This window comes from Dyella sp. 2RAB6, assembly GCF_052115385.1.
Taxonomy (GTDB): domain Bacteria; phylum Pseudomonadota; class Gammaproteobacteria; order Xanthomonadales; family Rhodanobacteraceae; genus Dyella_D.
In genome coordinates, this window is the sequence record NZ_JBFRGP010000020.1 from 1 (window position 1) to 57671 (window position 57671).

Consider the following 57671-nt stretch of genomic DNA (forward strand, 5'->3'; position numbering starts at 1 on the left):
ACGAGATCTTCGGGCTTCTGATAGTTGGCTAACAGACTGCTAAGCAGCTCGTCGGGCACTTCGTGTTTGCGTGGACTCATGGTGTCTCCGGGTCAGATGGCAGTTTCCTGCCAATGCCCCGTTTACACAAAATCTAGGATAGGCCCCGATGTTCGCGCTTCCGTAGGCAGGAAAGACCTTTTCGTGCAGCAAGCTCGTGGCATCGTCCAGGTCATAGGCAGCTATTCCGCATCCGATGTTCAGCGGGGAGGGCGTGCTCATGTCGGAGAACTTGAACCAATAGCGATGCAGCTTATGACCTCAGAAACTGACTACGTTACGGGAAGAAAAGCTGGTTCAGCGCGCCTGGCTCCGGGACATTTTTGCAGTGCTGACTTTCTGAACAAAAAACTCAATCCCTTCCAGAAGCACCTCTCGCACCACTTCTACATCGCGTCTGGATAACTGGACTCTTTGGACATCGACTATTGAGGCGGCTTCACTTTGCGAAAATAACCGATGGTAAACTTCCGATCCATATTCAGATAAAACTTTTCCACTGCTATCGAACGTATGGTAAAGATCGATCAGCAAATTCCATACATCTAAAGCCAAATCACCCTCAAGAACGACGCGCCCATCCCCTCCCCCAAGAGCAGAATCAAAGTCAAAAAAACTTTCAGTGCCTGTCTGAGCATAGGGAAATAATTTTATTATCTCTTGCATCAGTTCTTGCTTGCTTTTATTCGAATAAATTAAGCACCCGTCATGGGTCAGAAAAAATTCATTCCCATCTTCTGGGGAAACCCAGCCCACCCAAATAGTCTCACCCTTTATAGCAATTTCGACGGGAAATATTTCCACTTTCTTCCTCGCTCAAGACGCACAGGGACGGATTGACTTATGGAAGTCAACCCGACCGCTTATCGGCCTGCCATCTTTTCATTCCCCCTTTGGCGGAGGGGGACTCATAACGGACACTTGTCGAGTAGCACGCGAGCTAAGTCCGAGTGGGTTTCGGTCGTTGAATGACCCAGAACAGCAGGCCGGACGTAGCGGCTACCAATGAATTTATCAAAACTCCGCTCGACATAACGTTCAAGGGGTGGCCAATAAGAATTGTCGCCATTGCGCCAATAGCAAATCCCGAAAGAGTGCTCGTCCACCATCGAAAGGCGTTGAGTCGCTCCAATAGGCGATAAAGCGGATAGCCAGGCAGAATCGCAAATGCGAGAGCTATCACATACGCGAGCAAGGAAAATATTATGACAGTAACTGCGTCGAAGCTTGTATAGAGAATTGACTGTGCGACGCCAACAGCAACGACAGGAGTTGGGGCGGCCAAGCATCCGATCACCTCTGCAGAGGTTCGGAAAATTATTGACTGATTAGTGTCCACAGCCACACCCTTTTTGCCTTGGAAATAAACTCTTCCATTTGCTTCCCCCATACGCGCTCATTAATGATTTGGTTCAAAGCACCTAGCGGGATGCCAAGACATACCGGGTCGAGTTGACTTATGGAAGTCAACCCGACCCATTTTCGAAAGCCGCTCCGACCCACCTTTGCTAATGAAGATCCGTGTTCTCGCATTTCTCCAGCGCATCGACAGCCTCCTGGCGAAACCCCTCAGCTGTAGCGAGAGCTCGATTGAAGTAGTCCCTCGCCTCTACCACATCGTCAAATACGCCAAACGCCAACCATCCGAGCTCAAGCATTGCTTTTACATTATCCCCGTCGTACTCAAGCGCCTTCAAGAAGCATTTCTTAGCATCGGCCAACTCGTATTTATCGGGCTCCGCCAATTGAATTAGGCGACCCTTCAATACAAGCATTTCTGACGTCAACTCATTCTTTTCCGCAAAACGATCCAGCACAGCCAAAGCATCATCAAAGCACCGCTTAAGATAGAGAAAGCGAACTTGGGCAAGAAGGTCCGTAATCATCTTACTTTCTCCATCAATCTCATCTCGGCATCGATGAGCTTCTTCATTTTCTGCGCCTTGTTGCCGAGGGCTCCCCCAGACCTCGCCAGCTTACACAAATCAGCGTACGTTTCCCCCTCAAGTTCCGAGGCATACGATCCGGATCGCTTAAGGCTAGCCCTAATGAGATCCCGGGCCGGTGTCAGGGCCTTTCGTATAAGAGCTTGCTGCTCAGGATTTGCAACCTCCAGAAGAGTCTCAAGTGTTTCCGTGTCACCACGCGCAATAGCGACCTCAATCTTGTTCTGAATAGTCGTCTGTTGTGGGCCAATGAGCCCCAATGGGTCGCTGGCAACTAGAGGACTACCATTCACATAGAGATATGTGGTGAGCCCGCCATCAAGTCCGAGTGGATCGCTTTGACCGTATCGACCGGTTTTGGGTTCGTAGTAGCGATTAACGTTGTAAGCCAGCCAAGATTCGGCATCGAAGTACTGACCTGGGTATCGCAGGTTGAGAGCCATGCTGGCCGTTGACGGCGCCTTCTCGCCAAACGAATTGGCTTGATAACTCCACTGCCAAACGGCTGCGCCCGTGCCATCAGTGACGACCCGCGGCGTCCCCAACGCGTCCGCGTGCACATAGCTTACCGTGCTAGCGGCGCCATTCGTATCCACAATTGCGACCGGCAAGCTATCTAGCCAGACATAGCTACGGCTTGCCGCTCCGTACTCACCCAGGAGCTGACTACGTTCGTTATAGGCGAAGCGTTGATTGTCCGCGGCAGCCTTGAGCACGCGCTCCCCCATGGCGTTGTAGATATAGCTGGCTACGGTCTGCCCGTTCCGCTGCACCACCGTCATACGATTGCGGTCGTTGTACCCATACCCGAAGGTGTCCCCACCCGTCGCGCTGCCGGTGGTGTTGCCATTGGCATCATAGGTCCGAGCATTGCTGCCGATGCTCGTCAGCCAGTGCGTGCCCGCCTGGTAGCCGTAGGTGCCCGTCGCCAAGCCGTTAGCCGTCTTGCTAAGGCGATCCCCCGTCTTGTTATACGTGTACGCCTCGATGGCCTGCCCTTGGGCATCCTTGAGACCTGTCAGGCGATAAAGCGGATCGTAGCTATAGGTCTCTACCGCTGGATTGGCACCCGGCGCATTACCCAGCGCCCGGTAATGGCTGGCGACGAACGGAAAGACTTCTTCGGCGATAAAGCGCCGGTAGCTTTCCGCCTCGCCATACAGCGGCGCGCGGCCGGGCATGTCGGAGTCGGCGCTGGACGGTCCTTTTGCCGTCGGCGTGTAATCACGGTTGCGGCTGTATTTGGGCGTGTCGCCCTTGGCGTACGAGAGACCTATCAAGATGAAGTCACGCAGACCGTCGCCATGGTCGCCCACGCGCCTGGCGATGCTGCGGATCAGCGGAAAGGCGTACGGCGCATCGGTGACGAAGACCACCGGATAACTGCGCTTGGACTCTTGGGCGTAGCTGTCGGGCAGATAGACGTCGAGCTGGTAATCGCGCCCCAGAATCTTCGACGGCAACTCGCGCACTTCGGTGCCTTCCAGCGCGTAGGGCGGCGGTGCGGGTGCGGCGGCGACTGCCGGCACCGTGGATGCAGCGGCCGGTGCCGTCCTGGTCGATGCGGCAGGCGCGGTGCCGTTCGAGCAGGCCGCGAGCAGAGCGAGTGCCGCCACGAGGGCAGCCGAACGAAGCGTCATGAAGATCCCTGGCCAAGAGTGGCGGCGAAGAGTGGCGGCAAACAGCGGCGGCCATCGAACCACAACCGCCACCCGCTGCCAACGCCGTCAATGCTTCGGCGGCGCCAGCTCCGCCAACCGTGTCTTGGCGTGCTCGTTGTTCGGATTGCGCTCCAGCGACAAGCGATAGTTGGCGATGGCGTGTTCGCGTTCGCCCAGCGCTTCCTGGCATTCGGCGAGGCTGTCGTAGGGATTGAAGCTCTGTGGATGTTGCGCGACGTTGTAGGCGAACACGTTCACCGCGTCCTTGGCGCGCTTGCCCTGCAACAGGCGGTAGCCCCAGGCATTAAGGTAGTTCTCGCTCAGGTGCAGCGCCGGATAGGTATGCCGCACCGTGTCGATCGTGCCGGCCACGTCGCCATAACCATGTTCGTCGAATGCCTTTTCCAGCGCAGCCTGCGCGGCCGGCACGCCGAACACCTGGTCGCGGATATGCTCGGCCACTTCCTGCAACTGCCCTTGCGTGTTGTTGGCGCTGCGATTGGTCAGCAGCACCACGCCATAGCCAGTGCCCGGGTAGACCTCCATATAACTGGCGAAGCCGAAGGTGCCGCCGGTATGCGACAGGCGCCGCTGGCCGTCGATCATGGTGTTGATCACCCAGTTGAAGGCGATCGCGAACTCGCCGGGATCGCCCCATTGCGGCTGATGCGAAAGCTTCACTGCCGCATCGCTCTCGTCGAGCTGTCGCGCCACGTACCTGGCCATGTCGCGCGGGCTGTAGCGCAAGCCACCGGCCGCGCGCGTTACCGGCGCATCCCACACCGGTGCAGCGCGGCCTTCGTTGGTATAGCCGACGGCCATGCGCGCGGCGCGTGCCTTGTCCGCGCCGCTGGCCATGCCCAGCGGGCGCTCGATGCGCTCGGCCAGCAAGCTCTCGAAAGGCTTGCCAAGCAGCTTGGCGTCGATCAACCCCACCACCTGCGCAGCGACATTCGAATGCGCCGGCGTCTTGCCGGGTTCGCGCTGCAGGGTGGCTTGGTGCAGGTCGGCAAGGAATTGCGGCGGCGTATAGCGGTTGAGTCCCGCGATGATGACGAACGGCGCCTCGCCCGGCTTGGCTTGCTTGGCGGCCAGGCTCAGCGACTCCGGCAGGTTGTCCGGCAAGGCCGAGGTGGTCGACACCAATTGCTGCAATGTCACCGGCCGCCCCTGGTAGGCCAGGCCGGGATACTCCCCGGGCGGCAGGTACTGGCGCATGTCGTCGCCCAGTTGCGCTTTGTGTTCCAGCACCGCCTGCGCCAGCAGCAGGCTGCCGAAGGTCTTGCTGATGGAGCCGATCTCGTAAACGGTGTCGGCGGTGGGCGTACGCGCCTTGCCGCGCTCGACGGTGCCGAAGTCGTAGAACGAGGCCTTGCCATCCTTCACCACGGCGATGGACAAGCCATCGGCGTTGCCGCTGTCGATAAAGGCTTTGCCTTCCTTGCGGGCTGCCTGGTCGAGGCGCTCCGGTGCGGTCTGTGCGGCTTGCGCGCCGGCGGCCCAGAGGGCGGTCACGGCCATACAGGCGGCCCATGTGATCCGTGCCATGGCATAGCTCCCCTTGCATGCGCGGCCAGGTCCGCGTGTCCGTCGGACTCTAGTCGCGCCTTTGCCGGCGCGACTACGTGACTTCCGCCATCCCCGCCCCCATCATCGGGACTCCCGCCCGGACCCGCCCACGCGGCTACGCCCATGACCCACAAAACACCCGCTGAAACGCACGTCGTCCCCGACCCCGCCGACAGCGCCGATCATCCCGGCATGCATCGTCCCGGACACACCGTGCTGGATACGGTGGAGACCAGCGAGCTGGACGAACTGGAACGCGAGGACGCGCTGCGCCATTCGATCCTGCGCACGCCGCGCTGAGCGTCGGTCCATCGAGATGTCGCAGCAATGCCATTCCACCAGGCCTCTTTAAGGCCCCGGCGGATGGACCAGGATCATGTAGATCACCCCGATGGCGAACACGCAGAACAGCGTCACGCAGGCGCTCGCCACGCCGATGCCAAGCAAGGCCCAGACACCGGCCTTCCTGACACCGCCATCATCGCGAGCCGCGCCGGCCACCACCCATGTCACCACCAGGGCGGTCAGTACGAGGAACGCCGGGAACGCGAACCTCGGCAGCCTTTCGATGCAGACAATGCTTGCCAACACCGCGACGATCACGCCAATCGCCAGGCGCGCAGCAATCCCTGAGCTTCCCTCGTCCTCCACCACGCTCTCCTGGCTTGGCTCCTGCCCGGCACTCTAGTCGCGGCACCGACCCGCCGACCGCGGCTGCGACAACGTCGTCATGCCCTTCCAGGCTATCCGGACAAAATCCCCAGGCCGACCTTTAAGAACGAGTCATGTGTGCACTGCAAAACGCGCACATCCGCGCCCTGCTTGAATCGATTCAAATTAGACGCTCCAAATTTTTGCGATGCGCCATAAAGACTCAGGCACTCAAGAGCTTAGATGTTGACCACCGTCGTTTAGATCGTGACAAAAATTCGTTGACAACGATATCAGGCCCGCCTAAGACTTCGGCCCACGCCTCCGTCGAAAGGGAGTGGTTCGACGGAGCGGCCGCGGGACGGCACCGGCAGCGAGGGGGACTGGCGGGCCGGCCGCAAGACACGCGGCGCAGGATCCAAGCAACGCAACGGACAGACGCACACGGGCCCAAAGCTCGTGCGGTTTCGTTCGCCCACAAAAACGAACGGGTGCCCGACACCCGGCACAGACCCCCGATCGGAGCATCGACCATGGACTACCGCAGAAGCACGCTCGCCATCAGCATCCTGTCCGCACTGCTGTGCGCCGGCACCGCGCTGGCACAGGACGCCGGCACCACGCCCGCGCCGAACACGCCCGCTCAAAGCAGCGACCCGAACAAACCGCAGGCCGCGCAGGGCCAGGCCAAGCAGTTGGAAACCGTCACCGTCAGCGGCATCCGCGCCAGCCTGCAGAAGTCGCTGGACCTGAAGCGCAACGCCGACTCCATCGTCGACGCCATCTCCGCCGAGGACGTGGGCAAGTTCCCCGACACCAATGTGGCCGAGTCGCTGTCGCACCTGCCCGGCATCAGCGTGGACCGCAACTTCGGCGAGGGCGACAAAGTCAGCATCCTCGGCACCGATCCGGCGCTGAACCGCCTGCTGCTCAATGGCCAGACCGTGGCCTCCACCAACTGGACCAGCGACCCGAACCATCCGGACGGCCGCTCGTTCAACTACAGCCTGCTCACCTCGGAAATCATCGGCACCGCCGAGGTCTACAAGACGCCGCAGGCGCGCATCGACGAAGGCAGCATCGGCGGCACGGTGATCGTCAACACGCGCCGTCCGCTGGACCTCAAGGCCAACACGCTTACCGGCACCGTCAGCTACGGCTATAACGACCGCGCCGACAAGGGCAAGCCAAACGCTTCGGTGCTGTATAGCTGGAAAAACAACGAAGGCACCTTTGGCGTGCTCGGCTCGCTGATGCATTCGGACCGCGTGATCCATCGCGAAGGCACCGAGATCTTCGGCTACCAGCGCGCCAACGATCCGAGCGATACCGACCCCAATCACCAGTTCCCGCCAAACGTCGTACCGCCGGGCTCCAGCTTCACCTATCCCACCGCGATCAATACCGCGCTGTTCCAGCAGCACCGCAAGCGCGATGGCGTGGCCACCGGCGTGCAGTGGAAGCCGAACCAGTCGTTCGAGCTGAACCTGACCGGCCTGTACGTCACCGAGAAGTTCGACAACTACAACCAGAGCCGCTACGGCGACTGGTCCGGCAGCGCGCCGGCAGCGACCTCCGTCAACGTCGCCAACGGCGTGGCCACCAGCGGCTCGTACGGCGCCGCGGCACCCACCTATCTGGACGGCTACGAGCGCTTCTCCAAGGTCAACACCGGCGCCCTGCAACTGCGCGCCGACTGGCACGGCGAAGGCTGGAACGCATCGAGCCAGATCGGCTACACCAATTCCTCGGGTGGCTCGCAGGGCATCTACAGCCTGCAGTTCCGCGGCTACGGCGGCTACAACTGGAACCTCGCCAACGAACATCCGCAGATCAACTACAACACCGATCCCACCAACGCCAGCCAGATGCTTGCCCACGGCGCCGGCTTCAGCCGCGCGCCCAGCTACGACCGCGAGCGTTACTTCCAGGCCGACTTCAGCCACGACCTGACGCTGGGGCCGCTCAACACGGTGGAGCTGGGCTTCAAGAGCAGCAATCACTTCAACGGCCAGACCAACTACGCCGCCAGCATCCCGACGCTGGACAACAGCGGCGTGACACTCGCCAATCTGCAAGGCGGCATGACCGGCAGCGATTATCTCGACGGCCTGAGCCCCGCCGGCAATATGGCGCGCTGGGTACAGATCGATAAGGGTGGCCTGAAGCAGTACGTGAATACGTTGTTCACCGACGCGCCGATGGACCCGAAGGCCACCTACGCGATCACCGAGCAGAACCGCGCCTTCTATATCCAAGGCGATTTCGGCGGCGAGAACTACCGCGGCAATATCGGCGCGCGCTATATCCACACGCGCAACGGCATCACCGGCTACAACGTGATCGCCAACAACCAGTACGAGCCGGTGGACCAGAAGAACCGCTACAACGAGTGGCTGCCGTCGTTCAACATCGCCTACGACCTGCGCGACGACCTGACCCTGCGCTTCGCCGCCGCCAAGACCCTGGCCCGCCCGCGCTACCAGGACATGACGCCGTACGTGGCGCTGGACGACCGCACCCAGACCGGTTCGTCCGGCAACGTCAACCTCAAGCCGTACAAGTCCACCAACTACGACGCCACCGCCGAGTGGTACTTCGCGGAAAACAGCCTGCTGTCGGCCGAGTTCTTCTTCCGCCGCATCAGCGACTACGTGCTGTACAACACGGTCGCCCGCACCTACTACAACCTGACCCAGCAGCAGAACACCGTGTACCAGATGGTGACGCCGATCAATGCCGGCGTGGCCAAGGTCAAGGGCGTGTCGCTGACCTACCAGGCCAGCTTCGGCTACGGCTTCGGCCTGGCGGCGAACTACACCTACTCCGACGACGACACCAGCAATAACTTCCCGCTGCCGTATAACTCGAAGAACGCCTTCACCCTCACCCCGTACTACGAGCAGGGTCCGTGGAGCGCCCGCGTCACCTTCAGCCGCCGCTCGCCGTACTTCACGCAGATCGGCGTGCTCCAGTCGCAGCAGATCACCGGCCGCTTCCGCCAGCTCGACGCCTCGGTGTCGTACCAGCTCAACGACCACGTGCGCCTGCAGCTGGACGGCAACAACCTGCTGGACGAGACCTACTTCGTCTACAACGGTTCGCCGAGCCAGCCGTACAACGCGTACAAGAATGGGCGGACGTATACGCTGAGCATGAACTTCAAGCTGTAAGTCCCGACGCCCGGCGTAGGTTGGGGTGAGCGCAGCGAACCCCAACAAACGTCATCACACGCGGTCATGTTGGGGTTCGCTGCGCTCACCCCAACCTACGCCGGCTGCGTCGGCTTTGCTTCAGACGTTTGCAGCCTTCACGAAATCCACGAAGGCACGCAGCGGCGCCGGCATGTGCCGCCGGCCGGGGTAATAGAGGAACGGCCCTGAGAAATCCTGGCGCCACGCCGCCAGGATCGACTCCAGCGCACCGCTGTCCAGGTAGGGCTGCAGCATGTCCTCGTACAAATAGACGACGCCGAACCCCGCAACGGCGGCATGGATCGCCAGGTCGAAGGCACCACCCGGACTCACCACCAGCGGACCGGCCGGATCGACGCGGACGACTTCACCGTCGCGTTCGAATTCCCACAGCGGCATCGAGCCGCTGGCGAAGCGAACACGCATGCAGGCATGGGCGAGCAGGTCGCGTGGATGTTCCGGCCTGCCGCGGGCATCCAGGTAGGCGGGCGCCGCGGCCGTGGCGAAGCGCTGCACGCGCGGGCCGAGCGGCACCGCGATCATGTCCTGCTCCAGCCGCTCGTCGTAGCGGATGCCGGCATCGCAGCCGGCGGACAGCACGTCCACGAAACCGTCCTCGACGACCACCTCGACGCGGATGTCCGGATACTGCCGCATGAAACCGGCCACCAGCGGCGGCAGCACGGTGCGCGAAACGCCCGCCGGCACATTGAGCCGGAGCGTGCCGCTGGGCTTGTCGCGGAAGCCATTGAGCACATCGAGCGCCGCTTCCATTTCGGTGAGTGCCGGCGCCAGCCGCTCGATCAGGTGCTGGCCGGCCTCGGTCGGCGCGACGCTGCGCGTGGTGCGATTCAGCAGGCGCACGCCGAGCTTCGTTTCCAGTCGCCGCACCGCGGCGCTCAGGCCCGAGGCGGACAGCTCGCCCGCGCGGGCCGCGTCGCGGAAGCCGCCGGCCCGCACCACCGACACGAACGCCATAAGATCGTTGATCTCGGCCATTGTTCAGTCCTTCGCACAGCCCGTGCACATGGAACCGGATTATCGGACAGGCCGGCTTTCCTCATAGTGCCTGCGATACCCACCCATGAGGCCACCGCCATGTCCCAGCTCGCTTACTCCTTTGCCGGCCGCACCGTGAACCGCATGGGCTACGGCGCCATGCAGCTTGCCGGCACCGGGGTGTTCGGCCCGCCCAAGGACCGCCCCGCCGCCGTCGCCGTGCTGCGCGAAGCGCTGGCCGCCGGCGTCGACCATATCGACACCAGCGACTTCTACGGTCCCCACGTCACCAACCAGGTCATCCGCGAGGCGCTGCATCCCTATCCCGACAAGCTGCTGATCGTCACCAAGGTAGGTGCGGTCCGCGGCGCCGATGCGTCATGGCTGCCGGCACAGGAGCCGGAAGACATCGAGCGCGCCGTGCACGACAACCTGCGCAACCTGGGCCTCGACGTGCTGGACGTGGTCAATATGCGCATCGTCGGCGCCACCCACGCGCCCGGCGAAGGCTCCATCGCCCGGCAGGTCGCCGCACTGGCCGGACTGCAGCGCCAAGGCCTGGTGCGGCATATCGGCCTGAGCAACGTCACTGCAGCGCAAGTCGCCGAGGCACGCGGCATTGCGCCGATCGTCTGCGTGCAGAACCACTACAACCTGGTGCATCGCGAGGACGACGCGCTGGTCGGCGAACTGGCGCGCGAAGGCATGGCCTACGTGCCGTTCTTCCCGCTCGGCGGCTTCAGCCCGATCCAGTCGGACGGGCTTTCCCGCATCGCCGCGTCGCTGCATGCCACGCCGATGCAGGTTGCACTCGCGTGGCTGCTGCACCGCTCGCCGAACATCCTGCTGATTCCCGGTACGTCGTCGGTCAAGCACCTGCATGAAAACCTGCAGGCTGCGAAGCTTTCGCTGTCCGGGCCGGTGATGGCCGAGCTGGACGCGCTCAACCGGCAGGGCTGACGGGAAGGCACGCAGCAAGGACGGCGATGCCGGAAGGCATGCGCCGTCCTGCGTAACACCGATTAGGATGGCGCACCGCTCGAGCCCGGACGCCCATGCGCCTCCCTGTCTTCGCAAGAACACGCGATGGAATGCCGTCGATGACCGCGCTGTTGCGCGCGCTGGTCGAAGCGCTGGCTACGCTGCTGGCGGCGCTCGCCACCATGTTGTGCGCACTGGCCATCGCGCCGGGCCTTGGGCCAGCCGTGCTCGCCGTGGTGCTGTGCCTGTCGCTGTCGCGCAGCCAGCTCGATCGCGACTTGCGCGGACGGCTGGAGGCCGCGGTGGTGCTGCCGCTGATCGGCCTGGTGGCGCTGGGCGTGGGCCTGCTGTTGCGCCACGTGCTGTGGGTTGGCGCAGCGGTTTTCGTGGCTGGCATGTTCGTTTCCATCTGGCTGCGCCGCTTCGGTCCGATGGCGCACCGCGCCGGTGGCCTGATCGCCCTGCCCTTCGTGACCTTGCTGACGGTGCCGCACATGCGACCGGCGGCGAACGGTCTCCTGCCGGGGTGGCTGGTGCCGATCGTGGTGGCGCTGCTGGCGCTGTTCTGGGTGTCGGTCTTCCATCTGCTGGTGCGCCTGCTCCGCATACGGCCGCCGGCCGAGGAGGAGGAGGACCGGGACCGCCGCGGTACCCGTTGCGCAGGACAGCCCAGGCCTTGCCGTCAGCACGCGCATGGCAATCCAGATGGCCGTCGCGCTGACCGTCGCGTTCGCGGTCGGCTTTTTCTTTTTCCGCGAGCGCTGGGGCTGGATCGTGTTGACCGCCTTTATCGTCAACAGCGGCAATCGCGGGCGGCTCGACGTGGTCTACAAGAGCGGCATGCGCGTGCTGGGCGCGGCTGCCGGCACGGTGCTGGCGCTGATACCGGGTCATCACCTGAACCTGGATCACCACACCATTGCAGCGCTGATCCTCACCGCACTGTTCCTGGGCGTGTGGCTGCGCCCGTTCGGTTACGCGTGGTGGGCGCTGTTCGTCACCGCGGCGCTGGCCCTGCTGCAAGGTTTCGACGGTGGCGATCCGGGCGGGCTGCTGTGGCAGCGCATGGAGGAAATCATCCTGGGTGCGTTGATCGGCATCGCCGCCGCGTGGTTCGTGTTGCCGGTGCGTTCCACCGACGTCATGCGCCGGCGGCTCGCCGAGGCGCTGGCGGCGTTGAGCGAAGCGCTGGATCCAGCGACGGAAGCGCGCAGTGCAGCGCGCTTCCATGCTGCGCTCGATCGCGTGGAGCAGGTGACGCCGCCGTTCCGCGCCGTGCGCGTGCTCGCGCGCCGGCGTTCCACGCATCCGGCCGATTGGGCCGATGCCTTGCTCGACTGCCGCGAACCGGCACGGGCGCTGATCGATCAGGGCGCCATGCCCGGACGGATACGGCAGCTGGTCGGCGCCGCGCGACGCTCTCTGCGCGAGCCGGAAACCTTGACGCCGGCCTTGCGCGAATTGCGAGGCGCGCTACACGAGGGGCAGAAGGCTCAGGCCCCGACTCCAGCGTGAGCGAGCGCGTAATCGATCGCCGCACACACCGCAGCCGCCTGTGCCGCATTGCACTGCTCCGGCGTGGCGCGCGGGCTGTCCGGATAGACCTCGGTCGTGGTCGTATAGCGCGCTGACGTCACGCCCGCGCACAAGCCAAGCTTGCGCAGCGGATAGCGGATCACACCCGGCGCAACCACTTCGGAACCGATGATCTCGCCCTTGGCATCGGTCGGCGCGATATGCGTAACCTTCGCCACCGCCTCGATCACGGCCTGCTGGAACGCCGGCTGCGGGTTCTCGGTGTTGTCGACCAGATAAAAGCCATCCGGAATCTCGCCCGGCTCGGACGGCTTGCCGTCGCGCGCAGCCAGCGCAGGGCGGTATTCGGTTTCGTCGGTGTCGGTGGTTTCGTGCAGGTCGATATGCATCAGCACGCGCTCGCGCAACGGGGCGACCAGTTGCCACAGCGCGGCGGATTCGCCCGCAGGGCTGTGCTCGCGGAAGGAACGATTGGGATCGATCGCGTCGGGATTCCAGCGATGGATGCGCTCATACGCCCAAGGGCTGATGCACGGAGCAATGAGCAAGTTGGCGCGGCTTTCGTAATCGGCCGCGTGCCGCTCGACAAACTGCAGCGCGCCGTGCACGCCGCTGGTCTCGTAGCCATGCACACCGCCGGTGACCAGCACGATGGGCAGATCGTCGCGCCAGGCGCGGCTCTTGATCGCCAGCAGCGGATAGCTTTCCGGCGCGTAGTCGAGGCGGCCGTATTCCGTCACGTCGAAACGCGAACGCAGGGCTTCGATCCTGCTCTGCACTTCCTCCGCATAACTGCGCTGCTTGACCTGGCGGGCCAGCCACGCGGCCTTTTCCGCGGGCCCCCACGGGGTGCCAGGGGTGCCGATCGGATAGGGCGCTGGGGTGGTCATGGCGTGGTTCGCTCCGCGGGGCTCGGGTGAGGCGGAGAACTTTAGCACCGCTGGCCGCGCCAGCCCGGATGCGGCCATCGCGGCTCCAGCCGAAGACCAGCCGGTGCTCGCCTTCCTCAGGGGTCAGCGCCAGCGGGAGCGACGGCGCTTCAACGCCGCAGCGCCAGCACTCCATCCAGCGCCAACTGCGCCTTGAATCCAGCCTTCTCCAACCGTCGCGCCACTTCGCGCGGCACGTCGCGGTCGCTGGTCAGCTTGTTGGGGCTGCCGGTGTAATGGAACATCCGCCCGCCGCGGCGAATCACACGCGCCAGCTGGTCGTAGAACACTTGCGAGTACAACTCGCCCGCAATGCCGAAACGCGGCGGATCGTGCAGCACCGCATCCACCGAGGCATCAGCGATGTCGGCGATGGCTTGCGAGACATCCGCATGAGCAAGTTGCAGACGCCCGCCGGCTGCCGGCGCATCCGGATGCGGCGACCACGGATTGATCGTGCGCAACCACAACACATCGGGGTTCTTCTCGAACGACTGGATCCGCGCCGCGCCCGCTTCCAGGCAACACGCCGCGAAATAGCCAAGACCGCCACAGGTATCCAGCACCACCTTGCCGCGCGGCTCGACCAGCGCGACCTTGCGGCGCGCATCGTCCACCGGCGATTCCTTCGACGTAGGCAGCATCTTGATGCCATCGATCTCGAACGTCGGCGCACCCCACTCGGTGGGCACCAGCTTGATCAACGAGCCGGAGAAGCGCGAGACGGGCGCGAACTCGTCGCCGTCCCAGTAGTAGATGGTGCGGTCCTTGATCTTGCCGGGGTATGGATAACGCTGGCCTTTCCAGCTCCAGCCTTCGTCCCCAAGGGCAGCGACGTCGTTCGAGCGCCCAAGATCCAGCGAACCGGTCCATGCGCCCGCGCCGGCCTTGCGCGCTTGCTGGAGCGCTTCCGCGGTCGGGTGCGTCAGCAGTGGACCGGAATAATGCGGCACGACGTGATTCTCCATGGCCAAGGCCACGAAGAATATCCGACTTGACAGCAGGACTCCCCGGACGGGAACCGGAAGCCTCAGCGCTTCGGGACAGGAACTCCAAATACTTTCCGGTAAATCCGCGGTGTCGGCGTCAGCATCTGCCTGACCCGATCTTCGGAAAGGTTTCGCCATACCCAACGGATATCCGATGGCGAGAGCTTCTGCGGAGACAGGTCGTAGTTCGCCCCATCGTCACCGCCTTGCCCGATGGCCAGGATGAACAAGCCCGTCGGCGTCCGGCACAGCCAGTTGGCATCGATCGCCAGAATATCGCCCCATCGGTTGGTCATCGCGTTGGCGCGCCACCGATGGACGACGAGCAGACCAGATGCAGGCATCGTCTTGCCATCGACCGTAGCCTGCTGGCTCGCGAACGACGCGTTCAGCAGCTCCAGTCCCGCGCCGCCACCGAACCCGGAGAGCCGGTAGATGACGATAAGCAGCGTGAGTATCGTTACCAGGACAAACGGTATCCACATGCGATGCTTATTCCTTTGCGGGTGCGCTCAAGCCCTCAAGCCTTCGCCGGCGCTATACAAGCCACAAACGCAGGGTCCTTGAACACCTCTTCGATATTCAGCTTCATCACCTCGTTCAAGGTACCGAACGGATTGACGAACTTGGCGGTGTGCTTGTTGACTGTCTTGGACTGGCTGTAGCAGGGCTTGTCGCCTTCCGGGGCATCGACGATATAGGTGACGTCGAGCGTCCAGTCGATGCTGAAGCCCAGGTCATCGATCAGGAAATCGTTGATGGAGCCGTGCAGCAGCGGCTTGTCCGCGTCGGTGGTGATGCCGACGAAGCGCGACTCGGTAAACAGCGCCTGATGGAAGATCTGCTCGACGTTCTTGTCGAACTCCGCATTGCCGATGGCGGTGTTGCGGATCTGGTTCGGCTTGATCTTGCCGTTCTTGGCCGGCAGATAATCGAACTCGCCGACCTTCTGCGCGCCCTTGATGCTCATCGTCGAACTCGGCGCATAGTTCAAGACCACCGGCGCGCTCGAGCAACCCGTCAGGGCGATGCACGCCACCAGCGGAACCCATGACAGCTTGCTCATTCGCTTTCCCCTGATTCCTGGCTCGCACACGCGGCCGCGAAAGCCGCATCCCCTGGTCACGCCACTGCCGCTGCCCCATGGCAGCGGCGGGATAGTAGCGTGTGGGGCGTCACATTGAATATGACTTTGGTAACGCGAAAATCGCCGGGGAGAACCGCTGCATGAGCGATCGCGAAGCGCCGGTGGAAGCACCGGCAAATACTAGACAAACCGAGCCGGGGATTACCTCACCCGGCTCCCTGATGACGCTGAAGCGATGCTTCAGCGAACACCATCAATGGCCGCCGAAACGCCACTCCAGCGTCGCCGACGCCATGTACGGGCTGTTGGTGCCCGTAATGAAACGCTTCGCCTTCGCCTGGTAGCGATCGACATTCAGGCCCAGGCTGAAGTTCGGGCTGACGTCATAGGCAATGCCGGCGCCGACATAGACGTTGACGTCGGTGTCCGAATCCTTGCCTTCCAGGCTGCCGCTGGCATTCACCTTCGACTTGGAGAAGAACGCGCCCAGCCGTGCGGAGACATGCCAGTTGTCGGACAGGCGCCAGCGGCCGTTGCCGCCCAGGGTGAAGCCGTTGACGTGCAGCTTGATCTCGTACGGATAACCGTAATAGAAGCCCTTGGCCTCCGGCTTGCCCAGGTCGACATAGCCGGCTTCAATGCCCCAGGTGTCTTGCCAGCGGTAGCCGAAGTTGAGGCCGTAGCCCCAGCTGTTCTTGTCGGTCAGGCCGTCGACGCTGGAATGCGAAATGCCGGCGCTGGTATTGATGAAGAAGTTACTGGGGTCCGCATTGCCGGCATGGGCGGCGAACGAGCAGGCGGCCAAAGCGGCGCCGAGCGACATGGTAAGAAGCAAGTGACGCATAAAGACCTATCCCTAGTGAGTGTGAAATGCGCCTCAGAGGCACCCATACCGATGCCGCCGATCGCCTCGGCGGGAGTGGTGAACGCATGAGCCCCTGGGCCCCGCTCGATCCGATTGAATAGACCGGACCGATATGGCAAGCCATCCCTCTGGCCTGAACTGCGTCCTTGCTCCCCCCGGGGGCGGCTGGCGGGCCCCGGTTTGGCGGGAGACATTAGCAGCACGCATAGGTGCGCGCGAGTGAACCGGGTCATGCCCGGGGGCATCCGGGCCGTCCCGCGGTAGCTAGGCCAGCTCGCTCCGGGGCGCCACGGCGCGTGTATCCGACACCACCTGGCCCAGGTCCAGCGCGATCACCCGGTCCGCCACGTGGAAATAGCGGTCGTCATGGCTGATCGCGATCACCGTCTTGCCGGCAGCCTTCAGGGCCGGCAGCAGGCTGCGGTAGAAGTAGTCGCGAAAATGCGCGTCCTGGTCTGCGGCCCATTCGTCGAAGAAGAAAATATCGCGGTCCTCGGCGTGGCACTGCAGCAGGGCCAGCCGCTTGCGCTGGCCGGTGGACAGGGCCAGCCGGGACAGTTCGCCGTCGTGGGTCTGGACCTGCTCGCCCAGGTTCAGCACCTCGAGCAGCCGTTCGATGCGCGCATCCGACAGCGGATGGCCCTGCGCATCCAGCACGTGGGGAAACAGGAAGAAATCGCCGAAGACGCCGGTAAAACGTTCGCGGTAGGCGCGCAGATCCTGTTCCACGGGCCTGCCGTCGATGCTGACCCGCCCCTCGCCCGGCGCGATCAAGGAACTGAGCAACAGCAGCAGCGTCGACTTGCCGCTGCCGTTGCCGCCCACGATAAAGACCATCTCGCCGCGGCTCAGCACAAGGTCGATCGGGCCGACCGTCGGCCTGGCCCCGGTGTGGCCCGGGTAGCGGTAGCACACGCCTTCCAGGCGGATTTCGCGCCAACCCTCCAGCACCATCGATGCCGGCCCAGGCGCATGCCCTTCACTAATCTCGCCACCCGGATCGAGGCCCATACGCTCCAGATGCCGCAGGCTCGCCGCGCCAATCGCCAGCTGCCGCCCCGCGCTCACCAGGAAACCCACCGGCCCGCCCAGGAACACCGCGCCGATCACGAAGCGGATGATGGTGTCCTGGCTCAGCCCCAGCATCGCGTAACCCAGGTAGACGATCAGGAAGATCGAGCCATACAGCACGGCCATCGACCACGCTTCGTTGAGCCCCAGCCCCGCATGCGTGTACACCATCAGCGCGCGTGCGCGCTGGATCGCCGGGTTCATCAGTTCGCGCGTGAAATGCGTGGCGCGTGCCTCGTTCAGCGTCATCTCTTTCTTGCCGTCGCTGATGAAGCGGAAGTACTCGAATACCTTCTGGTTGGCACGGTGCAATTCGTCCAGCTTGCCGCGCATGACGCGCGCCAGCAGTAGCGAGGCGAGGAAACTCGCGCACAGGAACAGGCCAAGCATGCCCAGCAGCGGCGACGACACCGTGGCGAGGTAGCCGGCATACAGCACCGCCAACAGCAGGTTGTAGGCCAGCAGCGGCGCGATCAGGGCGAGCGGGGCAATATTGGCGACGTCGTCGATCAACGAACCGAACACGGTGTGCTTCTGGTCGGCCAGCTTTTCGTATTCCATATCGATAAAGCGCCGCGACAACTCGGTGCGCAACTGCGCCACCAGCGCGCCGCCCAGTCGCGCCAGCAACACTTGTGACAAGGCATTGGTGATCAGCAACGCGACCAGCCAGAACATGCCCGCCGCCAGCGGATGCGCCATCGCTCCATGCAGCCCCTGCGAGGCCAGCCGGTTGATATGCGACAGCAAGGCCACCGTGCAGCCGGCACTGCCGCACGACAGCAGCGCCGCGCCTATCAGCGTGCGGTAATGCCGGCGAAGGAAGCGCTGCAGGATCATGGGTGCGCGTTGCTCAAACGGTCAGCAGTTCCTGTTCGAAGGCGCGGTTGCGCGCGTACTCGCCCAGGCGGGTTTCCAGCAGCAGCGGCGAGGGAATATCGCAGTCCGGATGCATGCGCAGCAGCTGGTGAATCGAGCCGGAAATGCCGCTCATCAGGCCCGGCGTGAACGCATCCCGCGCCAGGCCGCCGACGATGCCGTGCTCCTCGATGCTGGACAGGATCACCGCGCTGCCCGGCATCGCTTCCGGCGGCAGCAGGTCCGGCACCAGTTTGCTCGCGCGCAGCAGCAGTTCCCACATGCTCAGATCGCCATGGCACAGCGTGTGGCTGTAACCCCAGCCACCCTGCTTGGCCGCCTGCACGGCGCGGCGCAGCGTATCCAGGTGCCGCTCCTCGCCGGTGCGCAAGTACAGATCGCACGCCGCCAGACCGATGCCCACACTGCCGTGGCACCAGGTATTGGGGAACTCGCGGCTGTCCGGCTTGCGCACGTCGAGCCAGTTGCCGAACTCGGGCAGATACAGCGACTCCTCGAAATCGAAGGCGCGCTCGCCGAGCTGCAGCCAACGTTGGCGATCTGCCGAGCTGCCCGCCGCGCTCAGCCCAAGCCGCATGAGCACCCAGCCGATACCGGTCGAACCATGCGCAAAGCCGCCCAGCGGCTCGTCGTACACCGCAGCCGGCCAGCGCGCGCCGCGCGCATCGACGATCGCGGCGTCTTCCAGCCGCCGCGCCGCCTTCGCCGCCAGCGCCAGCCAGCGCGCGTCGCCCGTCGCTTCGGCCAGTTGCAACAGCGGCACGATGACGCCGGATACGCCTTCGAGGATGTCGAAATTGCGTTCCTCGGCGAACCCCCGCTGTTCCATCGCCTCGGCACGCGCCATAGCCATGTCCAGGAAATCCGCGTGCGGCTGGAACGCATGCAAGGTCAGCCACGACAATATCTGCGAGCCCGCGCCGATAAAGCCGCCCACCGCATCGAGCGGACGCGCCCGTTCGGTGCTTCGCATCACCTTGAGCACGCCGTCGAGAGCCTCCTGCACGCCCGCCACTTCGTCGGCGCGCCCCGCGCGCATCTCGCGCACATAGGCCGCCAGCGTGACGGCGACGCCGCACAGGCCGACATAAAGATTCGGCTGCAGGCTGCGCATGGCCCAGCCGGCGCGACCGAGGATGGGGCTGATCCAGGTCACCGTGCCGTCCTCGCCGCGCACGGAAAGCTCGAGCAATTCCTGCACGGTAAGCGCCGCCATGGTGCGCCGGCGGCGATCCAGGTCGCGGGTGCTGGGGTTGCGCGGACGCAGGTCGTACGGCACGCGCTTGTCGTCGTTCAAGCGGCCATTGAGATGCGCCGTGACCAGCGCGCCGCGGATGGTCAGTTCTTCCAGGTCCAGCCGCATCGCCTGCCAGGCGCCGAAGATGTCGTCGAGCTGGGCCTGATCCAGTTCGTTCGCGAATACCGGCACGTCGCCATGGCGCATATCGTCGATTTCGGCGGCGATCGCCACCGGATCGCGTGGCGCCACCAGCGATGCGGCCGAGTTTTTCTCCAGCAGGTCGCGCGCGCGTTCGATCGCGGCCGGCTCGTCATGCAATGAAGCCGGATGCCACAGCATGCGCATCACTTCGACGTAGATCTGCGTCGGCCGCAGGATCGAGCGGATGCGGCAGCCCAGGAACACGGACAGCTTCGGTGCCAGCGCGCCGTCGCGATGCAGTGCGGCGAAGCGGCCGGTGAGTTGCTGGAAGCCGGCGAGGATCTCAGGCCAGAAGCGCGAGATATCCGGATTCTCGCAAGGGTGATTACGCGCCATGTCGATGTCGATGCTGACCAACCCGACGCGCGCCTCGCTGGTGCCGTGATTGACGATCTCCGGCACGCGGATCTTCGGCTGCTGCCCCGGCAGCGCACCGATCGCCGAGATATCGACACCATCCATGCCCAGCGCCGGCGCGCGGAACGGCACCAGGCCCGTGCGCAGCACCGAGGAGCGGATCATCGCGTCGGCCAGGTCCACCGCCTGCCCCAGCTCGGTGGCCTGCGGCGGCGGCTCCGGCACGAACAGGCTTTCCACGTCGACCACGTACGGCACCGGGCCGCAGGCGATCAGGTTTTCATGATGCACATCGGTGCCGCCGAGCAGGCGCAGCACAGCCAGCCAATGTCCGATATTGCGATAGAAGGTTTTCAGCTCGTCCTGGCTGGCGCAATGGCGATGCTCGACGAAGGCGGTCCAGCCGTAGGTGCCGCGGTCGAGCACGGCAGGCACGCGGATGCGGTCCACCGCACCCTGGAAGAGATCGTGCAGAAAGCTTTCCAGCGCCTGGTCGATACGCACCGAGCGCGGCTTGTACATCAACTTGCCGCCTTCGAATTCCAGTTGCGCCACGGCCTGGCCGCCATCGTGCACATCGCCCTGGCCGAGGCTGGCGGCACGCAGCGCGCCTGCGGGCTGGCCGAGCAAGGAGGCGAATGCAGCGCGGTCGGCGGCGATGCGCCGGGCCAGAGCCAGGATGGCGTTGCTCTGCTGGCCGAGCGCGCGATCGAGACGTGCCTCCAGCACCGGATAACGGCGCCGCAGCGTGTCCTTGAACGCGTCCTGCCTGGCCAGCGCGAGGAACTGCACGAACTTGCCGCTCTCGTCGGCGGCGGTGAGCTGACCGGACAACTTGGCCGCATGCAGTTCCAGCAGAAGAATGCGATTGAGTTTGCGCTCCGCGTTGTCGCGCAGCGCCTGGTGCGCTTGCTGCACGAGGATCGCGCTTTCGTCGTCGTGCAAGCCGGCAATGGCGCGGAGGCTTTCGGCGATGGATTGCCGTGCGTCGCGCGTGAGGTGATCGATGATCTCAAGAAACGTATCGTTCGACGGCGCGTCGCCCATGCTCAACACCCGGTGATGGAGGAACGGAGTTCGTCCGCCGCCGTGGCATGCCACGGCGGCGGCGAAGTCAAATCAACAGCAGTAGCCCGGGCGCGAAGCCGTGCAGCCGCTGCAACGCGTATCCAGCGCAATTTCCGGGCTGGTCACCGCGGCGATGGTGGCCGCCTGGCCCTCGGTATAGAGCGAGCCCGCCGGATTGGCGTAGCCGTCCACGATATCGGAGCCCTTCAGCCAGCCTTCCACGATGTGATCGATCTGCATGGGTCGTACTCCTTAGGTCGATGGTGTGCGCTCGGATGGGACGCGTACGCGTCTACCGCAGTGAGCGCGGCTGCGGCGAAAGCGAATGACGATCAGCGGGACCGCGCACGAGCAAGGCAGGCATGCCGTGGCGAAGTGAAGCGTTGCGGCGAAGTGGGCGCAGGGGCTGCGCGCTGGGCAAGGTCTTCCGTGGCGACATGCTTCCCTGTACTTGCCTGTTCCATCACGCGATGCCCCCTGCATGCGTTCGTGGCCAGCCGTCGTGGCCGTTTCCTTGATGCGCCCCGATGGGCGCGCCCTTCATGTCCGAATGGTTATCAACCTCCCGTTGACGTGAAGAGAATGTGATTCGGCATCACGTATGGCTTCGCGGGGCTGTTCTGTTGTTTGCGCGCTTTGCGTCAGGCTATGAGGTGCGATGGCGATCACATTCCATCCAGTCGTCATGGCCAATGACGCATATGACGCCGCGCATTCGTGAACAAAGATAAGCTCCGCCTTCTTCCTCGCTCGCAAGGACATCGCATGAGCCGCAGGTTCTTATCGCATCGCCGGCATGGCTCTCTTCGTCTCGCCGCCGTGACGTGTGCTGTCGCGCTGGCCGCGCCACCCGCCTTCGCCGCGCACACCGACGCGCCGCCACCCGCACGCCGCGCCGATGTGGTCGAGCAGGTCTTCGGCCATACCCTGCACGACCCGTATCGCTGGATGGAGGGCGAGAAGAACGCCGAGTTCCAGAAGTGGCTCGCTGCACAGGGCGACTACACGCGCGCCAGGCTCGATGCGCTGCCCACGCTGAAGGCGTGGCAGGAAACGCTGCAGAAGACCAACAGCCATGCCGTGATCTATCGCGCGCAGCGCTATGTCAACGGCAAGTTGTTCTTTATCCGGCAGGACGGCCAGGGCAGCGGCACCCTGATGGTGCGCGAAGCCGACGGCAGCGAACGCGTGCTGCTCGATCCGGCCACGCTCGCCGGCAATGGCGGCCATGCGTCGATCACCCTGTTCGTGCCCTCGCCAGATGGCAGCAAGGTGGCGGTGGACACCGACCACGGCGGCGCCGAAGTCACGCGCCTGGAAGTCTTCGACGTGAAGACCGGCAAACCCACCGGCGACGCGATGGAATCGATCTGGGGCGAGTTCGGCGCCTACTGGCTACCCGACAGCAGCGGCTTCGCCTATACGCAGATGGCTCCGCCGGACCAGCGCACCAACGGCGATCCGCTGCAGGATATGCGCCTGCGCTTCCATCGCCTGGGCACGCCGGTGGCGCAGGATCCGATCCTGCTGCGCGCCGGCGCGGGCGAAGGCGCCAATCCGTCTTTCCCGATCACCTCCAACCGCTTTCCGGCCGTCGATTCCCCCACCGGCTCGCGCTGGGCGCTTGCCTCGGCATCGGGTGCGCAGGCCGAGAAGGGCTTCTGCGTCGCCCCGCAGGCCGAAGCGATCAATCCTGGCGTGAAATGGCGCTGCATCGCCGACATGGTCGACAAGGTGCAGTCCGCCGACCTCCACGGCGACACGCTCTACCTGGTCTCGGGCCTCAAGCATTCCAACGGGGAATTGCTCGCGGTCGACCTGTCAAAGCCGGAGGCGACACTGGCCGATGCGCGCCCCGTGCTGCCGCTGCAGGACGACGAGATCATCGTCGGCTTCAGCCTCACCGATACGCAGAACATCGCCGCGGCGCACGACGCGTTGTACGTGAAGGTTTCCAGGAATGGCATCGACAGCATCCGCCGCGTCGACTACGCCACGGGCAAGGCCGAGACCGTGGCATTGCCGCTGGTCGGCGCCGCTTCGTTGTTCCAGGCATACAGCCACCAGGAGGGTTTCCTGCTGGAACTGCGCGGCTGGACCACGCCGCCGAAATCCTGGCGCTACGACGGCAAGGACCGCTCCATGCATGCGCTCGGCCAGGACCAGTCCAGCCCCGCCGACTACAGCATGATCGAAGCGACCGAGACCGAGTACGTCAGCAAGGACGGCACGCATGTGCCGCTGACCGTGCTGCATCGCAAGGACGCCGTGCTGGACGGCAGCCATCGCGCGATCTTGTTCGGCTACGGCAGTTATGGACTTTCCGTGGTGCCTTCGTTCAAGCCGGTGCGGCTGGAATGGGTCAAGCACGGCAACATCTTCGCCTATGCGCACGTGCGCGGCGGCGGCGAGAAAGGCGAAGCCTGGCACCAGGACGGCAAGGGCCCGAACAAGCACAAAGGCGTGGAAGATTTCGTCGCCGGCGTGGCGGCGCTCGACAAGCTCGGTTATAGCCGCCCGCAACGCACCGGCCTGATCGCCGGCAGCGCGGGCGGCCTGCTGGTCGGCGGTGCGGTGACCAGCGAGCCGACGGCCTTCGGCGCCGCGGTCTTCATGGTTGCCATGACCAATCCGGTGCGCCTGATGCAGGCACCGAACGGTGCCAACCAGATCGGCGAGATGGGCGATCCGCGCAAGGCCGAGGACTTCTCCTTCATCCTGGCGATGGACCCGTACCAGCGCATCAAGCCGCGCACGGCATATCCGCCGTTGATGCTGGACGTGGGCCTCAACGACAGCCGCGTCGCGCCGTGGGAAACCGGCAAGTTCGCGGCCAAGCTGCGCGCCTCCAACACCAGCGGGAAGCCGGTCTGGATCCGCACCGATGCCAACGGCGGGCATGGCATGCAGAAGTCGATGGGCGCGGACGCGGCCGAATTCGCGGACGTGTTCGCCTTCATGGATGCGCAGCTGCCGACGCCTTGAGGCAGCGGCAGCTGTTCGCCGCGCGTCCGCTGGGTCAGCGCACGCGCGTGAAATAGTTGGCGCGCATGATCGGCGTGCTGTTGCCGCAAGCAAACACGGCTCAGCGGTTCACCGTGCCGATGTCTTCGACGAAGACCAGCTCGCACGCGCCGTTACCGGTGTCGTCCCGCGTCATCGAGGTATGCCAGCGCCAACCATCCGGCCGGCTGGCATCGACCAGGAAGCCCTGCAGATGGATCACCTGCCCCGGCTCCACCCGCTCCAGCGCACGCCGTATCGCCTCGTCGGCGGGAATCATGTGCATGTTGGCGCTGGAGGTTTCGATATCGCGCTGCGGGATCGGGAATTCGTCGACGCGCCAGTAATAGAAACGGCTTGACTGGCTGATGGATATTTTCGCCAGCACGGCACTGTCGGACATGCGGCCCCAGCCGAGTGCGAGATCCACCGGCGCCAGCGAAGCGCCGGCATCGAAGCGGTAGTCCTCGCGGGAAAGCACGCGTGCGGTGAGTTCGAAGTGGGCACGCGTGACGAGAGTGACGTCGCCGCGTTGCAGGCTGGTGCCGTTGGAGATGTCGTCCTGGATGGGGGTGTCGGGTGCGATGACGCCTGCGCTGGGCACGGAGGGACGCTGTCGCGACCAGTGCAACACGATCAGGCCAAGCAGTATGGCGATCACTACGAAGATCCATTTGCGCATGGATCACCCCCTAAAAAATGAAATCCTTCTCCCTCCGGGAGCACGCGGGGAGGGTACAGGGATGTGCCCTGCTTTCCTCGCTCATCAAAGCCGGGCACATCCCTGTGCCCTCTTCGCGTAGAGGAGCGAGGAAGGTGGCGGCAGCCGGATGAGGGTACGGGCGGAGTGATACGCACCACTCCGGCCGTACCCTCACCCCAACCCCTCTCCCGACGGCAGAGGGGCTTAATGCCTCGCCAGCGCAGGCATGCCCTCTCAACCTAGCACGCCACCCCGCACAACAATCACCCCCGCCCCGACACCCTTCCCACCCGCGTCATCTGCTCGATCATCCGCCCGAACTCCACCGCCGCCGGCGTCTTGCCGCCCGCGCTCCAGATCAGGGTGAAGTCCACTTTGGACAAGGACGACAAGCCGTACTGTCCATCGACCACCTTCATGCCCGGCTCCACGTCATCACGCGCCAGCACCGTAATCGCCAGGCCCGCGAGCACCGCGGCGCGAATGCCTTGCTGGCTCTGCGAAGTGAACACCACATGCCACGGCACTCCCTTGCCTTCAAGCGACGCCATCGCCACTTGCCGGTTGATGCAGGGCGAAGGAAAGAACGCGAAGGGCAGCGATGCGCCAGCGGGAACCTCGAACGTTTCCGCGGCAACCCAGACGAATTGCGTGCGCCGCAGCCGCGTGCCTTCCTTGTCGTCCGGCGCGGTCATCACTACCGCCAGATCCAACTCGCCGGCCTTGATCATCGGCATCAGATCGAGATTCATGCCGACGCTGACGTCGAGCCGCACCGAGGGAAACGCGCGGCCGAACTGGCACAGCAAGGTGGGCAGGCGATCGCCGAGGAAATTCTCCAGCACGCCGAAGCGCACGACGCCGGAGATCGGCGAAGGGCGGAAGCGGCGCGCCATGTCGTCCAGCGTGTCGAGGATCTGCTGCGCATAGCGCAGGAACTCTTCGCCGTCTTCGGTCAGCGTCAGCGCGCGCGTGGTGCGGTAGAGCAATTGCCGGCCCACCTGCTCCTCCAATCGCCGGATCTGGTGGCTGATCGCGGACTGGGTCAGGTTCAAGCGCTGGGCGGCGCGGGTGAAGCCGCCGGCCTCTTTGACGGCGACGAAGGCGCGCAGCAGGGCGGGGTCGAAGTCCATGGGCGATTGATGAAGAGCCTTAATGGGGGCGACAAAAATAAATCATTTCCATCATGAATGGCGCGTGCCGAGAATGGCATAGCGCATCCCTTCCCCCTGCCCTTTCCCCTGCGATGCAGAAGCCGCGCAGATAACGGCATGCGGCCGCCATTCGCCTTTCGACCCGGAGTTAATCGTGGCGCTCTCCCACACCCATCGAAATGCCACCGCCACCGTCGCGATCTGCCTCGCGGCGCTGATGTTCGGCCTGGAGATCTCCAGCGTGCCCGCCGTGCTGCCCACGGTCGAAAAACTGCTGCACACCGGCTTCAACGGCGCGCAGTGGATCATGAATGCCTACACCATCGCCTGCACCACGGTGCTGATGGCTTCCGGCACGCTGGCCGACCGCTACGGCCGCAAGCGCATGCTGCTGCTCAGCGTGATCGCGTTCGGCGTCACCTCGCTCGCCTGCGGACTCGCGCGCGATGCCTCGGTGCTGATCGTCAGCCGCTTCCTGCAAGGCATGAGCGGCGGCGCCATGGTGATCTGCCAGATTGCCGCGCTATCGCATCAGTTCCAGCAAGGGCCGGCACGCAGCCGCGCGTTCGCGGCGTGGGGCATCATCTTCGGCGTGGGGCTGGGTTTCGGACCGATGATCGGTAGCGCGATTGCCGTGCTGCTGGACTGGACCTGGGTGTTCCTGATCCAGGTGCCGCTGGCGGTAATCACGCTGGGATTGATTGCGTGGAGTGTCGACGAATCGCGCGATCCGGAAGCGAAGCATCTGGATCTGGCGGGCATCGTCTCGATGTCGCTGGCGGTATTCGGGCTGACTTACTTCATTACGCAGGGGCCATCGCTTGGGTTGCAGCATCCGCTGGTGCTGGTTGCCTTGCTGGGCTCGATCGCCAGCTTCGCAACGTTCCTGTATGTGGAGAAACACCACGCACATCCGATGTTCGATTTCTCGGTGTTCCGCATTCGCCCCTTCTCCGGCGCGCTGTACGGTTCGATGGGCATGAACTTCAGCTTCTGGCCCTTCATGATTTACCTGCCGATCTATTTCCAGTCGGTGCTGGGTTATGGCGTCGTCACCTCGGGCCTCGCCCTGCTCGCTTACACGCTGCCCACGCTGGTGGTGCCGCCGCTCGCCGAGCGGCTGACCGTGCGCTATCAGCCGCGCGTCGTGATTCCGGCGGGACTGTTCACCATCGGGCTCGGGTTCTTCGTGATGCAGCTGGGTGCATTGCCTGCACTACTGGCCGGTTGCGTACTGGCGGGCATCGGCCTGGGCATGACCAACACGCCGGTGACCAATACCACCACCGCATCGGTACCGACGGCCCGCGCGGGGATGGCATCGGGAATCGATATGAGCGCGCGGTTGATTACTTTGGCGATCAATATCGCGCTGATGGGTTTTCTGTTGATCGAAGGGATTCTTGCGCAGTTGAAACAAGCCAGTACGGGCGCGATGGATGCATCGGCGTTGCGCGACATCGCCAACCAGATTGCGGCCGGGAACGTCTCGGCATACGGCACGCTCGCGCACGACGCGTTGGTCCATGGCTTCCATTGGGTGATGCTTTATGGCGGCATCGGCGCCTGGGTGCTGGCGGCGGCGAGTTTCGTGACGTTCGGGTCGAGGCGCAGGGAGACCGCCGCGTTGGCGTGTAGCGCGGCGGGTTCCGGCAAGTGTGCTTGAAATCTCGTCATTCCGGCGTAGGCCGGAATCCAGTAACGGCACCGCCGGATTTTCGCGAAAAGCCCTCCCGGCGCTATCGCGAAAATCGTGCACCATCACTACTGGATTCCGGCCTGCGCCGGAATGACGAGCATGGGCGAGTTGCACCTATACCGCGCGCGTCGCTTATCGAATCACCGGCGTCATAGCCTTCGCCGCCTCGCTCGCAATCTCATCCTGCACCTTGAGCTTGTCGCCGAGCGGCCGGTCGTACGTCGCCGACCAGACCACGAAGCCATCCCCCGCACGAACCAGCCGCGCCGAGATACGCAGAGTGTCGCCCGACTTGCGCACACTGCCGTCGAGCACATAGGCCACGCCCAGCGACTTGGCGATATCCGCCACCGGCACCTGCTTGTCCTTGTAATAGAACGACGAGGTCGGCGCCGAAACCTGCATGCCGGGGAACTTGCTGAGCTTGTCGATCAGCTCCTCGGTCATGCCGTCGGCGAACGGCTCCTCGCTCATCTTGTCGGTAAGGTCGAGGAAGGGCAGCACGGCGATGGAGCGGGCGCCGCGTGCGGCCTGCGCGGTGGGGTGGTCGCGCAGCAGCCAATAGGCGGAGATGGCCCCGCACAGGAGCAGGATCACGCCGAGCGCCAGCGCGGCGCCCAGCAAGGCGCCCCGCCCCTGCTTGGGAACCTTGAGCGGCGCCGGCTTTGCCGGGCTGGCCACCGGTGCTGGCGTTTCAACCGGCAGCACCGCTTTGTCCGGCGAGGTTTCCACGCTTGCAATCAAGCGATACCCCCGCCGCGGCACGGTGGCGATGTAGGCCGGCTGCTTGGGGTCATCCCCCAATAACCGCCGCAGCGACGTCACCGCCTGGTAGACCGAATCCGGCGTGACGATCACGCCCGCCCATACCTCGTTGAGCAATTCGTCGATGCTGACCACCTGGCCGGCGCGGTCCGCCAGGCACAGCAGCAGGCGCATGGTGCGGGCTTCCACCCGCAATACGGTGCCGTCACGCGACAACTGGTCGGCGACGGGGTCGACGATCCATTCGCCGATACGCAAGGTTCCCCGCATCGAACGCTCGGGGTCGGAAGGCACGTAACTCACTGTTTATCGCCAGCCATGGGAAAGCCGCCGGATATTCGCATCAACGTTTGCGGGCCACAACCGAAGGCCGCCAGGCCTCGCCTTCAGAACTCTTCAGGCCGATTCAGAAGCATTTTCAGGACTTCCCGCGAGGCCCCCGGCCACAGTGCTGAAGCACGCCCGCTGCGTGCTGGAGACCCACGATCGGCCACGCGCCGACCTCAGCCCTGGAGCCCTGCCCATGATCCGCCGTTCCGCCTTCGCCTTGGCGCTCGCCCTCGCCACCAGCCCGCTGTGGGCCATGACCTATACGCTGGAACCCAACCACTCCATGGGCACCATCCGCTGGAGCCACCTGGACTTCGCCTACCCCACCGCGCAATTCACCCGTATCGAGGGCACGCTGGAATTCGATCCGGCCAACCCGCGCATGGCCTCGGTGATGGTCACCATCCCGCTGGCCAGCCTGAGCAGCGGCATCCCCGACCTGGACGAGAACCTGCGTTCGCCCGCCTTCTTCGACCTGGCCAGATTCCCTACCGCCACCTTCAAGAGCACCAAGGTCGAGACCACCGGGATGGCCAACCAGCTCAAGGTGACCGGCAACCTCACCGTCCGCGGCATCACCAAGCCGGTCACGCTCGACGTCACCATCAACAAGGTGGGCGAGAACGTACGGATGAAGCTGCCGGCGGTGGGCTTCGAGGCGATGGCGACGCTCAAGCGCTCCGATTTCGGCCTGGGCAAGTTCGTGCCGCAAGTCAGCGACGAAGTGACGCTGCATATCACCACGCAGGCGGATGAGGCGAAGGGGTATGCGGCTTATTTGAAGGCGGATGCGGAAGCGGAGGCGGCGGAAGCGGCGAAGGCTGGGAAGAAGTAAGTGGCCGTCATCCCGGCGCAGGCCGGGATCCAGTAGCGGGGCGCATGTGAGGGCACGGATGCCTCCCATGCAGCCCTTAGTCGTTGCTTGATATTCGGGCGGTCACGCTACTGGGCGATTCGCCTCGCTTACCCCTTCGGGGCCGCCCTGCGCCGGGATGATGTTCTGCTCGACCGTTACGCGTTGAAAGGAGGCGGCCGATGCTCGCAAGGCAATCAAGGCTGCATGCTGGCGGTAATGGTATAGAGGCAAGTTTGCGCGAGCAGAAGCTCGATCTGGATATACGCAAGATGCCTTGAATTCTTTTCCTGAGCGTGCCGGAGAAATGGAGGCATCCATGCCTCCCTGGCTATCCCCTGCTCCGTTTTCCCCTGTCCTGGCGCGCTCAGCCGGTTTGCCACATCGATGGGGCGATCATGCAGAGCGAACCAGGCCGCAACCACATGCCCTCACGAGACCGTGGGTGGTCGTCTCACCCCCTATGGCACTTATGCTCAACGAAATCTCGTCGGTGCCGCGGCGCCGCGCCAACACCTCCCTCATGATCACCGCCCATGACTGCGGCTCGGACGTCAAGCTGTCGCCGAACGCCATTACCTTCGCCCCTTTCCGCAGGGGAAGGCGATCGACCATCGACGCCACGGCCGGATCAGCCAGCAGTTCCTCCGCCGCTTCGGAGGCCTCCTGTTGCATGCGAGCAAGTTCGGTCGCGTAGATATCCTCCGGGAGACCGAGCAGCGCAGCATGAGCGCCCAGTCCAAGGCTGGCGGCTCCGGGAAGGGAGGCGAGGGTCCGCTCGGGTTGGATGACCTTCAAAAGCCAGCGCACTTGTTCGTTCGACATGGGTTTCATCTCGCCGTTGGATCGTTTGCGGAAGATGAAAAAGTACCCACCCGTCGGGAACGTCACAACTCGCGTTCCATGCTTAAATAATTTATTGAAATTACTTGGGAATCTGGCGAGCCCCATTACTTTCTTCAGATTCAAGGACCGACTGGGAAGGCAGCTTGCACCGTTCGGTACCTGCATCGATGCGATCTATACCGATCGTCTGCTTCCGGTTGCACCCGCCAGCTTCAGAACGGGTCAGCTTGCCAGTCAGTTGATCAGTGATGCTTGGTTCGGGTGATCAGCTTCATCGGCGTGCGCAATAAGTGCAGCTGACACCATGCCTGGGCTTCAAAGCTCTTGGGCGAGCCCAATGAGAAGCCCTTCAGGGCCGCGGATATAGCAGAGCCGATACGCGTCTTGATATTGGACAACTTCATCCACGAGCTGCGCGCCGTGCTTGCGGAGTCTCTCAAGCGTGTCGTCGAGGTCGTCCACGGCGAACATCACGCGCAGGTAGCCCAGGGCATTCACCGGAGCGTTGCGGTGATCGGCGACGACAGGCGGGGTGAGGAAGCGGGAGAGTTCGAGTCGGCTGTGGCCGTCCGGCGTGCTCATCATGGCGATCTCGACGCGCTGGCCGTGCAGCCCGGTGATGCGCCCGGCCCATTCGCCTTCGACCGTGGCGCGACCTTCGAGATTGAGGCCAAGCTCGCATGGGAAAGTCCCATCTCCTGGAGTGGCTGGCGACGAATCCAGGATACAAGCGCTGTACAGCGCGGGCCCTTATCAATCGCCATGATCCCCAGACTCTCCTCATAGGTGCAAATGTCCTTGTAATTGACGCACTCGATGAGGTGAGCGCACAGCAGGACGGAGACGCCGTAGACCTCGTCCTTCGTCAACTCGGAGTACTTGGATATCCGCGTTTTGTACTTTCCTGTCGCGTCGCAGACTGGCGAAGTTCGACGGGTAAGGAAGCCATTCGCGAGCAGTACGAGCAGAAGCCCTTGGAATTGCATCTTGTGCCGTTCAATGACCAGGATGCGGCCAATTTCCTTAGCCCATACTTGGGCGAAATTGCTGCGGAGGCCATCGTAAATCGCTTCAATGATCGCGGCCTTAACGGAATGCTGGGAAACCCTCCATATAGAAGAGATGCGATCAGGCGACTGGAGGCCACTAGTTAGTCCGGCCAAGGCCTACCTCAATCTGTTCTATGACATCGGCCACGACAAAGAGGCGCATGAGCGAATTGCGGATTGGTTGGGTAACGACATTGCAGACGCTGCACATGCTGGCTTCGATGCATTTCTATTACTCAACCCGCCCGAGCCAAGTGCGCAGCAAATCGCCCATTCTTTCGCGGAGGGAAGGAGTTGGCATGCGGAGCACATAATTGTAGCCGGTATGGCTGAGCGCTTTCGCACAGGCAGAGGTTTTGAAGATCTGACCGACGAGCGGCTAATCGCTGGTCTTTTTGTGTTGATGCGTACGAAGATTGATGACCATGCCAAAGTTAAAGGTTTGGAGAGTGCGGTCGTATTGGCCGTTAGACAGCGAGGCGTCTTCGGAGAGGCTGTGCGCCTGTACCTCGAACCTCAGTTCGAAGCCAAACTTGAGCGAATCGATGGCCTAAATCAGCTCATGAGAAGTGACGAGGATGCGCCCTTCGCTTCACTGAACGCGATCGAATGGTTGAAGCGATTTCCGAATATGCCAGAAGCCCCAGAGCTAGAACTGATCGGACATCTCATCCGGTCCGGGCGATGGGAGAGTTTGCGAGAAATTCTGGATGATCGACTCGCTGTAGCAGATCTCGGCCGCGCTCGAAATTGGCTGGCGGTGGGACTAATCGTTGCCTTCGATGAGACCCTTGCGCGACTAGGAACCTCAAATATCGATCCTGAGCTCATCTGGCATATTCGACAGTTCACTGGCGGTCGCTATGGTGATGAGGCTAACTACGTTTTTGGCCCAATCCAAATTCAGTGGATCATTGCGAGCTTTCGGCTTGCGTGGTCTCGCACGAGCCCTCCCAAGGGAGGCTGGTCAGGGAGCATGAATCCATGGGAAGCGAGTGATTACATAGGAGAACTAATTGCACGACTTGGTCGAGACGCCAGTGCGAAAGCAGCCTCAGCACTTCAAACACTTCGCGACGCTCCTCAAGACAGCTACTCCGAAATCATACTTAGTGTCTTCTCGGAGCAAGCCCAGATACGAGTCGAAGCGGCATATACGCCACTGACGCTAGCGGAACTGAACGCGATACTGCAAGACGCTACGCCCGCGTCAGCTTCGGATTTGCAGTTCTTCATGATCGAAGAACTTGCACTTGTACAATCTAAGATCAGAAAGGATGACGCTGAATCATGGCGCGGCTTTTTTGATGACAGTGGTGTTGCCTATGAAGAGGAGCGCTGTCGCGATCATTTGCTTGGCCTCCTTCGGCAGGGCTCACCCGGGATAAGCCTGGATCCCGAAGCGCACCTCGCTGGCGACAAGGAAGTTGATATCGCTTGTGCAGTGGGTACTTTGCGCATTCCCATCGAGGTGAAGGGTCAATGGCATTCTGAGCTCTGGGACGGCGCTGACGCACAGCTCGATCGACTTTACACATCAGACTGGCGTGCCAACGGGCGCGGAATTTACCTAGTTCTCTGGTTTGGCAGCCCGCAGCCGGCGAAGAAGCAGCTTGCGAGTCCGGGGCGTGGCGTACAAAGACCTTCAACGCCGGAAGATCTCCGTCAGATGCTTATCGATCGCAGCCGCGCTGCGCGGGACGGTCGCGTAAGCATCTATGTGCTGGACCTGGAGCGAGAGGCCGAAGAATCGGCTCATAATAAATGAGACGCGCATTGCCGAGGCCATTGCTACCAAACAGTCGAAACTCTCGCCAACACTTGCGCGCGTCAACTGCCTTAGATATCGCGCGCACTGGACTCAAATGTGACGGGAGGAACTAGAGCTTTATGAGGCTAGCACTAGCGCTTTTTGCGTACCGTGCTAGCGGCTTTTGCGTGCCCCATAGCATGCACCGTTGTCCCTACAAATCAAAAAAGCGGCATCTCTGCCGCTTTTTCTATTTAGCTAGGTTCCCAACTCACCCGCACTTGCTATACCCACAATTCAAACAAGTCTGACACCCATCCATCAACACCAACGCCTTCGTATTGCACTTGGCGCACAACGTCGCCCCCGGCGGGAACCCGTTGCTGGACTCACCAGCCGCCGCGTCAGCCTCAACGCTCACCGCCACCTGGCTCACCTCAGTCTTTTTTTTTGCGCCAGCCTCATAAGCCGCACGCTTCTCGGCAATCAGGCGCTTGGTCGACTCGTCCATCTCCGGGTCGTGGATCAGGCCGATCATCTTCATGTGCTGCTCGATCACGCCGCCGATCTCGGCCACGATGCTCGGCATGTAGATGCCGCCGGGCTTGAAGTAGCCGCCGCGCGGGTCGAACACCGCCTTCATCTCTTCCACCAGGAAGGTGACGTCGCCGCCCTTGCGGAATACGGCGGAGATGATGCGGGTGAGCGCGACGATCCACTGGAAGTGGTCCATGTTCTTCGAGTTGATGAAGATCTCGAAGGGGCGGCGCTGCTCGTGGGGCGTGCCGGCGTTGAGCACGATGTCGTTCAAGGTGACGTAAAGGGCGTGCTCGAACAGCGGCGACTTGATCTTGTAGGTGGAGCCGACAAGCGTCTCGGGACGCTCCACGCTCTCGTGCATCTGGATGACTTCCGCCATGGGCGCCTCTTTGGGCACGGCGGGAGCGGCTACTGCGGCGGGCGCGGCCTTGTCCTCGGGCTTGACGACGTTATAGCCCTTGATCTTCTTCTCGATCTTGATCGCCATAAGGATGCTTCTTTATTTCTGATGTTGGCGGGAGGAGCGGCGCTGCACGGCCGTAGGCCGGAAACGCACCGGCCCGGCACATAGGCCGGGCCGGCACGCAGTACTGCTTACTTCTTCTTGCGGGCGACCTTCTTGGCCGGCTTGCGCGCGGTCTTGACGGCGGCCTTCTTGCTGGCAGTGGACCTCTTGACCGCCTTCTTGGCGGTCTTCTTACCCGCGGCCTTCTTGGCCGTCTTCTTGACGGCCTTCTTGGCCGTCTTCTTGCTGCTGACCTTCTTTACTGCCTTGCGGGCCGTCTTCTTCACGGCCTTCTTGGCGGTCTTCCGGGCGCCGGCCTTCTTGGTCGCCTTCTTCGCGACCTTCTTGGCGGCGGCCTTCTTCACGGCCTTCTTGGCGGTTTTCTTCACGGCCTTCTTGGCGGTCTTCTTGGCGCCGGCTTTCTTCACTGCCTTCTTGGCAGTCTTCTTGGCGCCAGCCTTCTTCACCGCCTTCTTGGCGGTCTTCTTGGCGCCGGCCTTCTTCACCGCCTTCTTGGCGGTCTTCTTGCCAGCGGCCTTCTTCACCGCCTTCTTGGCGGCCTTCTTGGCCGGAGCGGCCTTCTTGGCAGCCTTCTTGCGCGCCTTCTTGGGGGCGGCAGGGGCTTCGGCAGCAGCCGGGGCTTCCGGCATGGCCGGCGTTGCGATCGAATCGAAATCGGTATCAATGGACATCTGGGTTTCCCCTCCGACGTGAGTTCAGTACTTGGCGTGGGCCTGCGTGTATCAAGGCGTCAAAACAGCTTTCCGGACGCAGGCCGACGGTTGCGAAGCAACCGCCGGCCTGGGCTCAAAACTTGCCGTAATAGCCTTCCTTCAAGGCATCAAATAGGTTTGCGGCGGTGTGCAGCTCCCCGTCGTATTCCACTTCTTCGTTGCCTTTCAGTTCGATAACGCTACCGTCTTCCAATTCGAAGCGGTAGAGGGTGCTCTCAAGATCGGCTTCCTTCACCAGCACGCCCTGGAACGCGGCGGGGTTGAAACGGAAGGTCGTACAGCCCTTGAGGCCCTGCTTATAGGCGTAGAAGTAGATGTCCTTGAAATCTTCGTACGGATAGTCCGTGGGCACGTTTGCAGTCTTGGAGATCGAGGAATCGATCCATTTCTGCGAAGCGGCCTGGATATCCACGTGCTCTTTCGGCGAGATGTCGTCCGCGGCGACGAAGTAATCCGGCAGCTTGACCTGCGGATCGTCGCTGAACGGCACCGCGGCGGCGTTGATGAGGCCGCGGTAGGCGAGCAGCTCGTAGCTGTACACCTCGATCTTTTCCTTGGTCTTGCGGCCTTCGCGGATCACGTTGCGCGAATAGTGATGGGCGAAGCTCGGTTCGATGCCGTTGCTGGCGTTGTTGGCCAGCGACAGCGAGATGGTGCCGGTGGGCGCGATCGAGCTGTGGTGGGTGAAGCGGGCGCCGACTTCGGCGAGCTCAGCCACCAGGTTCGGCGCCACCGAGGCCACGCGCTGCATGTAGCGGCTGTACTTGGCGTGCAGCACGCGGCCGGGGATCGCATCGCCCACTTTCCAGCCGTCGGCGGCCATTTCCGGGCGCTTGCGCAGCATGTCGCCGGTGACGGTGAAGTCCTGCGTCAGGATCGGGGCGGGGCCCTTTTCCTTGGCCAGGTCCAGCGCCACTTCCCAGCCGGCGACGGCCATTTCGCGCGAGACGTCCTCGGTGAAGGCGACCGCGTCGGCGTTGCCGTAGCGCATCTTCAGCATGGTGATGGTGCTGCCGAGCCCCAGGAAGCCCATGCCGTGGCGGCGCTTGGAGATGATCTCGTGGCGCTGCTGTTCCAGCGGCAGGCCGTTGATCTCGACCACGTTGTCGAGCATGCGGGTGAACACCTTGACCACTTCGCGGTACTCGTCCCAGTCGAAGCGGGCCTTGGGGCCGAAGGGGTCGCGCACGAAGGTGGTGAGGTTGATCGAGCCCAGCAGGCAGGAGCCGTACGGCGGCAGGGGCTGCTCGCCGCAGGGGTTGGTGGCGCGGATGTGCTCGCACCACCAGTTGTTGTTCATCTCGTTGACCATGTCGATCAGGATGAACCCGGGCTCGGCGTAGTCGTACGTCGAGACCATGATCATGTCCCACAGGTGGCGGGCGCGGATGTGGCCGTAGATCTTGCAGGCGACCAGGCCGTCCTCGCGGGACACGTAGTGCTGGTGGGTGGGCCATTCGCGCCACACGACCTTGGCCGGGTCGGTGAGGTCGACCTCGTCCTTTTCCTTGACGTGCACCGGGAAGACCATCGGCCAGTCCTGGTCGTGCTCCACGGCCTGCATGAAGCCGTCGGTGATCAGCAGGCTGAGGTTGAACTGGCGCAGGCGGCCGTCTTCGCGCTTGGCGCGGATGAATTCCTTGACGTCCGGATGGCTCACGTCGAACGTGCCCATCTGCGCACCGCGGCGGCCGCCGGCGGACGAGACGGTGAAGCACATCTTGTCGTAGATATCCATGAAGGACAGCGGACCGCTGGTGTAGGCGCCGGCGCCCGACACGTAGGCGCCGCGCGGGCGCAGCGTGCTGAACTCGTAACCGATGCCGCAGCCGGCCTTCAGGGTGAGGCCCGCTTCGTGCACCTTCTCCAGGATGTCGTCCATGGAGTCGTGGATGGTGCCCGACACGGTGCAGTTGATGGTCGAGGTGGCCGGCTTGTGCGCCAGCGCGCCCGCGTTGGAGGTGATGCGGCCGGCGGGGATCGCGCCGCGGCGCAACGCCCACAGGAAGCGCTCGAACCAGTGCTGGCGCAGCTCCGGCGTGGCTTCCACTTCGGACAGGGCGCGTGCGACGCGCTGGTAGGTTTCGTCGACGCTGCCGTCGACCGGTTCGCCCGACTTGGCTTTCAGTCGGTACTTCTTGTCCCAGATGTCGTAGGACGCAGGCTGCAGCGGAATCATGGCGGCGCCATCTCGATTGATTTCCGCACCCACAACTGGTGCACGCACAGTGCTCATCGGCTTCCTGACTCCCGGTTTGGCCTCACGGCCCCGTTTGTTTTTTCTTAGTCTGGTTTTGGATCGTCCGCGCGTACGTCGCTATGTGCGAGGCCGTGCCTGACGCCCCCCTTGCCGACTTTGCGACAACTCCCCCTAGAGCTGTCACTTTGACACCAGCATTAGTTGGAGCGCCGGCGCCTATACACAAGATGTTGTGGTGCGAACGGAGATGCAAGTTACCCCTGGGACCGTCCGATGTCAAAGATTTTTGCGCGGGATCACGTTTGGAACTGTCAGCGTTGAGTTACGTCGAAGTGAGCAGCTTTCCGGTGGGCTTGTCGGTGCATTACGGGTGCGTGCGACGGTGTCTTCCGGAGGGTTCGGTAGGGGTTGTCTGACGTGCGTGTCGTCCTGATAAAGCCGTTCTGCAGCGCGTCTTAAGATGCCGGCCTGCCAGTCGAACTGAACCGTCGCGTCCTTCGCGGATGCGCCTTACTCGAAAGGGAGTCGCTTTCCATGTCGCACCGCCGTATCCGTCCGCTTGCCGCCCTGTTTGCCGCCCTGCTCGGCGCCGCCTTGCCGCTGGCCAGCCAGGCCTCCCTGCCCGCCACCGCCGACGGCCAGCCGCTGCCTTCGCTGGCGCCGATGCTGGAGAAGGTGACGCCGGCGGTGGTGAACATCTCGACCAAAACACGGGTGCAGGTGCGCGATCCGTTCTTCGACGACCCGGTGCTGCGCCAGCTGTTCGGCATGCCCGGCGCACAGCGCGAGCGGGTGGCGCAGAGCCTGGGCTCCGGGGTGATCGTGGATGCGGCCAAGGGCTACATCCTCACCAACAACCATGTGGTGGGCGGCGCGGACGACATCTCGGTGAGCCTGCAGGACGGGCGCGACTTCAAGGCCAAGCTGATCGGCACCGACCCGGATACCGACGTGGCGGTGGTGCAGATCCAGGCCACCGGGTTGCAGGCGCTGCCGATCGCGGATTCCTCGAAGCTGCGCGTAGGCGATTTCGTGGTGGCCGTAGGGGATCCCTTCGGGCTGAGTCAGTCGGTGACTTCAGGCATCGTTTCCGCGCTGGGCCGTTCAGGCTTGGGCGGCACCGGCTATCAGAACTTCATCCAGACCGATGCGTCGATCAATCCCGGCAACTCCGGCGGCGCGCTGGTGAATCTGCGCGGCGAACTGGTGGGCATCAACACCATGATTTTCTCGCCCTCGGGCGGCAACGTGGGCATCGGCTTTGCGATTCCCACCAATCTCGGCCGCGACGTGATGGAGCAGCTGATCGCGCACGGCAAGGTGAGCCGCGGCAATCTCGGCATCGAGACCCAGGACATCACCCCGCGCATCGCCCAGGTGCTGGGGCTGAAGAATGCCAGCGGCGCGGTGGTGACGCGGGTGAGCACAGGCTCGGCCGCGGACGGCGCCGATATCGAGACCGGCGACGTGATCACCGCCATCGACGGCAAGCCGCTGCGCAACGCCCAGGAGCTGCGCAACGCCGAAGGCCTGCTGCCGGTGGGCAGCACGGTGAAGCTGACGGTGCAGCGCAATGGCACCGACCGCGAGGTGACGGCGAAGCTGACGCCGGAGCAGTTGGCGACGGTGGATGGGGCGACGCTGGATCCGCGCCTGGCCGGGGTGGTGTTCAGTGAGTTGTCGCAGAGCCTGCGCAGCCAGGGGGTGGCCGGGGTGGCGGTGCAGAGCGTGAAGGCAGGGAGCCGCGCGGCGTTGGCCGGGTTGGGTTCGAAGGACGTGGTGCTTGGGGTGGGGAATGCGCGGATTCCGAATCTGGCGACGCTGAAGCGGCTGGCGGGGGTGAAGCCGCGGCAGTTGGTGCTGGTGGTGTCGGGGGATGAGGGTGTGCGGTACGTCGACGTGCGCTGAGGCAGCACCTGACCAAACGACCGGCGTAGGTTGGGGTGAGCCGCCAGGCGAACCCCAACAACACTGTCCCGCGGCGTATCGCACCGTTGGGGTTCGCCTGCCGGCTCACCCCAACCTACGTCGGATGCTGAATGCGATCCGCGTCGCAGAAACCCCTGATATTCACCCCTCCCGTCAGCCGCCATTTCGTTTTCTAGCGGCACGATGACCGCTAAGGGAGATCCCGGGCGTTTTTTCTGACCGGGAGCGCATTGATTCGCTTGATTGTTCTCAAGCAGCCGGATGAAATACCGCAGCTTTGTCCGACGCATGCGCGCCATGACGGCAGTACGCGGTCCATCTCTAGTCGAACCCCGGGGTTTCCCATACCTATGTCATTCCGTCTCGCACGCATTCTTTCCGTCGCGCTGCTCAGCGTTGCCGCCGCTTCCGCGGCGCAGGCCGCGCCCAAGGCCAAGAGTTCCAAGAAGCCCGCCCAGCCGGCCGCTCCCACGCTGATCTGGCGTGGCGACCAGGCGACGGCGCGCGGTCTGGTCACCGATGTGGCCAAGGCCTACGAAAAGGCCGGCAAGGGCAAGATCGAGGTGCAGCCGTTCAACACCATCTCCGGCCTGGATGCCGTGGCCAAGGGCACGGCGGATTTCGCCGGCTCCGCGCGCGGTCCGGACGGTTCGGCCGAGAGCAGCCTGGTGTTCACGCCGGTGGCGTGGGATGCGCTGGTGATGATCACCTACCCGTCCAACCCGGTGAACAGCCTGACGCTGAGCCAGGTGCACGACATCTACTACGGCAAGATCACCAACTGGAAGGACGTCGGCGGCAACGATCAGGAGATCGACCTGTACGCCGTGGCCAGCCCCGGTGACGGCGTGGAATACAGCCTGCGCAAGCTGCTGTTCGGCCGCGGCAACCAGCCGGTGGCGGCGCCGCGCCTGTACGTGAACACGGCGAAGCTCGAAGAAGCCGTGACGCTGGACCCGAAGGCGATGGGCGTGACCACGCTGGCGGGCGTCACCGGCAACCGCAAGGTGAAGACGATCAATATCAACGGCACGCCGCCGAGCCCGGCGACGGTGAAGGACGGCAGCTATCCGCTGTTCATCCCGGTCTACCTGATCACCAGCGACAACAGCCCGAAGGCAGCGCAGCTGAAGGTGTTCATGGACTTCCTGGGCACCGACCCGGCACGTGAAGTGACCCGCAAGCACGACCTGGTGCCGTACGACGAGGCGCCGGCGCTGGCCGAGCTGGACGTGTCGCGCCGCGCGAAGATCCTGGCCGAAGTGGGCGCCCGCCCGATGCCGGAAGAACCCGTCGTGAAGCCGACGCCGGTGGCTGCACCGGGTGCGATGTACGCCTCGCGCGTGGCGACCTCGCCGACCTCCGAGCTGACCCAGCAGGCCAAGCAGGACCTGCAGGCGCGCAACGACGCCAGCACCGAGAAGAAGGTCGAAGCTGCCGCGGCGAACGGCGACAAGGTTTACACCGTGAGCAAGGGCGACACGCTGTCGGTGATCGCCAAGAAGTATTCGGTGAGTGTCGCCGACCTGCGCAGCTGGAACAGCCTGAAGAACGACAACGTGAAGATCGGCCAGGTGCTGAAGGTGGGCCTCTGACGCGCACCGTGCGCATCCGGGCCCTGACGCTCGACCTGGACGACACGCTCTGGCCGGTACTCCCCGCGCTGGAGCGTGCCGACCAGGAGCTGGACGCCTACCTGCGCCAGCACTATCCCGACGTAGCGCGCGCCTGGCCGATCCCGGCCATGCGCGCCCTGCGCGCCCAGGTGGCGCAAGAACGCCTGGACCTGGCTCACGATTTCACCGCCCAGCGGCACATCACCATGCAGCGCGCTTTTACCGCGTGCGGTATCGCGGAGGCACCGCTGGACGTGCTGTGGGACATCTATTTCACCGCGCGCAACAGCGTGGAGCTTTACGCCGACAGCCTGCCGGCGCTGCAGCGCATCACCGCTGCGTTTCCGGTGGCCAGCCTGACCAACGGCAATGCGGACCTGGACATGATCGGCATCCGCGCGCATTTCGCGCATCACATCTGTGCGCGGGATACGGGCATCGCCAAGCCCGATCCGCGGATTTTCTCCACTGCGGCGGAGCGGCTGGGTGTAGCGCCGGGGGAGATCCTGCATGTGGGGGACGATCCGGTGCTGGATGTGGTGGGTGCGCGTGAGGCCGGGTTGCGCACGGCGTGGATCAATCGCGAGCGGTTGCCGTGACCGGAAGCATTGGGTGCGGCGCCGGAGCTGGATCTGGCGGATATGACGGCGTTGGCGGATTGGCTGGAAGCGCAGCCGCGCTGACACCCGTAGGTTGGGGTGAGCCACCGGCGAACCCCAACATGGCCACGTCCAGGCGCTGCACATCGTTGGGGTTCGCCGGTGGCTCACCCCAACCTACGCCGGTATGCATACGCAGGGACGTAGTCGCTCGGTTGCCCAAAAACGCGCATGATTGCGCGCTACGCCTAGTGAGCTGCGCGCGGTGCGCAGCGAATGGAATCCCATGTCCCTGATCGAACGCAAAGCTGGCGACCGTCAAAGCGTCGCTATCGAAACCACCGATGCCACCCACCTCGCCGCCAGCAGGAAACGCCTGAGCGCGGCGCAGCGGAAGTGGCTGGAGCAGACCGGGTTCGACGCTGCACCGGGCACCTTCGCCCTGCTGGCGGACGCCAACGGCAAGCTGCAGCGCGTGCTGGCCGGGGTCGATGCGGGCGATGTGCTGAGCGCGATCTCGCATCTGCCGAAAGCGCTGCCGGAAGGCAGCTACCACCTGGCCGAGGAAGGCGTGCTCGCCGACCAGGCGCAGGCGGCGCTGGGCTGGGCGCTGGGTGCGTACGAGTTCACGCGTTACCGCAAGGCCAGGCGCGAGCCGGCGAAGCTGGCCGTGCCGGCGGCCGCGCTGAAGACGCTGGCGCCGCTGGTCGAGGCCACCGCGCAGGTGCGCGACCTGGTCAACACACCGACCGAGGACATGGGCCCGAAGCAGCTCGGCGAGGCGGTGAGCCAGTTGGGCAAGGCGTACAAGGCGAAGGTGCGCGAGTGGGTGGGCGATGAGCTGCTCAAGGCGAACTTTCCGACCATCCATGCGGTGGGCCGCGCCAGCCATCGTGCACCGCGGCTGATCGAGCTGAGCTGGGGCAAGAGCGGCGACCCGCTGCTGGCAGTGATCGGCAAGGGCGTGTGCTTCGATACCGGCGGGCTGGATCTGAAGCCGGCCGATGGCATGCGCTGGATGAAGAAGGACATGGGCGGCGCCGCGCATGCGATCGCGCTGGCGCGCCTGATCATGGAAGCGAAGCTGCCGGTGCGCCTGCAGCTGCTGATTCCGGCGGTGGAGAACGCGGTGAGCGGCAACGCGCTGCGTCCGGGCGAGGTGGTGATCACGCGTGCCGGCCACAGCGTGGAGATCGACAACACCGACGCCGAGGGCCGGCTGGTGCTGTGCGATGCGCTGGCCTATGCAGGTGAGCAGCAGCCGGACCTGATGGTGGATTTCGCCACGCTCACCGGCGCGGCGCGCGTGGCGCTGGGGCCGGATCTGCCGGCGCTGTTCGCCAACCGCGACGAGCTGGCCGAGCAGGCGCTGGCCGCCGGCCATGCCGTGCAGGACCCGCTGTGGCGCCTGCCGCTGTGGCGGCCGTACCGCAAGATGCTGGATTCGTATATCGCCGACTTCGCCAACAGCGGCGCCTCGCGCCATGCCGGCGCGATCACCGCGGCGCTGTACCTGGAGCGCTTCGTCGCCGACACCACGCCGTGGCTGCACCTGGATACGTACGCGTGGAACGATGGCGACCGCCCTGGCCGCCCCCGCGGTGGCGAGGCGATGGGCGTGCGCGCGATGTTCGCGCTGCTGCAGAAGCGCTACGTACGCACGTAGGTTGGAGTGAGCCGCAGGCGAACTCCAACGTGGCGTGCGGATATGCCGTGACGCCTGTTGGGGTTCGCTTTGCTCACCCCAACCTACGACGCAGCGTGCACGTAGGTTGGAGTGAGCCGCAGGCGAACTCCAACGTGGCGCGCGGATATGCCGTGGCGCCTGTTGGGGTTCGCTTTGCTCACCCCAACCTACGACGCAGCGTGCGCGTAGGTTGGAGTGAGCCGCAGGCGAACTCCAACGTGGTGCGCGGATATGCCGTGACGCCTGTTGGGGTTCGCTTTGCTCACCCCAACCTACGACGCAGCGTGCGCTCATAGCGATACCGCGCGTGGCCGCTGGCTATCGCGCCCCAGTTCACCGGAAATATCGGCCAGCACGCGTTGCATGCGCAGCAGCACGTCTTCGCTGCGGAAGCGGCGCAGGCGATAGCCTTTGTTCTCCAGCATGCGGGTACGTGCCGAGTGGTAGCACGGCGCGGCCTGCACGCGGCCGTCGTCGATCTCAACGATCAGGCGGGCGGGAATGCAGACCATGTCGACCAGGTAGCCGGCGATCAGATGGTGGCGGCGGAACCGGTAGCGGACGGCGTCCTCGCCCTGCAGCGCCAGCCACAGGCGGCGTTCGGCCTGGACGCACTGCAGGCGGTGGTGGTCGGCCTGGCGGCGGAGGTGGTGCATGGGGCGCTCCTTGCGATGCGGGGAAGCACAGTGGGCTCCTCCGCCCCATCTGCCCGCCATCGGGTGCCGCCACGCCGTAGCGTCGGCTGGTGCCGTGGCCGCAGCACAGGTTTCGGCGACGCGCTGTAGGCCTGCGCCAGTGCCGGTCGGCATGACCTTCGGCGATGTTGCCTAGGACGCTTCACTGCCATGCTAGGTGCTTCACCCACGGGGAGCCCCCTCCATGCCGATCCTTCGCCCTCGCCTGCTGTCCCTGGGCCTGGCCGCCCTGCTGGGCACTCAAGCCGCCTTCGCCGCCGACACCCCTGACAAGAAGCAGCCCGAGCAGCCGCCGCTAAGCGCGCAGACGCAGCGCTCCGGCGGCGAGATGCCGGCCGAGCAGCAGCGGCTGAACTTCGATCATGCCGAGCTGCATTTCGCGGTGGATATCCCCAAGGAGACGCTGGATGCGACGGCGCGCCTGACCTTCAGCGCGCGCGAAGCGACCGACGTGCTGCTGCTGGACCTGGACCCGGAGCTGAAAATCAGCGGCATCGCGCTGGACGGCAAGGCTTTGCCGACGAGCGCCTGGAGCAATCCTGACGGCCGCCTGCGGATTTCCCTGACCAAGCCGCTGGCCAAGGGCGGCAAGACCACGGTGGAGATCCGCTACGGCGGCAAACCCCACGTGGCCAAGCACGCGCCCTGGGACGGCGGCTTCGTGTGGGCCAAGACCGAGGACGGCCAGCCGTGGGTCGCCACGGCAGTGGAAGGCGAAGGCTGCGACATGTTCTGGCCGTGCATCGACCATCCGATGGGCAAGCCCGACCTGGTCGACACCTACGTCACCGTGCCCAAGTCGCTGGCCGCGCCGGGCAACGGCGTGCTGGTCGACATCAAGGACGAGGGCGCGAACCACACCTATCACTGGCGCGGCAAGCACCCGACCACGTACGCGATCTCGCTCAATATCGGCCCGTTCGACGTGCTGAAGGGCGACTACAAGAGCCACTACGGCAACACCATCCCGATGCAGATGTGGTACCTGCGCGGCCACGAGGCGCAGGCCAAGCAGCTGTTCGGCGAGTTCCCGCGCATGCTCGATTTCTTCGAGCAGCAGATCGGGCCCTACCCGTTCGGCGACGAGAAGATGGGCGTGGTGGAAACGCCGCATCTGGGCATGGAACACCAGACCATCAACGCCTACGGCAACGGCTATCCGCGCAGCGAGTTCGGTTTCGACTGGCTGCTGCAGCATGAGTTCTCGCATGAGTGGTTCGGCAACCAGGTGACCAATGTCGACTGGGACGACATGTGGATCCACGAAGGTTTCGGTACCTATATGCAGCCGCTGTACGGCCAGTACCTGTATGGCGACATGCCCTACTTCGCCATGCTGCAGACCGAGCGCACGTCGGTGAAGAACGCGCATCCGATCGTGGCCGGCCGCCATCAGTTCGAGCACGAGGTGTACGACGCCGACACCGGCCCGGCCAACGACATCTACTACAAGGGCTCGCTGATGCTGCACACGCTGCGGCAGATGATCGGCGACAAGGCGTTCTTCGAGACGGTGCGCCGGCTGGTGTACGGCCGCCCCGATCCGAAGCCGGGCAACTTCGCGCCGCACTATGCGACCACGCGCGATTACATCCAGATCGTCAACCAGGTGACGGGCAAGGATCTGAACTGGTTCTTCAACGTGTACCTGTACGAAGCGGCGATGCCGGCGCTGGAAGTGAAGCACGAGGGCGACACGCTCTCGCTGCACTGGAAGGTGCCGCACGACAAGCCGTTCCCGATGCCGGTGGAGGTGCAGGTCGGCGACACCATGCACACGCTGCCGATGACCGACGGCAACGGCACGCTGGCGGCGCCGGCGGGTGCGCTGGTGGTGATCGATCCGCGCAGCAAGGTGCTGCGGGAGTTGCCGCATATCGGCGAGTACCAGCAGTGGCGCAAGGAAGAGATGGAGAAGAAGGCGAAGGCGCAGAAGAAGGGTTGATGGCTCGCCTGAGCGATCGCGGCGTACGGCGTAGGTTGGGGTGAGCCGCAGGCGAACCCCAACATCACGCCTTTCACGCGCTTCGCAACGTTGGGGTTCGCCTGTGGCTCACCCCAACCTACGCCGGTCGCGACGCAGCGTCAGGGAGGCGGCAAGCGCCCCATCGGCTCCGCTTCCGGCGCACCGAACAGCTTCCGCAGCGTGCGGAACAGCGCCCGCAGGCCGCGCACGATCTTCGGCAACAGCCACAGCATCAGCAGCACGAACAGCCCCAGCACCACCAGCAGCGCCAGCGGGTGTTGCCACATCAGGTAGAACATGCCGGCCCAGGTGAGGTCTTCGCTCACGCTGGCGCCCCAGTTGCTGAAGGGTTCCGGCGAGGTGTTGATCAGGGCGCGCGTACCGGACTTAGCCAGGTGCGTGCTCGACACCAGCGCGCCACCGAGCAGCACCGCGGCGGCCTGCATGGCGGGCGAGGCATCCTTGAACACGCCCCAGGCCAGCAAGGTGCCGGCGGGGATGCGGATGAAGGTGTGGATGGCATCCCACACGCTGTCGAAGGCGGGGATCTTGTCGGCGAGGAATTCGCCGAGCATCAGCACGCCGGAGACGATCAGCACCCAGTTGTCGCTGAGCATGTCCAGGCCGGGTGGCAAGTGTACGTAGCCGAGGCGGCCAAGCAGGCCGGCGAGGAAGACGGTGGCGTAGAGGCGCACGCCGCTGGCCCAGGCCAGGCCGCCGGCGAGTGCGGCGTTCGAGAGCATGTCCATGGCGGGCCTCTGCGTTGGGCGACGGGGCCTATGTACCACAGCGTTTCGCCGTAGGTTGGGGTGAGCCGGAGGCGAACCCCAACGATGCGCTCCGACCGTACCTCCGTTGGGGTTCGCCTGTGGCTCACCCCAACCTACGCATGCATAAAAAAGGCGGCGCTTTCGCGCCGCCTTTTTTTTCGATGACCTGGGCTCAGTGCGTGCCGGGCGAGGCGTTTGCTTCCGGCGTCGCCGCGGCGGTGGCGCTCGGCGAGAACTTGCCGCCGTACGGCAGCACCTCGGCGGCCAGCTTGGCGTCGCCCTTGATCAGGCCCACCGCGTCGAACAGGATGTGCGCGGTCTCGTCGAGCTGCGGGTCGGCGGCCTTCTTGGCCTCGTCTTCCTGCTTGAGCTGCGACTTCAGGCTGCGCTCGTTGGGGTTGAGGCCGTCATCCAGACCGTCGCGGTCGTCATTGAACGTGTTGCCGTCGATCGCCTTGTGGCGGGTACGGAAGTCGGCCTGGATGCCTTCCTGTTCCTTGCGCTCGGCCTGGCGCTGGGCCAGGTTGAGCGAGATGGTGGTCTTGTCGCGCATCTTCCGGTACTGCGCCAGCTCGTCGAGCATCAGCTTCCAGCCCGGCGCCTTGGCGCTGCGCGTATCGTGCTTGGCCTGCAGCTGGCCGAGGTAGGCCTTCAGGTCCGCCACCGGCTTGTACTCCGGCGCGGGCGCGATCTGCGTCCACTGCAGCGCGTTGTCGTAGGTGGACTCGCCGAAATCCTTCTCGTCGCCGTTCCGCGGGAAGTTGATGTCCGGGGTCACGCCCTTGAGCTGGGTGGAACCGCCGTTGATGCGGAAGAACTCGGCGATGGTCATCTTCAGCTCGCCCAGCTGCGGCTTCTCCTTGGTGCGGCTGGCGAAGCGGTCGAGGTCGACGAGGTTCTGCACGGTGCCCTTGCCGAAGGTCGGCTGGCCGATGATCAGGCCGCGGCCGTAGTCCTGGATGGCGGCGGCGAAGATTTCCGACGCCGAGGCCGAGCCGCGGTTGACCAGCACCGCCATCGGGCCGGTCCAGGCCATGCCCGGATCGTCGTCGCCCTGCACGTCCACCTGGCCGCGCGCATCGCGCACCTGCACCACCGGGCCCTTGTCGATGAACAGGCCGGTGAGCTCGTTCGCCTCGGTGAGCGAACCGCCGCCGTTGTTGCGCAGGTCCATGATCACGCCTTCCACGCCGGCCTGCTTCAGCTCGCCGAGCAGCTTGGCGACGTCGCGGGTGGCGCTCTTGAAGTTCTTGTCGCCTTCGCGGCGCGCGCCGAAGTCAGAATAGAAGGTGGGCAGGTCGATCACGCCGATCTTGCGGCTGACGTTGCCGTCCTTGATGTCGATGATCTTCTTCTTGGCGGCCTGCTCCTCGATGCTGACCTTCTGGCGCACCAGCGAGATCACCTCGTGCTTGCCGTCCACGCCCACCTCGGAGGGCAGGATCTCCAGCCGCACGGTGGTGTCCTTCTTGCCGCGGATCAGCTTGACCACGTCGTCGTTGCGCCAGCCGATCACGTCGACGATGGCGCCGTCGGCGCCCTGGCCCACACCGACGATGCGGTCGCCCGCGTGGATCTTGCCGGACTTGGCGGCAGGGCCGGCCGGCACCACTTCGCTGACCACGACGTATTCGTCGCGCACGCCGAGCACCGCGCCGATGCCTTCCAGCGACAGCTTCATCGAGATGTCGAAGTTCTCCGCCGCGCGCGGGCCGAGGTAGTCGGTGTGCGGGTCGGTGGATTCGGCGTAGGCGTTCATGAAGGACTGGAACGCGTCTTCGCCGTCGAGCTGGCGTACGCGCTCGATGTAGTTGGCGTAGCGCTTGTCCAGCGTCTTGCGCGCGTCGTCGTCGCTCTTGCCGGCGAGCTTCAGGCGCAGCCAGTCGTTGGTGGTGCGCTCGCGCCACAGGGTGTCGAGCTCGGCCTGGTCCTTGGGCCAGTCGGCCTTCTTGCGGTCGTAGGCGTAGCTCTCGCTGGTGTCGAGCTTGAAGCCCTTCTTGAGCAGCTCGCGCGCGTAGCCCATGCGCTCCACGGCGCGCTGCACGTAGAGGTTGAACACCGAGAACGGACCGCTCAGGTCCTGGTTCCAGATGGCGTCGTCGAACTGCGTCTTCAGCGGCGCGAACTTGGCCATGTCGGCCTGGGTGAAGAACACCTTCTCGCCGTCGAGCGCATCGAAGTAGGCCTTGAAGATCTTGGCCGACATGGCGTCGTCGAGCGGCTGCGCGTCGTAGTGGAAGCGGGTGAGAAAGCGTGCGGAAAGCTGTGCGGCCTGCGCTTCGGTGAGCGTGGGCTTGAGCGGCAGCGAGGACGTCTTGCGACCCGTCGCGCCTCCGGTGAGGTCCGCGGCGGATTGCGCTTGCGCGCCGCCGACGGTGAAGGCGAGCAGCAGTGCGAGCGAGACGGTACGCAGTTTCATGAGTTTCTCTTTATGCATGCTCGGTGACACCCGCGGCGTGGGCTTGCAGATCGGCGTGATAGGACGAACGCACCAGCGGACCGGAGGCGACGTGGCCGAAGCCCATCGCCTCGCCGGCTTCGCGCAGCGCCTCGAATTCTTCGGGGGTCCAGTAGCGCACCACCGGGTGGTGATGCGGCGTGGGCTGCAGGTACTGGCCGATGGTGATCATGTCCACGTCGTGGGCGCGTAGATCGCGCATGGTCTCCAGCACCTGCTCCATGGTCTCGCCCAGGCCCAGCATGATGCCGGACTTGGTCGGCACCTCCGGATGCTGCGCCTTGAAGCGCTTGAGCAGGTCCAGCGACCACTGGTAGTCGGCGCCCGGGCGCACTTCGCGGTAGAGGTGCGGCACGGTTTCCAGGTTGTGGTTGAACACGTCCGGCGGGAAATCCTTGAGCACTTCCAGCGCGCGCTCCATGCGGCCCTTGCCGCGGAAGTCGGGCGTGAGGATCTCGATCCTGATGTTCGGACTGGCGTGGCGCGTGGCGCGGATGCATGCGGCGAAATGCTCGGCCCCGCCGTCGCGCAGGTCGTCGCGGTCGACCGAGGTGATCACCACGTAGCGCAGGCGCATGTCGCGGATGGTCTCGGCCAGGCGGGCGGGCTCGAGCGGGTCGGGCGGCGCCGGGCGGCCATGGGCCACGTCGCAGAACGAGCAGCGGCGGGTGCACACCTCGCCGAGGATCATGAAGGTGGCGGTGCCCTTGCTGAAGCACTCGTGGATGTTCGGGCAGGAGGCTTCCTCGCACACCGTCACCAGCGCGTTTTCGCGCAGGCGCGCCTTGAGCTGCTGCACGGCGTTGCCTGGCGGCAGCCGCACGCGGATCCAGCTGGGCTTGCGCAGCACGGGGGTATCGGTTTCGAAGCCGGCGCGGTTGCGCGCGATCTTGTCGTTGCCGAGCTGCTTGTCGACAACGTTCTTGTCGACGGCAGGGGTGCCGCTGACAACGCTGATCGGGATGACCTTGGAGGGGGACATATCGCTCATGTAGGCAAGCTCAGACCGCTACGCGAGCGGGTAGTTCGGGGATGACGGGAGCGGCGGACTCGGCGATGAAATCGAACTGGCGGCAGAACTCTTCGACCAGGGCGTCTTCCACCTCCGCCAGCCGCGACGGACCGCCCAAGTCTAGCACCTGGGTGACCTGCAAACCCTTGTAGCCGCAAGGGTTGATGCGGTGAAACGGCTCCAGGTCCATGTTCACGTTGAAGGCCAGGCCGTGGAAACTGCAGCCCCGCCGCACGCGCAAGCCGAGGGCGGCGACCTTGGCGCCGGCCACGTAGACGCCGGGGGCGCCGTCCAGGCGCGTGGCGCCGATGTTCCAGCGCTCCAGGGTGTCGATGAGGGCCTGCTCGATCTTGCACACCATCTCGCGCACGCCCACGCCGGCGCGGCGCAGGTCGATCAGCGGATAGGCCACGATCTGGCCGGGGCCGTGATAGGTGACCTGGCCGCCGCGGTCCACCGGCACCACCGGGATCTCGCCCGGCGCCAGCACGTGCTCCATCTTGCCGGCCTGGCCCAGGGTGAACACCGGGTCGTGCTCGAGCACCCACAGCTCGTCGGGCGTGTCGGGGCCGCGCTGGTCGGTGAACGCGCTCATGGCCTTCCAGGTCGCCTCGTAGGGTTGGCGGCCAAGGCGGCGGATTTTCAGCGGCTGGGACATGGAGACAACCGGGAAACCTAGGTGATCGGGCTGAGGTGCGGCCGGGTTGCGGGGCTTGCAAGGGTGCGCGGCGCGTCTCCGCGGCACCGATACGGCAGCCCCGAAACGGCGCGGGCCGGGAAAGTCCCGGCCCGCGCGCGGCTTACAGGGTGAAGCGGATATCCGGATCTTCCCGCAAGCTGGCGTGCGCCAGGTCGTACTGCTCGCGGTTCTCGCAGCGGAAGCTGACGGTGACCGAGAGGAAGTTGCCCTCGCGCGAGTTGCGGTGCTTCACCGTCTCGTGCAGCACGTGCAGGCCGATGCCTTCCAGGATCGCCGGCACGCGCGTGGCCAGGTCCGCGCTGGCGTTGCCCATGGCGGTGATCTCGAATTCGCCGGGGAACTGGAAACCCTGGCCTTCTTGTTGCGCCTTGATCGAATCGATGTCCTGCATGGCGATACCTCGGCTCTACTTACTTCTTCGCTTCGTCAGGCTTCTTGTCGCTGTGGAACCACAGCATGATGCTGTCCCACAGGCGTCCGAAGAAGCCGGCCTGCGGCGCGTCGTCCAGCGCCACCAGCGGCAGGTTCTGCACCGGCTGGCCGTCCAGGGTGACGCGCAGCGTGCCGACCTGCTGGCCCTTGGTGAACGGGGCGATCAGCGTGGCGGGCACGTCCACGGTGGCCTTGAGCTTTTCATAGTCGCCGCGCTTGACGGTGACCAGCACGTTCTCGCTCACGCCCAGCGGCACCTGGTCCTGCTTGCCCTTCCACAGGCGCGGGGTGGCCAGCGGCTTGTTGGCGTCGTAGAGCTTGTGCGTCTCGTAGAAGCGGAAGCCGTAGTTCATCAGCGCCAGCGCGGCATCGGCGCGCGCCTTCTCGCTGCTGGCGCCCATCACGATGGCGATCATGCGCGCCTCGCCCTGCTTGGCCGAGGCGGCCAGGCAGAAACCGGCGGCGGCGGTGTGGCCGGTCTTGATGCCGTCGACGCTGGGATCGCGCCACAGCAGCAGGTTGCGGTTGTGCTGCTTGATGCCGTTCCACTCGAAGTCCTTCACCGCCGAGATGGCGTAGTCCTCGGGGAAGTCGTGGATCAGCGCGCGCGACAGCAGCGCGATGTCGCGGGCGGTGGTGTAGTGGTTGGCGATCGGGTAGCCGGAGGCATTCTGGAAGTTGGAATTGACCATGCCCAGCTGCTTGGCATACGCGTTCATCAGGTTGGCGAACGCGCCCTCGCTGCCGGCGGTGTGCTCGGCCAGCGCGATGGCGGCGTCGTTGCCGGACTGGATGATCATGCCGAACAGCAGGTCCTTCAGCGGCACCTGGCTGTTGAGCTTGAGGAAGCTGGTGGAACCGTCGGTGCCGGCGCCACCGCTGCGCCAGGCGTTTTCGCTGATGGTCACCTGGTCGGCCATGTGCACCTTGCCGTTGGCGACTTCGGCGGAGACCACGTAGTCGGTCATCACCTTGGTGATCGAGGCCGGCTCCACGCGCACGTCCGGATCCTTGGCGGCGAGCACCTGGCCGGTGGCGTAGTCCATCAGCACCCAGCTCTTGCCGTCCACATCCGGCGGCGGCGGCACCGGCGCTTCAGCCACCACCGGCCGCGGCACGGGCGCGGGCTTGGGGGGAGTCTGCTGGGCGACGGCGGCGGTGCCGATCACCAGGGCGGCAGTAATGGCGATCGGAGCGAGGGTACGGCGGAGGAGGTTCATCGTTCTGAGAGATCCGGTTTCGATATGGCTGGCGCCGGAGCGCCGGAATGGCAATGTGTCAGTCTACCGCGACCTGCGGACGCGGCAGTCCCATGTCTTCGATCTTGGCGGTCACCTGGTCGGCGCTGTCGACGTCGGTGAGCGGCCCGACCCGCACGCGCCGCACGCTGCGGCCGTTGATTTGGGCATCCACCACCTGTACCGGCGCGAAATTCGCGCTGCGCAGCTGCTGCGCCACGCGCTCGGCATTGGCGCTGTCGGCAAAGGCGCCGACCTGCAGGTAGATGCCGGGCCTGGGCGCTCCGGTCGCGACCGGCGCGGGCGGCGGCGGCGGCAGGTCCTGCAGCGGCTCGCCAGGGGTGATCGCGCGCACTTCCACCAGGCCGGTGCCCTTGGGATACACGCCGATCTTCACCGCGGCGGCGTAGGAGAGATCGATCAGGCGGTTGTCGTGGAACGGGCCGCGGTCGTTGATGCGCACGACCACGCTCTTGCCGTTCTCCAGGTTGGTGACGCGCGCATAGCTGGGCAGCGGCAGCGTCTTGTGCGCGGCGGAGAACTGGTACATGTCGTATTCCTCGAGGCTCGAGGTCTTGTAGCCGTGGAACTTGTTGCCATAGAACGAGGCGATGCCGCGCTCCACGTAGCCGTTGGCATTCGACAGCACGGTATAGGACTGGCCGAGCACGCTGTAAGGCGACTTGTTGCCGTACAGCGCGCGTGGCTCGACCTTCGGCACCGGCTCGACCAGCTTGCTGATGTCCGGCGGCGGACCGTCCGGCACGCTGTCGGCGTTGTCGCGGTAGCGGCTGCTCTGCGGACGGCTGACGTCGTCGTCGCTGCCGCGGCGCGAGCCGCCATCCGCGGACGGGCGATAGGTGCCGCCGCTGCTGCTGCGCCCCGGCGAATAGCCGCCCGACTTCGACGGCCGCGGCTTGCTGCCGCCGCAAGCGGCGAGGGCCAGCATGGCGATCGCCAGCAGCGGCAGCGCGAGGCTGGGTTTCATCGACGCTCCCGCACGCCGGCGGCGATCGCCTGGGCGAGCTGGTGCACCGCCAGCGCATACAGCGGGCTGCGGTTGTACTTGGTGATCACGTAGAAGTTCTGGAAGGTGAACCAGTATTCCGGCCCGTTCGGCCCTTGCAGCGACTGCAGGCTGCTCGGCAGGCCCGGATCCATCGGCTGCAGCGGCGCATAGCCCCAGGCCATCAGTTGTTCCAGCGGCCACTGCGGCTTGGAATCCTTCACTTCGATCGGCCGCGCGGCGGCGTCGGGCTGCGCGCGCGCCACCACCGGCGCGCCGGTGACCCAGCCGTGCTTGGCGAAATAGTTGGCGACGCTGCCGAGGATGTCCGGCAGCGAGTCGTGCATGTCGATGTGGCCGTCGCCGTCCTCGTCCACGCCGAAGTCCTTGATGCTCGAAGGCATGAACTGCCCCCAGCCCTGCGCGCCCGCGTACGAGCCGGTAAGCGTATCCGGCGAGCCGGCGAGCATGCGCTCGGGCAGGCTCAGCAGCACTTTCAACTGCTCGCGGAAGAAGGTGGCGCGCGGCGGGTAGTACAGGCCCAGCGTGACCAGCGCATCGAGCACCTTGTACTTGCCGGTGTTGCGGCCGTAGAAGGTTTCCACGCCGACGATGGCGACGATGTACTCGGGCGCCACGCCGTATTTCTTGCCGATGCGCTCGACCAGCTCGCGATGTTCCAGATAGAACGCGACGCCGTCGCCGATGCGCTTGTCGGTGATGAAGATCGGCCGGTAGTCCTTCCACGGCTTCGCTTCGGCCGGGCGGCTGATGGCGTCGAGGATGCTCTGCTGTTTCTTCGCGCCATCGAGCAAGGCGTTGAGCCGGGCCGGATCCTTGCCAGTTTCCTTGGCGACTTCGGCGACCAGTTGCGCCTGTCCCGGGTGAGTCTGGGCCTGGGCTGACGTCAGTGCGGCAGCGGCGGCGAGGCCCAGGGCGGCAATCCATTGCAGGGGACGGGGCATGGCAATCTCGGTCATCAGTCTACTTCGCTGGTAAAACGATATGCGCGCAAGAGCCTAGCACGCATGGCGGCGCAAACCCGGGCGCAACGCGGGCGTGCGCGCGACCGGTTCAGTGTGGAATGTCGCGTCAGTCGTGCATCTTGCGGTTGGCGTGGATCGACATCAGCACGCCGAAACCGGTGAGCAGCGACACGGCGGACGTACCGCCATAACTGATCAGCGGCATCGGCACGCCGACCACCGGCAACATGCCGGCGACCATGCCGCCGTTGACGAACACGTAGACGAAGAAGCTCATGCCGATGGCGCCGGCGAGCAGGCGCGAATAGGTTTCGCGCGCTTCCATGGCGATCCACAGGCAGCGCCCGATGATGAAGGCGTACAGCGCCATCACTGCGGCCACGCCGACCAGGCCGAACTCCTCGGCGAATACCGCGAAGATGAAATCGGTGGTGTGCTCGGGCAGGAAGTCCAGGCGCGACTGCGTGCCGTGCTGCCAACCCTTGCCGAACAGGCCGCCCGAACCCACCGCGATCTGCGACTGGATGATGTGCCAGCCGTTGCCCAGCGGGTCGGATTCCGGATCCAGCAGGGTGCGCACGCGGTTGCGCTGGTATTCGTGCAGGAAATGCCAGGCCACCGGCACCATGCCGCCCACCGCGGCGAGCAGGCTGCCGATCTTCCACCAGGCCATGCCGGACAGGAACAGCGCGAACGCGCCGGCGCCCGACACCAGCACCGCGGTGCCGAGATCCGGCTGTTCGGCGATCAGGCCGGCGGGAATGCCGATCAGCATGGCCACCGTGACGATGTCCTTCCACGACGGCGGCAACTGCCGCGGGTGCAGATACCAGGCCACCATCATCGGCACGGTGAGCTTGAGCAGTTCGGACGGCTGGAACGACATCACACCCAGGTTGAGCCAGCGCTTGGAGCCGCTGCGGATTTCGCCCACGCCCGCCACCAGCAGCAGCAGGAATACGCTGCCGGCGTAGAGCCAGGGCGTCCAGCCGCGCAGTACCGAAGGCGGAATGCGCGAGATCAGCAGCAACAGCATGCCGCCGATCACGAAGCGCGCAGCCTGGCCGGTGATCATCCCCATGCTGCCGCCGCTGGCGCTGTACAGCGTGACCAGGCCGGTAACGGCCAGCAGCAGCAGGCCGAAGGCCAGCGGCAGGTCGATGCGCGGGCGGGTCAGGATGCGCCGCAGGAAGCGCGTCATGCGGACCTGGAGTTCGTCGATCATTGATGGCCTCCGCCGTCCTGCTGGCCGCTGTCGTCGTGCCCGCTCTGATCACGATCCGACGGCAACTGCGCCGGCAGGTCGGCCGGGGTGGCGACCGGCGTGTCTTCCGGCACCTCGGGCACGCTGCTGGCGATCGCCGGCAAGGCCTGCTCCGGCGCGTTGCGCGCGGGCACGGCGCCGCCCTGGCTGACCAGCCAGGCTTCCATGATCTTGCGCACGATCGGGCCGACGTCCTGCGCGCCCCACGCGCCCTGTTCGAGCATGGCGGCCACCGCAATGCGCGGCGCGTCGGTGGGCGTGTAGCCGATGAACCAGGCGCGGTGGCGAGTGGCCAGGTAGGCGGTGTTCTTGTTGTTGTCGTAGTCGTTGCTGCGGCGGGAGAAGCGCTCCGCCGTGCCGCTCTTGCCGGCCACCACGTAGGGGAAGCCGGTGAACTGGCCCTTGCCGGTACCTTCGGTGATCACCGCTTCCATGCCCTGGTTCACTACGTTCCAGTAGTTGTCCTTGTGGATCAGGGTGGGGCCGCTGGGCGGATTGGGCAGCGGCACCGGCGACTCCTTCACCGCGGACGTGGCCATCACCAGCCGCGGTGCGTAGGGCGTGCCGTGGCCGGCGAAGGTGGCGGTGGCGTGGGCAAGCTGCAAGGTGGTGACGTTCCAGTAGCCCTGGCCGATGCCGGCCAGGATGGTCTCGCCGGGGAACCAGCCGAATTTGCTGCGGGTGGCCTTCCATTCGCGCGAAGGCAGGATGCCTTCGACCTCGCCCAGCAGGTCGATGCCGGTCTTGTGGCCGAAGCCGAGGCTGCCCATCCAGGCGCTGAGCCGGTCGATGCCCAGGTCCAGGGCGAGCTTGTAGAAGTAGGTGTTGGTGGAATGCTGGATGGCACGCACCATGTTCACCACGCCGTCGCCGCCGCGCTTGTCGTCGCGATAGCAGCGCTGCTGGCCGGGGATGCAGAACTCGCCGGTGGACAGCACGGTGTCCTCCGGCCGCCGCACGCCGTATTCCAGGCCGCCCAGCGCCAGGAACGGCTTGACCGTGGAGCCCGGCGGATAGGCGCTCTTCAGCGCGCGGTTGAGCAGCGGCTTGTCCTCGTCGCTGGTGTAGGTGGTGTAGTCGGTCTTGCTGATGCCGTTGACGAACAGGTTCGGGTCGAAGCTGGGCACGCTGACCATGGCCATGACCTGGCCGTTGCGCGGGTCGATCGCCACCGCTGAGCCGGGGCGTCCGGCGAAGGCATCCGTGGCGGCCTTCTGCACGCGTGCGTCGATGCTCAGGTAAAGGTTCTTGCCGGGCTTGGGTGCGTGGGTTTCCAGCGTGCGCTGCACGCGGCCGTCGGCGTTCACTTCGACCAGCTCGTAGCCGGGTTCGCCGTGCAGCATGTCCTCGTAGGAGCGCTCCAGGCCGCTGCGGCCGACGTGGCTGGTGCCCTTGTAGCGGTCGGGATCGAGGCGGTTGAGGTCGTCGGCGTCGATGCGGCCGACATAGCCGATGATGTGCCCGAACAGCGGCCCGTACGGGTAGCGGCGGGTGAGGTAGGGCACCACGTCCAGCCCGGGGAATCGCCAGCGGTTGATGGCGAAGCGGGCGATCTCGTCCTCGGTCAGGTGCAGCTTCAGCGGCACGCTGTCGAAACGGCGGTTCTGCTTGAGCTGCTTGCGGAAGGCTTCGACGTCGTCGTCGCCGAGCGGGATCACCTCGCGGATGCCAGCCAGCATGGCCGGCATGTCCGGTACCTGCTCGGGCACCACTTCGAGGCGGAAGGCGGGCACGTTGTCGGCCAGCAGCACGCCGTTGCGGTCGAAGATCAGCCCGCGCGCGGGCGGAATGGCGCGCGGCTTGACGCGGTTGTTCTCCGAGCGCAGCGCGAACTCGTCGTGGCGCTGCACCTGCAGGAAGCTGTAGCGCACCACCAGCACCGACAGGCCGAGCAGGATCAGCGCGAAGCCGACGAAGGCG

The 57671-nt window shown here is 64.6% G+C and carries 47 protein-coding genes (1 of these 47 running past the window's edge); 13 read left to right on the plus strand and 34 right to left on the minus strand.

All coding sequences use genetic code 11. The annotated features are described in order from the left end of the window. Window positions 1–336: 336 nt before the first annotated feature. The 4 genes from AB4083_RS19505 to AB4083_RS19520 form a co-directional block, all read right to left on the minus strand. Complete coding sequence (locus AB4083_RS19505) at window positions 337–843, minus strand: hypothetical protein (RefSeq protein ID WP_441610167.1); 507 nt, start codon at window positions 841–843, stop codon at window positions 337–339. A 704-nt stretch (window positions 844–1547) separates the two neighbouring features. Then, the gene (locus AB4083_RS19510; protein WP_441610168.1) at window positions 1548–1925 is read right to left on the minus strand and encodes a tetratricopeptide repeat protein; all 378 of its coding nucleotides are present in this window, start codon (window positions 1923–1925) and stop codon (window positions 1548–1550) included. Then, window positions 1922–3625 carry an RHS repeat-associated core domain-containing protein gene (locus tag AB4083_RS19515; RefSeq protein WP_441610169.1) on the minus strand — a complete coding sequence of 568 codons (1704 nt, stop codon included), beginning with the start codon at window positions 3623–3625 and terminating at the stop codon, window positions 1922–1924. Before AB4083_RS19515 ends, AB4083_RS19510 begins: the two co-directional genes overlap by 4 nt. A gap of 87 nt (window positions 3626–3712) precedes the next feature. Continuing rightward, window positions 3713–5194 carry a serine hydrolase gene (locus AB4083_RS19520; protein ID WP_441610170.1) on the minus strand — a complete coding sequence of 494 codons (1482 nt, stop codon included), beginning with the start codon at window positions 5192–5194 and terminating at the stop codon, window positions 3713–3715. Between the two features lie 144 nt (window positions 5195–5338). Here AB4083_RS19520 and AB4083_RS19525 point away from each other — a divergent pair, with 144 nt between their 5' ends. Further along, window positions 5339–5515: a hypothetical protein gene (locus tag AB4083_RS19525; protein ID WP_441610171.1), complete on the plus strand. Its 177-nt coding sequence runs from the start codon at window positions 5339–5341 to the stop codon at window positions 5513–5515. A 48-nt stretch (window positions 5516–5563) separates the two neighbouring features. On the opposite strand, the gene AB4083_RS19530 is transcribed toward AB4083_RS19525, so the two are convergent. After that, a complete protein-coding gene (locus tag AB4083_RS19530; protein WP_441610172.1) occupies window positions 5564–5869 on the minus strand; it encodes a hypothetical protein in 306 nt (101 codons plus the stop codon). Between the two features lie 530 nt (window positions 5870–6399). On the opposite strand from AB4083_RS19530, the gene AB4083_RS19535 reads away from it, so the two are divergent. After that, on the plus strand, window positions 6400–9039 hold the full coding sequence (locus AB4083_RS19535) for a TonB-dependent receptor (protein WP_441610173.1): 2640 nt from the start codon (window positions 6400–6402) through the stop codon (window positions 9037–9039). 120 nt (window positions 9040–9159) lie between these two features. Here the strand turns inward: AB4083_RS19535 and AB4083_RS19540 are convergent, their stop codons facing one another. Then, entirely contained in the window at window positions 9160–10059 is a 900-nt protein-coding gene (locus tag AB4083_RS19540; protein ID WP_441610174.1) for a LysR substrate-binding domain-containing protein, read from the minus strand. A gap of 99 nt (window positions 10060–10158) precedes the next feature. On the opposite strand from AB4083_RS19540, the gene AB4083_RS19545 reads away from it, so the two are divergent. After that, window positions 10159–11019, plus strand: a complete 861-nt coding sequence (locus AB4083_RS19545) for an aldo/keto reductase family oxidoreductase (protein ID WP_441610175.1) — start codon at window positions 10159–10161, stop codon at window positions 11017–11019. Window positions 11020–11081: 62 nt separating this feature from the next. On the opposite strand, the gene AB4083_RS19550 is transcribed toward AB4083_RS19545, so the two are convergent. Then, the gene (locus AB4083_RS19550; RefSeq protein WP_441610176.1) at window positions 11082–11735 is read right to left on the minus strand and encodes a hypothetical protein; all 654 of its coding nucleotides are present in this window, start codon (window positions 11733–11735) and stop codon (window positions 11082–11084) included. Here AB4083_RS19550 and AB4083_RS19555 point away from each other — a divergent pair. Next, the gene (locus AB4083_RS19555) at window positions 11734–12555 is read left to right on the plus strand and encodes an FUSC family protein (RefSeq protein ID WP_441610177.1); all 822 of its coding nucleotides are present in this window, start codon (window positions 11734–11736) and stop codon (window positions 12553–12555) included. The two genes, AB4083_RS19550 and AB4083_RS19555, sit on opposite strands and share 2 nt — an antisense overlap. Here AB4083_RS19555 and AB4083_RS19560 read toward each other — a convergent pair. The 8 genes from AB4083_RS19560 to AB4083_RS19595 all read right to left on the minus strand — a co-directional run bounded on the left by AB4083_RS19560 (window position 12534) and on the right by AB4083_RS19595 (window position 21502). After that, window positions 12534–13466: a M14 family metallopeptidase gene (locus AB4083_RS19560; protein WP_441610178.1), complete on the minus strand. Its 933-nt coding sequence runs from the start codon at window positions 13464–13466 to the stop codon at window positions 12534–12536. The two genes, AB4083_RS19555 and AB4083_RS19560, sit on opposite strands and share 22 nt — an antisense overlap. Before the next feature lie 149 nt (window positions 13467–13615). Continuing rightward, on the minus strand, window positions 13616–14473 hold the full coding sequence (locus AB4083_RS19565) for a class I SAM-dependent methyltransferase (protein ID WP_441610179.1): 858 nt from the start codon (window positions 14471–14473) through the stop codon (window positions 13616–13618). Window positions 14474–14535: 62 nt separating this feature from the next. Beyond that, window positions 14536–14979, minus strand: a complete 444-nt coding sequence (locus AB4083_RS19570) for a hypothetical protein (protein WP_441610180.1) — start codon at window positions 14977–14979, stop codon at window positions 14536–14538. A 35-nt stretch (window positions 14980–15014) separates the two neighbouring features. After that, complete coding sequence (locus AB4083_RS19575; RefSeq protein WP_441610181.1) at window positions 15015–15560, minus strand: hypothetical protein; 546 nt, start codon at window positions 15558–15560, stop codon at window positions 15015–15017. Between the two features lie 274 nt (window positions 15561–15834). Next, on the minus strand, window positions 15835–16425 hold the full coding sequence (locus AB4083_RS19580; RefSeq protein ID WP_441610182.1) for an outer membrane beta-barrel protein: 591 nt from the start codon (window positions 16423–16425) through the stop codon (window positions 15835–15837). A 285-nt stretch (window positions 16426–16710) separates the two neighbouring features. Next, a complete protein-coding gene (locus tag AB4083_RS19585) occupies window positions 16711–18357 on the minus strand; it encodes an ATP-binding cassette domain-containing protein (RefSeq protein ID WP_441610183.1) in 1647 nt (548 codons plus the stop codon). Window positions 18358–18370: 13 nt separating this feature from the next. Continuing rightward, the gene (locus AB4083_RS19590; protein ID WP_441610184.1) at window positions 18371–21241 is read right to left on the minus strand and encodes a type 2 lanthipeptide synthetase LanM family protein; all 2871 of its coding nucleotides are present in this window, start codon (window positions 21239–21241) and stop codon (window positions 18371–18373) included. A gap of 72 nt (window positions 21242–21313) precedes the next feature. After that, window positions 21314–21502, minus strand: a complete 189-nt coding sequence (locus AB4083_RS19595) for a DUF6229 family protein (protein WP_441610185.1) — start codon at window positions 21500–21502, stop codon at window positions 21314–21316. Between the two features lie 525 nt (window positions 21503–22027). Between AB4083_RS19595 and AB4083_RS19600 the strand changes: the two genes are divergently transcribed. Further along, window positions 22028–24247, plus strand: a complete 2220-nt coding sequence (locus AB4083_RS19600; RefSeq protein ID WP_441610186.1) for a prolyl oligopeptidase family serine peptidase — start codon at window positions 22028–22030, stop codon at window positions 24245–24247. A 100-nt stretch (window positions 24248–24347) separates the two neighbouring features. Here the strand turns inward: AB4083_RS19600 and AB4083_RS19605 are convergent, their stop codons facing one another. Both AB4083_RS19605 and AB4083_RS19610 read right to left on the minus strand, forming a co-directional pair. Beyond that, window positions 24348–24947 (minus strand): hypothetical protein, encoded by a 600-nt coding sequence (locus tag AB4083_RS19605; RefSeq protein ID WP_441610187.1) that lies wholly within the window; start codon window positions 24945–24947, stop codon window positions 24348–24350. Between the two features lie 284 nt (window positions 24948–25231). Then, window positions 25232–26101, minus strand: a complete 870-nt coding sequence (locus AB4083_RS19610; protein ID WP_441610188.1) for a LysR family transcriptional regulator — start codon at window positions 26099–26101, stop codon at window positions 25232–25234. Between the two features lie 175 nt (window positions 26102–26276). On the opposite strand from AB4083_RS19610, the gene AB4083_RS19615 reads away from it, so the two are divergent. Continuing rightward, on the plus strand, window positions 26277–27788 hold the full coding sequence (locus AB4083_RS19615; RefSeq protein WP_441610189.1) for an MFS transporter: 1512 nt from the start codon (window positions 26277–26279) through the stop codon (window positions 27786–27788). Between the two features lie 165 nt (window positions 27789–27953). On the opposite strand, the gene AB4083_RS19620 is transcribed toward AB4083_RS19615, so the two are convergent. Next, window positions 27954–28856 carry a winged helix-turn-helix domain-containing protein gene (locus AB4083_RS19620; protein ID WP_441610190.1) on the minus strand — a complete coding sequence of 301 codons (903 nt, stop codon included), beginning with the start codon at window positions 28854–28856 and terminating at the stop codon, window positions 27954–27956. Window positions 28857–29109: 253 nt separating this feature from the next. Between AB4083_RS19620 and AB4083_RS19625 the strand changes: the two genes are divergently transcribed. Then, window positions 29110–29751, plus strand: coding sequence for a YceI family protein (locus AB4083_RS19625; RefSeq protein WP_441610191.1), 642 nt, complete (start codon window positions 29110–29112; stop codon window positions 29749–29751). Between the two features lie 414 nt (window positions 29752–30165). Here the strand turns inward: AB4083_RS19625 and AB4083_RS19630 are convergent, their stop codons facing one another. Further along, window positions 30166–30738, minus strand: a complete 573-nt coding sequence (locus AB4083_RS19630) for a hypothetical protein (RefSeq protein WP_441610192.1) — start codon at window positions 30736–30738, stop codon at window positions 30166–30168. Between the two features lie 192 nt (window positions 30739–30930). Then, on the minus strand, window positions 30931–31356 hold the full coding sequence (locus AB4083_RS19635) for a VOC family protein (RefSeq protein ID WP_441610217.1): 426 nt from the start codon (window positions 31354–31356) through the stop codon (window positions 30931–30933). Between the two features lie 333 nt (window positions 31357–31689). Between AB4083_RS19635 and AB4083_RS19640 the strand changes: the two genes are divergently transcribed. Continuing rightward, window positions 31690–33432 (plus strand): hypothetical protein, encoded by a 1743-nt coding sequence (locus AB4083_RS19640; RefSeq protein ID WP_441610193.1) that lies wholly within the window; start codon window positions 31690–31692, stop codon window positions 33430–33432. Between the two features lie 253 nt (window positions 33433–33685). Here the strand turns inward: AB4083_RS19640 and AB4083_RS19645 are convergent, their stop codons facing one another. From AB4083_RS19645 to AB4083_RS19655, 3 genes are all read right to left on the minus strand, one after another. Further along, window positions 33686–34441 carry a TSCPD domain-containing protein gene (locus AB4083_RS19645; protein ID WP_441610194.1) on the minus strand — a complete coding sequence of 252 codons (756 nt, stop codon included), beginning with the start codon at window positions 34439–34441 and terminating at the stop codon, window positions 33686–33688. Window positions 34442–34548: 107 nt separating this feature from the next. Next, window positions 34549–35151: a hypothetical protein gene (locus AB4083_RS19650; RefSeq protein ID WP_441610195.1), complete on the minus strand. Its 603-nt coding sequence runs from the start codon at window positions 35149–35151 to the stop codon at window positions 34549–34551. Between the two features lie 115 nt (window positions 35152–35266). Beyond that, a complete protein-coding gene (locus tag AB4083_RS19655) occupies window positions 35267–37429 on the minus strand; it encodes an adenosylcobalamin-dependent ribonucleoside-diphosphate reductase (RefSeq protein ID WP_441610196.1) in 2163 nt (720 codons plus the stop codon). Between the two features lie 498 nt (window positions 37430–37927). On the opposite strand from AB4083_RS19655, the gene AB4083_RS19660 reads away from it, so the two are divergent. From AB4083_RS19660 to AB4083_RS19675, 4 genes are all read left to right on the plus strand, one after another. After that, window positions 37928–39301: a Do family serine endopeptidase gene (locus AB4083_RS19660; protein ID WP_441610197.1), complete on the plus strand. Its 1374-nt coding sequence runs from the start codon at window positions 37928–37930 to the stop codon at window positions 39299–39301. A 371-nt stretch (window positions 39302–39672) separates the two neighbouring features. Beyond that, window positions 39673–40917 carry a LysM peptidoglycan-binding domain-containing protein gene (locus AB4083_RS19665; RefSeq protein WP_441610198.1) on the plus strand — a complete coding sequence of 415 codons (1245 nt, stop codon included), beginning with the start codon at window positions 39673–39675 and terminating at the stop codon, window positions 40915–40917. Between the two features lie 8 nt (window positions 40918–40925). After that, a complete protein-coding gene (locus AB4083_RS19670; RefSeq protein ID WP_441610199.1) occupies window positions 40926–41537 on the plus strand; it encodes an HAD family hydrolase in 612 nt (203 codons plus the stop codon). A gap of 286 nt (window positions 41538–41823) precedes the next feature. Further along, window positions 41824–43203 (plus strand): leucyl aminopeptidase family protein, encoded by a 1380-nt coding sequence (locus AB4083_RS19675; RefSeq protein ID WP_441610200.1) that lies wholly within the window; start codon window positions 41824–41826, stop codon window positions 43201–43203. A 311-nt stretch (window positions 43204–43514) separates the two neighbouring features. Here the strand turns inward: AB4083_RS19675 and AB4083_RS19680 are convergent, their stop codons facing one another. Next, the gene (locus AB4083_RS19680) at window positions 43515–43880 is read right to left on the minus strand and encodes an endonuclease domain-containing protein (RefSeq protein ID WP_441610201.1); all 366 of its coding nucleotides are present in this window, start codon (window positions 43878–43880) and stop codon (window positions 43515–43517) included. Between the two features lie 223 nt (window positions 43881–44103). On the opposite strand from AB4083_RS19680, the gene AB4083_RS19685 reads away from it, so the two are divergent. Beyond that, a complete protein-coding gene (locus tag AB4083_RS19685; protein ID WP_441610202.1) occupies window positions 44104–45864 on the plus strand; it encodes a M1 family metallopeptidase in 1761 nt (586 codons plus the stop codon). A 140-nt stretch (window positions 45865–46004) separates the two neighbouring features. Here AB4083_RS19685 and AB4083_RS19690 read toward each other — a convergent pair whose 3' ends face one another. The 10 genes from AB4083_RS19690 to mrdA all read right to left on the minus strand — a co-directional run. Beyond that, window positions 46005–46634, minus strand: a complete 630-nt coding sequence (locus AB4083_RS19690) for a DUF4126 domain-containing protein (RefSeq protein ID WP_441610203.1) — start codon at window positions 46632–46634, stop codon at window positions 46005–46007. A gap of 193 nt (window positions 46635–46827) precedes the next feature. Next, the gene (locus tag AB4083_RS19695) at window positions 46828–49074 is read right to left on the minus strand and encodes a carboxy terminal-processing peptidase (RefSeq protein ID WP_441610204.1); all 2247 of its coding nucleotides are present in this window, start codon (window positions 49072–49074) and stop codon (window positions 46828–46830) included. A 10-nt stretch (window positions 49075–49084) separates the two neighbouring features. Further along, window positions 49085–50104: a lipoyl synthase gene (lipA, locus tag AB4083_RS19700; RefSeq protein WP_441610205.1), complete on the minus strand. Its 1020-nt coding sequence runs from the start codon at window positions 50102–50104 to the stop codon at window positions 49085–49087. 10 nt (window positions 50105–50114) lie between these two features. Then, window positions 50115–50783: a lipoyl(octanoyl) transferase LipB gene (gene lipB, locus AB4083_RS19705; protein ID WP_441610206.1), complete on the minus strand. Its 669-nt coding sequence runs from the start codon at window positions 50781–50783 to the stop codon at window positions 50115–50117. A gap of 142 nt (window positions 50784–50925) precedes the next feature. Next, window positions 50926–51216: a YbeD family protein gene (locus tag AB4083_RS19710; protein WP_441610207.1), complete on the minus strand. Its 291-nt coding sequence runs from the start codon at window positions 51214–51216 to the stop codon at window positions 50926–50928. Between the two features lie 19 nt (window positions 51217–51235). Next, window positions 51236–52477, minus strand: coding sequence for a D-alanyl-D-alanine carboxypeptidase family protein (locus AB4083_RS19715; protein WP_441610208.1), 1242 nt, complete (start codon window positions 52475–52477; stop codon window positions 51236–51238). A 58-nt stretch (window positions 52478–52535) separates the two neighbouring features. After that, window positions 52536–53483 carry a septal ring lytic transglycosylase RlpA family protein gene (locus AB4083_RS19720; protein ID WP_441610209.1) on the minus strand — a complete coding sequence of 316 codons (948 nt, stop codon included), beginning with the start codon at window positions 53481–53483 and terminating at the stop codon, window positions 52536–52538. Then, window positions 53480–54466, minus strand: coding sequence for a lytic murein transglycosylase B (gene mltB, locus AB4083_RS19725; protein ID WP_441610210.1), 987 nt, complete (start codon window positions 54464–54466; stop codon window positions 53480–53482). The genes AB4083_RS19720 and mltB overlap by 4 nt, the downstream gene beginning before the upstream one ends. A gap of 127 nt (window positions 54467–54593) precedes the next feature. After that, complete coding sequence (rodA, locus tag AB4083_RS19730) at window positions 54594–55712, minus strand: rod shape-determining protein RodA (protein ID WP_441610211.1); 1119 nt, start codon at window positions 55710–55712, stop codon at window positions 54594–54596. After that, window positions 55709–57671, minus strand: the 3' portion of a protein-coding gene (mrdA, locus tag AB4083_RS19735) for a penicillin-binding protein 2 (RefSeq protein WP_441610212.1). It continues 62 nt past the right edge of the window; 1963 of the gene's 2025 nt are visible here — the last part of the coding sequence; its start codon lies beyond the right edge, outside the window; its stop codon occupies window positions 55709–55711. Before mrdA ends, rodA begins: the two co-directional genes overlap by 4 nt.

Coding starts and splice junctions, on each gene's coding strand:
- AB4083_RS19510 (WP_441610168.1), bottom strand. CDS start 1,925: ATGATTACGGACCTTCTTGCCCAAGTTCGCTTTCTCTATCTTAAGCGG.
- AB4083_RS19515 (WP_441610169.1), bottom strand. CDS start 3,625: ATGACGCTTCGTTCGGCTGCCCTCGTGGCGGCACTCGCTCTGCTCGCG.
- AB4083_RS19520 (WP_441610170.1), bottom strand. CDS start 5,194: ATGGCACGGATCACATGGGCCGCCTGTATGGCCGTGACCGCCCTCTGG.
- AB4083_RS19525 (WP_441610171.1), top strand. CDS start 5,339: ATGACCCACAAAACACCCGCTGAAACGCACGTCGTCCCCGACCCCGCC.
- AB4083_RS19535 (WP_441610173.1), top strand. CDS start 6,400: ATGGACTACCGCAGAAGCACGCTCGCCATCAGCATCCTGTCCGCACTG.
- AB4083_RS19540 (WP_441610174.1), bottom strand. CDS start 10,059: ATGGCCGAGATCAACGATCTTATGGCGTTCGTGTCGGTGGTGCGGGCC.
- AB4083_RS19545 (WP_441610175.1), top strand. CDS start 10,159: ATGTCCCAGCTCGCTTACTCCTTTGCCGGCCGCACCGTGAACCGCATG.
- AB4083_RS19555 (WP_441610177.1), top strand. CDS start 11,734: ATGGCAATCCAGATGGCCGTCGCGCTGACCGTCGCGTTCGCGGTCGGC.
- AB4083_RS19550 (WP_441610176.1), bottom strand. CDS start 11,735: ATGCGCGTGCTGACGGCAAGGCCTGGGCTGTCCTGCGCAACGGGTACC.
- AB4083_RS19560 (WP_441610178.1), bottom strand. CDS start 13,466: ATGACCACCCCAGCGCCCTATCCGATCGGCACCCCTGGCACCCCGTGG.
- AB4083_RS19565 (WP_441610179.1), bottom strand. CDS start 14,473: ATGGAGAATCACGTCGTGCCGCATTATTCCGGTCCACTGCTGACGCAC.
- AB4083_RS19570 (WP_441610180.1), bottom strand. CDS start 14,979: ATGTGGATACCGTTTGTCCTGGTAACGATACTCACGCTGCTTATCGTC.
- AB4083_RS19575 (WP_441610181.1), bottom strand. CDS start 15,560: ATGAGCAAGCTGTCATGGGTTCCGCTGGTGGCGTGCATCGCCCTGACG.
- AB4083_RS19580 (WP_441610182.1), bottom strand. CDS start 16,425: ATGCGTCACTTGCTTCTTACCATGTCGCTCGGCGCCGCTTTGGCCGCC.
- AB4083_RS19585 (WP_441610183.1), bottom strand. CDS start 18,357: ATGATCCTGCAGCGCTTCCTTCGCCGGCATTACCGCACGCTGATAGGC.
- AB4083_RS19590 (WP_441610184.1), bottom strand. CDS start 21,241: ATGGGCGACGCGCCGTCGAACGATACGTTTCTTGAGATCATCGATCAC.
- AB4083_RS19595 (WP_441610185.1), bottom strand. CDS start 21,502: ATGCAGATCGATCACATCGTGGAAGGCTGGCTGAAGGGCTCCGATATC.
- AB4083_RS19600 (WP_441610186.1), top strand. CDS start 22,028: ATGAGCCGCAGGTTCTTATCGCATCGCCGGCATGGCTCTCTTCGTCTC.
- AB4083_RS19605 (WP_441610187.1), bottom strand. CDS start 24,947: ATGCGCAAATGGATCTTCGTAGTGATCGCCATACTGCTTGGCCTGATC.
- AB4083_RS19610 (WP_441610188.1), bottom strand. CDS start 26,101: ATGGACTTCGACCCCGCCCTGCTGCGCGCCTTCGTCGCCGTCAAAGAG.
- AB4083_RS19620 (WP_441610190.1), bottom strand. CDS start 28,856: ATGCGGGGAACCTTGCGTATCGGCGAATGGATCGTCGACCCCGTCGCC.
- AB4083_RS19625 (WP_441610191.1), top strand. CDS start 29,110: ATGATCCGCCGTTCCGCCTTCGCCTTGGCGCTCGCCCTCGCCACCAGC.
- AB4083_RS19640 (WP_441610193.1), top strand. CDS start 31,690: ATGATCGCGGCCTTAACGGAATGCTGGGAAACCCTCCATATAGAAGAG.
- AB4083_RS19645 (WP_441610194.1), bottom strand. CDS start 34,441: ATGGCGATCAAGATCGAGAAGAAGATCAAGGGCTATAACGTCGTCAAG.
- AB4083_RS19650 (WP_441610195.1), bottom strand. CDS start 35,151: ATGTCCATTGATACCGATTTCGATTCGATCGCAACGCCGGCCATGCCG.
- AB4083_RS19655 (WP_441610196.1), bottom strand. CDS start 37,429: ATGAGCACTGTGCGTGCACCAGTTGTGGGTGCGGAAATCAATCGAGAT.
- AB4083_RS19660 (WP_441610197.1), top strand. CDS start 37,928: ATGTCGCACCGCCGTATCCGTCCGCTTGCCGCCCTGTTTGCCGCCCTG.
- AB4083_RS19665 (WP_441610198.1), top strand. CDS start 39,673: ATGTCATTCCGTCTCGCACGCATTCTTTCCGTCGCGCTGCTCAGCGTT.
- AB4083_RS19675 (WP_441610200.1), top strand. CDS start 41,824: ATGTCCCTGATCGAACGCAAAGCTGGCGACCGTCAAAGCGTCGCTATC.
- AB4083_RS19680 (WP_441610201.1), bottom strand. CDS start 43,880: ATGCACCACCTCCGCCGCCAGGCCGACCACCACCGCCTGCAGTGCGTC.
- AB4083_RS19685 (WP_441610202.1), top strand. CDS start 44,104: ATGCCGATCCTTCGCCCTCGCCTGCTGTCCCTGGGCCTGGCCGCCCTG.
- AB4083_RS19690 (WP_441610203.1), bottom strand. CDS start 46,634: ATGGACATGCTCTCGAACGCCGCACTCGCCGGCGGCCTGGCCTGGGCC.
- AB4083_RS19695 (WP_441610204.1), bottom strand. CDS start 49,074: ATGAAACTGCGTACCGTCTCGCTCGCACTGCTGCTCGCCTTCACCGTC.
- lipA (WP_441610205.1), bottom strand. CDS start 50,104: ATGAGCGATATGTCCCCCTCCAAGGTCATCCCGATCAGCGTTGTCAGC.
- lipB (WP_441610206.1), bottom strand. CDS start 50,783: ATGTCCCAGCCGCTGAAAATCCGCCGCCTTGGCCGCCAACCCTACGAG.
- AB4083_RS19710 (WP_441610207.1), bottom strand. CDS start 51,216: ATGCAGGACATCGATTCGATCAAGGCGCAACAAGAAGGCCAGGGTTTC.
- AB4083_RS19715 (WP_441610208.1), bottom strand. CDS start 52,477: ATGAACCTCCTCCGCCGTACCCTCGCTCCGATCGCCATTACTGCCGCC.
- AB4083_RS19720 (WP_441610209.1), bottom strand. CDS start 53,483: ATGAAACCCAGCCTCGCGCTGCCGCTGCTGGCGATCGCCATGCTGGCC.
- mltB (WP_441610210.1), bottom strand. CDS start 54,466: ATGCCCCGTCCCCTGCAATGGATTGCCGCCCTGGGCCTCGCCGCCGCT.
- rodA (WP_441610211.1), bottom strand. CDS start 55,712: ATGATCGACGAACTCCAGGTCCGCATGACGCGCTTCCTGCGGCGCATC.